49 protein-coding genes, 1 tRNA gene and 1 pseudogene (2 of these 51 running past the window's edge) are annotated in these 57,095 nt (G+C 71.8%); 26 read left to right on the forward strand and 25 right to left on the reverse strand.

Annotation, left to right across the window (positions count from 1 at the left end; all coding sequences use genetic code 11):
- Both IF188_RS08395 and IF188_RS08400 read left to right on the forward strand, forming a co-directional pair.
- Window positions 1-591, forward strand: the 3' end of a protein-coding gene (locus tag IF188_RS08395; RefSeq protein ID WP_191171323.1) for a DUF4192 family protein. It extends 624 nt beyond the left edge of the window; the window shows 591 of its 1,215 coding nt (coding positions 625-1,215); its start codon lies beyond the left edge, outside the window; it ends in the stop codon at window positions 589-591.
- A gap of 95 nt (window positions 592-686) precedes the next feature.
- Complete coding sequence (locus tag IF188_RS08400) at window positions 687-2,081, forward strand: maltokinase N-terminal cap-like domain-containing protein (protein WP_191171324.1); 1,395 nt, start codon at window positions 687-689, stop codon at window positions 2,079-2,081.
- Between the two features lie 6 nt (window positions 2,082-2,087).
- Here IF188_RS08400 and IF188_RS08405 read toward each other — a convergent pair whose 3' ends face one another.
- Window positions 2,088-3,365, reverse strand: a complete 1,278-nt coding sequence (locus tag IF188_RS08405; RefSeq protein WP_191171325.1) for a CDP-glycerol glycerophosphotransferase family protein — start codon at window positions 3,363-3,365, stop codon at window positions 2,088-2,090.
- 110 nt (window positions 3,366-3,475) lie between these two features.
- On the opposite strand from IF188_RS08405, the gene IF188_RS08410 reads away from it, so the two are divergent.
- Window positions 3,476-4,501 (forward strand): glycosyltransferase, encoded by a 1,026-nt coding sequence (locus IF188_RS08410; RefSeq protein ID WP_224751651.1) that lies wholly within the window; start codon window positions 3,476-3,478, stop codon window positions 4,499-4,501.
- Window positions 4,502-4,533: 32 nt separating this feature from the next.
- Here IF188_RS08410 and IF188_RS08415 read toward each other — a convergent pair whose 3' ends face one another.
- From IF188_RS08415 to IF188_RS08425, 3 genes are read right to left on the reverse strand one after another with little or no spacing between them, the layout of a single operon-like run.
- On the reverse strand, window positions 4,534-6,009 hold the full coding sequence (locus IF188_RS08415; RefSeq protein ID WP_191171327.1) for a CDP-glycerol glycerophosphotransferase family protein: 1,476 nt from the start codon (window positions 6,007-6,009) through the stop codon (window positions 4,534-4,536).
- Window positions 6,006-7,283, reverse strand: a complete 1,278-nt coding sequence (locus tag IF188_RS08420; protein ID WP_191171328.1) for a CDP-glycerol glycerophosphotransferase family protein — start codon at window positions 7,281-7,283, stop codon at window positions 6,006-6,008. Before IF188_RS08420 ends, IF188_RS08415 begins: the two co-directional genes overlap by 4 nt.
- 49 nt (window positions 7,284-7,332) lie before the next feature.
- Entirely contained in the window at window positions 7,333-9,090 is a 1,758-nt protein-coding gene (locus tag IF188_RS08425; protein WP_191171329.1) for a S1C family serine protease, read from the reverse strand.
- Window positions 9,091-9,205: 115 nt separating this feature from the next.
- Between IF188_RS08425 and IF188_RS08430 the strand changes: the two genes are divergently transcribed.
- On the forward strand, window positions 9,206-10,405 hold the full coding sequence (locus IF188_RS08430; protein ID WP_191171330.1) for an aminotransferase class I/II-fold pyridoxal phosphate-dependent enzyme: 1,200 nt from the start codon (window positions 9,206-9,208) through the stop codon (window positions 10,403-10,405).
- A gap of 18 nt (window positions 10,406-10,423) precedes the next feature.
- Here IF188_RS08430 and IF188_RS08435 read toward each other — a convergent pair whose 3' ends face one another.
- Window positions 10,424-11,227: a carbon-nitrogen hydrolase family protein gene (locus IF188_RS08435; RefSeq protein WP_191171331.1), complete on the reverse strand. Its 804-nt coding sequence runs from the start codon at window positions 11,225-11,227 to the stop codon at window positions 10,424-10,426.
- Window positions 11,224-11,742, reverse strand: coding sequence for a DUF6328 family protein (locus IF188_RS08440; RefSeq protein WP_191171332.1), 519 nt, complete (start codon window positions 11,740-11,742; stop codon window positions 11,224-11,226). The genes IF188_RS08435 and IF188_RS08440 overlap by 4 nt, the downstream gene beginning before the upstream one ends.
- Window positions 11,743-11,833: 91 nt before the next feature.
- Here IF188_RS08440 and IF188_RS08445 point away from each other — a divergent pair.
- Window positions 11,834-11,907, forward strand: a tRNA-Met gene (locus IF188_RS08445).
- A gap of 83 nt (window positions 11,908-11,990) precedes the next feature.
- On the opposite strand, the gene IF188_RS08450 is transcribed toward IF188_RS08445, so the two are convergent.
- Window positions 11,991-12,464 carry a MarR family winged helix-turn-helix transcriptional regulator gene (locus IF188_RS08450; RefSeq protein ID WP_191171333.1) on the reverse strand — a complete coding sequence of 158 codons (474 nt, stop codon included), beginning with the start codon at window positions 12,462-12,464 and terminating at the stop codon, window positions 11,991-11,993.
- 81 nt (window positions 12,465-12,545) lie between these two features.
- Here IF188_RS08450 and idi point away from each other — a divergent pair, with 81 nt between their 5' ends.
- The 7 genes and pseudogenes from idi (at window position 12,546) to IF188_RS08485 (ending at window position 18,134) form a co-directional block, all read left to right on the forward strand.
- Entirely contained in the window at window positions 12,546-13,097 is a 552-nt protein-coding gene (idi, locus tag IF188_RS08455) for an isopentenyl-diphosphate Delta-isomerase (RefSeq protein ID WP_191171334.1), read from the forward strand.
- Window positions 13,094-13,849 (forward strand): annotated as a pseudogene (locus IF188_RS08460) (polyprenyl synthetase family protein); the annotation flags it as partial. The gene idi and the pseudogene IF188_RS08460, both read left to right, overlap by 4 nt.
- 289 nt (window positions 13,850-14,138) lie before the next feature.
- Window positions 14,139-15,017: a phytoene/squalene synthase family protein gene (locus IF188_RS08465; RefSeq protein WP_318152838.1), complete on the forward strand. Its 879-nt coding sequence runs from the start codon at window positions 14,139-14,141 to the stop codon at window positions 15,015-15,017.
- Window positions 15,014-16,579 carry a phytoene desaturase family protein gene (crtI, locus tag IF188_RS08470; RefSeq protein WP_191171335.1) on the forward strand — a complete coding sequence of 522 codons (1,566 nt, stop codon included), beginning with the start codon at window positions 15,014-15,016 and terminating at the stop codon, window positions 16,577-16,579. Before IF188_RS08465 ends, crtI begins: the two co-directional genes overlap by 4 nt.
- A 3-nt stretch (window positions 16,580-16,582) precedes the next feature.
- Window positions 16,583-16,936: a lycopene cyclase domain-containing protein gene (locus tag IF188_RS08475; protein ID WP_191171336.1), complete on the forward strand. Its 354-nt coding sequence runs from the start codon at window positions 16,583-16,585 to the stop codon at window positions 16,934-16,936.
- Window positions 16,933-17,244, forward strand: coding sequence for a lycopene cyclase domain-containing protein (locus tag IF188_RS08480; protein WP_191171337.1), 312 nt, complete (start codon window positions 16,933-16,935; stop codon window positions 17,242-17,244). Before IF188_RS08475 ends, IF188_RS08480 begins: the two co-directional genes overlap by 4 nt.
- Window positions 17,241-18,134 carry a prenyltransferase gene (locus IF188_RS08485; protein ID WP_191171338.1) on the forward strand — a complete coding sequence of 298 codons (894 nt, stop codon included), beginning with the start codon at window positions 17,241-17,243 and terminating at the stop codon, window positions 18,132-18,134. Before IF188_RS08480 ends, IF188_RS08485 begins: the two co-directional genes overlap by 4 nt.
- A gap of 89 nt (window positions 18,135-18,223) precedes the next feature.
- On the opposite strand, the gene IF188_RS08490 is transcribed toward IF188_RS08485, so the two are convergent.
- Window positions 18,224-21,130, reverse strand: a complete 2,907-nt coding sequence (locus IF188_RS08490; protein WP_191171339.1) for a UPF0182 family membrane protein — start codon at window positions 21,128-21,130, stop codon at window positions 18,224-18,226.
- An 82-nt stretch (window positions 21,131-21,212) separates the two neighbouring features.
- A complete protein-coding gene (locus IF188_RS08495) occupies window positions 21,213-22,337 on the reverse strand; it encodes a YlbL family protein (protein ID WP_191171340.1) in 1,125 nt (374 codons plus the stop codon).
- Between the two features lie 147 nt (window positions 22,338-22,484).
- Between IF188_RS08495 and IF188_RS08500 the strand changes: the two genes are divergently transcribed.
- Window positions 22,485-23,924 carry a zinc-dependent metalloprotease gene (locus tag IF188_RS08500; protein ID WP_191171341.1) on the forward strand — a complete coding sequence of 480 codons (1,440 nt, stop codon included), beginning with the start codon at window positions 22,485-22,487 and terminating at the stop codon, window positions 23,922-23,924.
- Window positions 23,925-24,693: 769 nt separating this feature from the next.
- On the opposite strand, the gene IF188_RS08505 is transcribed toward IF188_RS08500, so the two are convergent.
- Both IF188_RS08505 and nudC read right to left on the reverse strand, forming a co-directional pair.
- Window positions 24,694-26,469 (reverse strand): ATP-dependent helicase, encoded by a 1,776-nt coding sequence (locus tag IF188_RS08505; RefSeq protein ID WP_191171342.1) that lies wholly within the window; start codon window positions 26,467-26,469, stop codon window positions 24,694-24,696.
- The gene (gene nudC, locus IF188_RS08510) at window positions 26,466-27,380 is read right to left on the reverse strand and encodes an NAD(+) diphosphatase (protein WP_191171343.1); all 915 of its coding nucleotides are present in this window, start codon (window positions 27,378-27,380) and stop codon (window positions 26,466-26,468) included. Before nudC ends, IF188_RS08505 begins: the two co-directional genes overlap by 4 nt.
- Before the next feature lie 76 nt (window positions 27,381-27,456).
- Here nudC and IF188_RS08515 point away from each other — a divergent pair, with 76 nt between their 5' ends.
- The gene (locus tag IF188_RS08515) at window positions 27,457-28,818 is read left to right on the forward strand and encodes a phosphotransferase (protein ID WP_191171344.1); all 1,362 of its coding nucleotides are present in this window, start codon (window positions 27,457-27,459) and stop codon (window positions 28,816-28,818) included.
- 16 nt (window positions 28,819-28,834) lie between these two features.
- Here IF188_RS08515 and IF188_RS08520 read toward each other — a convergent pair whose 3' ends face one another.
- Window positions 28,835-32,185: an ATP-dependent DNA helicase gene (locus IF188_RS08520; protein ID WP_224751608.1), complete on the reverse strand. Its 3,351-nt coding sequence runs from the start codon at window positions 32,183-32,185 to the stop codon at window positions 28,835-28,837.
- Complete coding sequence (locus IF188_RS20530; protein ID WP_191171345.1) at window positions 32,182-35,382, reverse strand: PD-(D/E)XK nuclease family protein; 3,201 nt, start codon at window positions 35,380-35,382, stop codon at window positions 32,182-32,184. Before IF188_RS20530 ends, IF188_RS08520 begins: the two co-directional genes overlap by 4 nt.
- 156 nt (window positions 35,383-35,538) lie before the next feature.
- Here IF188_RS20530 and IF188_RS08530 point away from each other — a divergent pair, with 156 nt between their 5' ends.
- Window positions 35,539-35,763, forward strand: a complete 225-nt coding sequence (locus IF188_RS08530) for a DUF3107 domain-containing protein (RefSeq protein ID WP_018171265.1) — start codon at window positions 35,539-35,541, stop codon at window positions 35,761-35,763.
- A gap of 10 nt (window positions 35,764-35,773) precedes the next feature.
- Window positions 35,774-36,064, forward strand: coding sequence for a hypothetical protein (locus tag IF188_RS08535; RefSeq protein WP_191171346.1), 291 nt, complete (start codon window positions 35,774-35,776; stop codon window positions 36,062-36,064).
- Between the two features lie 64 nt (window positions 36,065-36,128).
- On the opposite strand, the gene IF188_RS08540 is transcribed toward IF188_RS08535, so the two are convergent.
- Complete coding sequence (locus IF188_RS08540; RefSeq protein ID WP_191171347.1) at window positions 36,129-36,842, reverse strand: ferritin-like fold-containing protein; 714 nt, start codon at window positions 36,840-36,842, stop codon at window positions 36,129-36,131.
- A 195-nt stretch (window positions 36,843-37,037) separates the two neighbouring features.
- Here IF188_RS08540 and IF188_RS08545 point away from each other — a divergent pair, with 195 nt between their 5' ends.
- Window positions 37,038-38,555 carry a DEAD/DEAH box helicase gene (locus IF188_RS08545; protein WP_191171348.1) on the forward strand — a complete coding sequence of 506 codons (1,518 nt, stop codon included), beginning with the start codon at window positions 37,038-37,040 and terminating at the stop codon, window positions 38,553-38,555.
- 103 nt (window positions 38,556-38,658) lie between these two features.
- Window positions 38,659-39,093 (forward strand): SHOCT domain-containing protein, encoded by a 435-nt coding sequence (locus IF188_RS08550; protein ID WP_191171349.1) that lies wholly within the window; start codon window positions 38,659-38,661, stop codon window positions 39,091-39,093.
- 60 nt (window positions 39,094-39,153) lie between these two features.
- On the opposite strand, the gene IF188_RS08555 is transcribed toward IF188_RS08550, so the two are convergent.
- On the reverse strand, window positions 39,154-40,017 hold the full coding sequence (locus tag IF188_RS08555; RefSeq protein ID WP_191171350.1) for a PHP domain-containing protein: 864 nt from the start codon (window positions 40,015-40,017) through the stop codon (window positions 39,154-39,156).
- Between the two features lie 106 nt (window positions 40,018-40,123).
- Here IF188_RS08555 and IF188_RS08560 point away from each other — a divergent pair, with 106 nt between their 5' ends.
- From IF188_RS08560 to IF188_RS08570, 3 genes are read left to right on the forward strand one after another with little or no spacing between them, the layout of a single operon-like run.
- Window positions 40,124-41,146, forward strand: a complete 1,023-nt coding sequence (locus IF188_RS08560; RefSeq protein ID WP_191171351.1) for an endonuclease/exonuclease/phosphatase family protein — start codon at window positions 40,124-40,126, stop codon at window positions 41,144-41,146.
- A gap of 52 nt (window positions 41,147-41,198) precedes the next feature.
- Window positions 41,199-42,686: an aminopeptidase P family protein gene (locus IF188_RS08565; protein WP_224751609.1), complete on the forward strand. Its 1,488-nt coding sequence runs from the start codon at window positions 41,199-41,201 to the stop codon at window positions 42,684-42,686.
- Window positions 42,683-44,500, forward strand: a complete 1,818-nt coding sequence (locus tag IF188_RS08570; RefSeq protein ID WP_191171352.1) for a gamma-glutamyltransferase family protein — start codon at window positions 42,683-42,685, stop codon at window positions 44,498-44,500. Before IF188_RS08565 ends, IF188_RS08570 begins: the two co-directional genes overlap by 4 nt.
- 190 nt (window positions 44,501-44,690) lie before the next feature.
- Here IF188_RS08570 and IF188_RS08575 read toward each other — a convergent pair whose 3' ends face one another.
- Entirely contained in the window at window positions 44,691-45,836 is a 1,146-nt protein-coding gene (locus tag IF188_RS08575) for a citrate/2-methylcitrate synthase (protein ID WP_191171353.1), read from the reverse strand.
- Between the two features lie 89 nt (window positions 45,837-45,925).
- On the opposite strand from IF188_RS08575, the gene IF188_RS08580 reads away from it, so the two are divergent.
- The gene (locus tag IF188_RS08580) at window positions 45,926-47,134 is read left to right on the forward strand and encodes a citrate/2-methylcitrate synthase (protein ID WP_191171354.1); all 1,209 of its coding nucleotides are present in this window, start codon (window positions 45,926-45,928) and stop codon (window positions 47,132-47,134) included.
- 29 nt (window positions 47,135-47,163) lie between these two features.
- Here IF188_RS08580 and IF188_RS08585 read toward each other — a convergent pair whose 3' ends face one another.
- Genes IF188_RS08585 through IF188_RS08605 form a run of 5 tightly spaced genes read right to left on the reverse strand, consistent with a single transcriptional unit; the run spans window position 47,164 to window position 51,165 of the window.
- Window positions 47,164-47,841 (reverse strand): alpha/beta hydrolase family protein, encoded by a 678-nt coding sequence (locus IF188_RS08585; protein ID WP_191171355.1) that lies wholly within the window; start codon window positions 47,839-47,841, stop codon window positions 47,164-47,166.
- Window positions 47,842-47,860: 19 nt separating this feature from the next.
- Complete coding sequence (locus IF188_RS08590) at window positions 47,861-48,688, reverse strand: ABC transporter permease (protein ID WP_191171356.1); 828 nt, start codon at window positions 48,686-48,688, stop codon at window positions 47,861-47,863.
- Window positions 48,675-49,460, reverse strand: a complete 786-nt coding sequence (locus IF188_RS08595; protein WP_191171357.1) for an ABC transporter permease — start codon at window positions 49,458-49,460, stop codon at window positions 48,675-48,677. The genes IF188_RS08590 and IF188_RS08595 overlap by 14 nt, the downstream gene beginning before the upstream one ends.
- A complete protein-coding gene (locus tag IF188_RS08600; RefSeq protein WP_191171358.1) occupies window positions 49,457-50,434 on the reverse strand; it encodes an ABC transporter ATP-binding protein in 978 nt (325 codons plus the stop codon). Before IF188_RS08600 ends, IF188_RS08595 begins: the two co-directional genes overlap by 4 nt.
- Window positions 50,431-51,165 carry a general stress protein gene (locus tag IF188_RS08605; protein WP_191171359.1) on the reverse strand — a complete coding sequence of 245 codons (735 nt, stop codon included), beginning with the start codon at window positions 51,163-51,165 and terminating at the stop codon, window positions 50,431-50,433. The genes IF188_RS08600 and IF188_RS08605 overlap by 4 nt, the downstream gene beginning before the upstream one ends.
- Window positions 51,166-51,205: 40 nt before the next feature.
- On the opposite strand from IF188_RS08605, the gene IF188_RS08610 reads away from it, so the two are divergent.
- The 3 genes from IF188_RS08610 to IF188_RS08620 are packed head-to-tail and all read left to right on the forward strand — an operon-like array spanning window position 51,206 to window position 54,233.
- Entirely contained in the window at window positions 51,206-52,531 is a 1,326-nt protein-coding gene (locus IF188_RS08610; protein ID WP_191171360.1) for a magnesium transporter MgtE N-terminal domain-containing protein, read from the forward strand.
- Entirely contained in the window at window positions 52,531-53,061 is a 531-nt protein-coding gene (locus IF188_RS08615) for a DUF1003 domain-containing protein (RefSeq protein ID WP_191171361.1), read from the forward strand. The genes IF188_RS08610 and IF188_RS08615 overlap by 1 nt, the downstream gene beginning before the upstream one ends.
- Entirely contained in the window at window positions 53,058-54,233 is a 1,176-nt protein-coding gene (locus IF188_RS08620; protein WP_191171362.1) for an Mrp/NBP35 family ATP-binding protein, read from the forward strand. Before IF188_RS08615 ends, IF188_RS08620 begins: the two co-directional genes overlap by 4 nt.
- An 18-nt stretch (window positions 54,234-54,251) precedes the next feature.
- Here IF188_RS08620 and IF188_RS08625 read toward each other — a convergent pair whose 3' ends face one another.
- A complete protein-coding gene (locus IF188_RS08625) occupies window positions 54,252-54,632 on the reverse strand; it encodes a Sec-independent protein translocase family protein (RefSeq protein WP_191171363.1) in 381 nt (126 codons plus the stop codon).
- A 73-nt stretch (window positions 54,633-54,705) separates the two neighbouring features.
- Between IF188_RS08625 and IF188_RS08630 the strand changes: the two genes are divergently transcribed.
- On the forward strand, window positions 54,706-55,341 hold the full coding sequence (locus IF188_RS08630) for an O-methyltransferase (protein ID WP_191171364.1): 636 nt from the start codon (window positions 54,706-54,708) through the stop codon (window positions 55,339-55,341).
- A 68-nt stretch (window positions 55,342-55,409) separates the two neighbouring features.
- On the opposite strand, the gene IF188_RS08635 is transcribed toward IF188_RS08630, so the two are convergent.
- The 3 genes from IF188_RS08635 to dapE all read right to left on the reverse strand — a co-directional run.
- Window positions 55,410-55,583 carry a DUF3117 domain-containing protein gene (locus tag IF188_RS08635; RefSeq protein ID WP_019179788.1) on the reverse strand — a complete coding sequence of 58 codons (174 nt, stop codon included), beginning with the start codon at window positions 55,581-55,583 and terminating at the stop codon, window positions 55,410-55,412.
- A gap of 97 nt (window positions 55,584-55,680) precedes the next feature.
- Entirely contained in the window at window positions 55,681-56,844 is a 1,164-nt protein-coding gene (locus tag IF188_RS08640) for a hypothetical protein (protein WP_191171392.1), read from the reverse strand.
- A gap of 69 nt (window positions 56,845-56,913) precedes the next feature.
- Window positions 56,914-57,095, reverse strand: partial view of a succinyl-diaminopimelate desuccinylase gene (gene dapE, locus IF188_RS08645; RefSeq protein WP_191171365.1) — the 3' portion only. Its footprint extends 895 nt past the window's final position; the window shows 182 of its 1,077 coding nt (coding positions 896-1,077); its start codon lies beyond the right edge, outside the window; the stop codon is at window positions 56,914-56,916.

Below are 57,095 nucleotides of genomic sequence, written 5' to 3' on the forward strand. Positions count from 1 at the left end.
GGCAGCGGCGAGGATCCGCCAGGCGCGGACACACTCGCGAGGATCATCCTGGACCTGCAGACCGAAGGCGACTTCGATCGCACCATCGTCCAGGTCATGCTCGGCCAGGACCGGGCGCGCGAGGTGTGGCAGGGCACGCTCCGACGACGCCTGGTCGCCGCCGGTCGCGGAGAGCGGCCCATCGACCTGCTCCTGCGAGAGCACCGCAGGCGCGGCCCCGATCGGATGGACGACGTGGCAGACATGCTCGCCGGGCTGGCCGGGCCGCGGCCAGACATCACCCGCATCCGTTCGGCGATCGACGTTCTCAGCCACGCGGCCGCGCATGCGCCCTCGGCCGACCGCCCCATGCTGCTGTGCGTCCTCGCCTGGCTGCATTGGGCGATCGGCGCGGGGACCGCCACCGGCCGACTGCTCGAAGCGTCGTCCCGCATCGATCCACACCACCAGATGACCGGCATCGTCCACGCGATCACCCTCGCGGTGATGCTTCCGCAGTGGATCGCCAACCGGGATCTTCGCGACGACACGGATCCGTCCGGCCTGGACCGGGCCCTGAACCGCGCCGCGCGGCGCCGTCGGCGCGGTTGACGCGGGCGGCACCGTGCGCCGCGGTGGGCGAACCTCTGCAAGCGCTTGCAGCCTGCTCCTCGACAGGCCGCGACGCGGGGCATACGCTCGCTCGTATGGACAGCACCCTGGCGTGCCTTGCGGCGTGGATGCCGCGGCAACGGTGGTACGCCGCGAAAGGGCGCCCACCGAGCCTGCGGCTGGTCTCGTGGTGGGACCTCGACGCGCCCGACAGCCCGCCGGTCTCCGGCGACAGCGGCGCCCGGGTGCGCACGTTCCTCATTGCGGATGAGGGCTCGCTGCCCGCGGTCCTGTATCAGATCCCCGTCGTCGAGCGTGCGACAGAGACGGTCGAGGCGGATCCGGAGCACGTGATCGGCAGCCCCGAGCCCGGCAGCACCTTCATCGACGGCCCGTTCGACGACGCGTATGCACAGGCGCTGCTGCGCCTCGTGGAGCACGGCGGGGTAGCGCGTGGCCCGCAGACGACCGCCACCGGCCGTCCCGCCTCGGCCGCGGACCCGGCGGGGAGCATGCGGGTGGCACGCGTCGTCAGCGGCGAGCAGTCGAACACATCGCTGATCTACGAGGGCGACGGAGTGCCGGTCATCTGCAAGGTGTACCGGCAGCTGCACGCCGGGCTCAATCCCGACATCGAGCTGCAGGAAGCCCTCGCCGGCACGGGATCCACCCGGGTGCCGACGCCGATCGGCTGGATCGAGGGCGCGTGGCCCGACCTCACGACCGCCCACGGAGCCGTCCGCGGGTCTCTGGCCTACGCGCAGGAGTTCCTCCCCGATGTGGAGGACGCCTGGCGGGTCGCGCTGCGCGCCGCGGCCCGGGGCGACGACTTCCGAGAAGCCGCGCACGCACTGGGCGCAGCCACCGCCGACGTGCATCGCGGCCTTGCGCAGTGCTTCCCGACCCACGCCGCCACGGCAGCAGACCGCGACGCGACTGCCGCGGCATGGGCACGACGCCTCGCGATCGCGATCGCCGAGGTGCCGGAACTGGCCGCCCGACGCGAGGCGGTCGAGGCGGTATACCGTCGCGCGCTGGACGTGCCGTGGCCGCCGCTCCAGCGGATCCACGGCGACTACCACCTGGGACAGGTCCTCCAGGCGCCCGGACGCGGGTGGGTGCTCGTGGACTTCGAGGGCGAACCTCTCCGTCCGATGACGGAGCGCGTGCATCCCGACCTGGCGCTGCGCGACGTCGCAGGCATGCTCCGGTCGTTCGACTATGTGGCGGGCTCGCTCCGCCTCGACGATCCGGACCGCTCCCCCGGCGCGGTGCGCGAATGGGCGGCGGACGCCCGTGCAGCCTTCGTGGGGGGCTACGCCGAGACCTCCGGCATCGACCTCGACCCGCGGCATCCCCTGCTCGCAGCCCTCGAACTCGACAAGGCCGTGTACGAGGCGATCTACGAGGCTCGCAACCGCCCGACCTGGGTCGCGATCCCGCTCGGCGCGGTCGCCCGCCTGGTGGAGCGCCCCACGCCCGTGCCGTGATTCGCCTCAGGCCTCGTCGTCGAGTTCGGCCTCGTCGTCGGGCTCTTCATCGTCGTCGGCGGACGACAGCGCGTACCAGCGCTCCCAGTCGTCCATGAGCCGCTGCACGGCGCCATGGAAGCGGGCGGTGGCCGCCCCCGGGGCCGTGTCGCCGAAGTAGTGGGCGACCCATTCCTCCAGGCGCGCGACCGCATCCGGATCGCCGAGCACGCGATCGGTCTCCGCCACGATCTCGGGAGCGGCCGCGGCATCCAGCCACTCACAGGCCGACAGATACCCGTGGGTGTCGATCGCCGCCGCGGGGTCGACCGGACGCGTGATGAGCAGCGGCTTGTCGGCCGCCAGCCGGTCGTACACCATCGCCGAGATGTCGACGATCGCGACGTCGGCCGCAGCGAGCTGCCACCCGAGCTCGGGACCGTCGTCGAAGATGTGGGAGGCCGACGGATCTGCGGTGTTCGCTGCCGCCAACGCGGCGATGATGCGCTTGTTGGCAGCGCCGTACTCCGGATTCACCACCCCCGAGCGAGGATGCGGCCGGTAGATGACACGGTGCTGTCCGGTCGCCAGCAGAGCCGCGACGAGTGCTTCGCCATGGGTGACGATGGAGCCGTAGTGCGCCGACGGCCGGTCGCCCTCCCACGTCGGCGCATACAGGAGCACCGTTCGATCGTCGGGCGTGTACGGAAGCGTGCCCGAGTAGTGGTCCGCCTGCGGACGCCCGATCTCGATCGTGCGACGGTCGATGTCGTAGTCCCACAGCACCCGGCCGAGGCGTTCGCGCGCGGCATCCCCCGCGATCATCGCGTAGTCGTACGCCTTGTACTGATTCGTGGTCATGTACATCTTGTCGGACTCGCCGTGGTTGATGAACACGTGCCAGCGGCGCCCGTACCGGAACATCTGGAAGTTCCGGGTGTTCTGGTTGACGTACAGCACGACGCGGATGTCCTGCTTCGCGATGAAGCGCTCGAGGTCGCGCACGGTCGGCACGAACGCCACCGGAAGCGCGTCGTCGGCGAGCAGCGCCTCGGCACCCGTCGCAGCGCGGCTCAGCACGACGACCGGCCACTTCTGCGCCAGTCCCGCCAGCGGCCTGTACCACTGCCGCATCTGGTACATGTTCACGGCGCCGTCGGCGAAGTACACCGCGACGCGGTAGTGGAACGGCGGATGCTTCGGCCGCGCCGAGAGCGTCCGGCGGACGTCGATGACGGCAGAGCGATTGCGCACAGCCTTGCGGAGGAGCGCGATCGCCTTCTTCACATCCGAGACGAGACCCACCCGTCCAGCCTATCGAGCGGCGCGCATGACATGATCGACCAGTGCAGGACGAGCAACACGGACGCAGGGACGCTCCGATCCCCCCTCCCGGCGCCGGCGTGAGCTTCGTGATGCCGGTGCTCAACGAGCGCGACTATCTGCGGCGCGCCGTCGAGACGGTGCTGTCTCAGGACGTCGACGCCCCGACCGAGCTGATCCTCGCGCTGGGGCCGTCGAACGACGGCACGACCGAGCTCGCGCGCGAGCTCGCCGCGGCGGACGAGCGCATCGTGCTCGTCGACAACCCGGCCGCCGACATCCCGGTGGGACTGAACCTGGCGATCCGCGCCGGCAGCCACCCCACGGTCGTGCGCGTGGACGCACACTCCGAGCTCGACCCGTCGTACGCCCGGCGTGCGTTGCAGACGCTCGATCGAGTGAAGGCGGCGAATGTCGGCGGCGTCATGCGCGCCGACGGTCGCACACCCTTCCAGCGCGCGGTCGCGCGCGCCTACAACTCCCCCATCGGTCTGGGCGGCGGCGCCTACCACGGCGGCACGCACGAGGGCGAGGCCGAGTCCGCCTACCTCGGCGTCATGCGACGTGGCGTGCTCGAGGAGGTCGGCCTGTTCGACGAGAGCATCCGCCGTGGCGAGGACTGGGAGCTGAACCTCCGCATCCGACGGGCAGGCTACCGGGTGTGGTTCGATCCCTCGCTCTCGGTCACCTACTGGCCCCGCGAGAGCTGGACGCGGCTGGTGCGCCAGTTCACGGCGACCGGACGATGGCGCGGGGAGCTCGTGCGCCGATTCGGACGAGGCAACTCCCTCCGGTTCTTCGCGCCGCCGGCGCTGGTCGTCACGATCCTGCTCGCGGCGGTCGTCGGCGTGCTGCAGCTCACGGGAGTGCTGGCCGGCTGGTGGTCGGCGGCGGCATCCCTCGTCTACGTCCCCGTGATCGCGTACGCGGTGCTGATCGTCGCTGTCGCGCTCGGCCGGGGCGGTGGTCGCGGCTGGCGCGACAAGCTGTGGACCGCGGCCGTGCTGCCGTCGATGCACCTCGCGTGGGGCTGGGGGTTCCTCGGCGGCGTCATCGGCGGTGCGCAGGACACGGTCGACACGTCACGACTCGGCAGCCGCAACACACCGCTGCCCTGATCAGAGCTGCGCGTGCGGCGGTCTCGGCCGTCTCAGGCGCGGATGAATCCCTGATCGAGGATGCGGGCGACGACGCGCTCGGCTGCATGACCGTCGTCACGCGCATTGAACCTCGCCTGCCACTCCCGGTAGCGCTCGGCGTAGTCAGCCGAGTCATCGGCGGAGAGGGCTGCCACGAGCTCGTCCTGCGTGCGCACCACCGGGCCCGGGGCGTGCGCCGCCAGGTCGAAGTAGAACCCGCGCAACTCGCCGCGGTAGTGCTCCATGTCGGGCACCAGGAAGTACATCGGCTTGCCGGTCACCGAGAAGTCGAACATCACCGACGAGTAGTCGGTGATGAGCGCGTCGGCTGCGAGCAGCAGCAGCGACGTGTCGGGGAAGCCGGTGACGTCGATCACCCGCGGTCCCTCGGCATCGCGGCCCGGCAGGAGGGTGCGGGAGTGGCCCCGCACCAGCACGACGGCGTCGGTCTCGGCGGCGAGCGCCACCGGGTCGACGAAGTCCACGATCTGGTCGCGGTCGTCGCGCCACGTCGGCGCGTACAGCAGCACGCGCTCGCCGGCGCGGATGCCGAGCGCCTCACGCGTGGCGGACCCGTCGCCGGTCGTGAGGACGTCGTTTCGCGGGTAGCCCTCCACCCACACCGGTCGGGTGAGGAACGCGTAGGCCTTGCCCAGGATGCGCGCTGCGTACGGGTTCTGCGCCAGGAGCACGTTCCACCGGCGCGACTCGCGCACGACGGCGGCCATGCGGCGCGGATCGAATCCCGGCCGGTGCAGCGCGAGGCGCTTGAGGGGCGTGCCGTGCCAGGTCTGCAGGACGATCTGGCCCCGGCGCCGCGAGAAGCGCCGGCGCAGCCAGTCATTGACCACGAGCAGCCGCGCCGCGCCCCGGGCACGCCACCATTCGGGGCTGCCCTCCACGACGGGGATCGCACCATCCGGGACGACGACGGAGAGATCGACGACGCTCCAGTACCGCGTCACGCCCGGCGCGCGGCGCACGAGCTCGCGGTCGATCGCGAGGGGGTTGCAGCTCGCATTGCGGCCGTAGAAGCTCTCGAAGAACACCGCGTTCTCGAAGCCGGCGGCCGGCCGGGTCGCGTAGCGGCGCTCCAGCGCGTCCTGCCCCTCGCCCGAGTCGTACGCCGGGTCGATGGGCGGCCCCACCTCGAGCCGGTCGCCGTCCAGCGCCGCACGCAGCGTGCCCAGCTGTGTGAGCGGCAGGGCGACGGACGGCTGGATGCCGCGGCCCTCGGCCGGGCCAGCGCCAGGGGCGGCGGGGTGCGCGATCCGCACCTCGTACGAGCCCGACGGGAGCGGAAGCTCGGGACCGCCCCAGCGCGCGGCGCGCAGCGGCAGCACCGCGCGCCACGTCTTGCCGCGACCGGTGATGCGCGCCGCGACCCTCGCCCGCGCGCCGACGAGCTCGACGGACGACGGTCGTTCGCCGTCGCCCGAAAGCTCCAGCGCAGGGCCGTCGTCGGTCGTGAAGCGCGCCTGGGTCATCGGGTTCCTTCCCTCGGGCGGGCGCCGGTGGCCGCGGCCAGAATGGCACCGTACACCCTCTCGGCGTTGCGGCCGTCACGGTGCGCGTGGACACGCGTGCTGAGCGCGCGGGCGCGCGCGATGCGTCGCACGCGCTCGTCCGCGTCGTCGTCGAGGACCGCATCCAGCTGGGCCGCCGTCTGCGCCCAGTCGACGCACCAGTCATCCCCCGCGACGTCGCGGTACGTGCCGTAGAAGCCGCGACGACGCGCGTACTCCGCCACGTCGGGTGCCAGGAACAGCGTCGGAAGAGGCACCAGCGCGGCGTCGAAGGCGAGCGACGAGTAATCGGTCACGAGCGCGTCGATCCCCGGCAGCAGCGGCGTGACGTCGGCGACGAGGTCGCTGCCCAGCGACTGCACCCGGTCGGTCACGAACGGAGGCGTGTACTCACCCGCGCCGAGCGGGTGGGAGCGCACCAGCAGGGTCGCACCGCGCCGGGTCAGCACGTCGACGATGGCGCGCCACTCGTCGGCGCTGGGAACGGCGGGGTCGGCGGCGCCGTCGCGCCAGGTCGGCGCGTACAGCACGAACCGGGTCGACGGATCCGCACGCGGGACTGCGAGCGCGATGCCGGCGCGTGCCGTCACGCGGCGGTCGGCGGCGGTGCCCCGCGACAGCACGTCGACCCGCGGGTCGCCGGTGACGGGGACGGCCGTGTCGGGCAGCGCGAACGCAGACTCCAGTCGTCCGCGGACGAGGTGCGAGGCGGCCGGCAGCACGCGGATGCGCCGCGCCGCCGCCCGGTACATCACCCGCAGCAGAGCGCGCGCCGGACCACCCAGCGGCGTCCGCGCCAGGACGCCGGGGACGCGCAGCGTCTCGGGCGAGTCCAGGCCGATGCGCTTGAGCGGAATGCCGTGCCACAGCTGCACGACGAAGGCGCCGGTCACCGCGTAGCGGTTCACGTCGCCGAACCCGTGGGTCACGACGACCACGCGGGCCCGCGCCGTGCGCCACAGCCCGCGCCACGAGTCCTTGCGGACGGACGGGATGCCTCGGGCCGCGGCATCCCGAGCCTCACGGTCGGACGCCACCAGCCACACGGCACGGGGGGCGTCCGGGGCCGCAGCGTTCCACAGCGCGAGTGCGCCGTCGGCGATGCCCACCGCGCAGCCGAACACCCACTCATCGCGCGATCGCGGCACGATGAGGGTGAGGATGCGCCCGGCGGCATACAGCGGGATCGTCGCGAGCTTTCGGGCATTCCCCGCGCCGAACGAGAAGGACGCCATCGTGCGAGCCTATCCTGCTCGCACGACGGCGTCCCTGAGGGGTTGTGGATTACTGCTCGAGCGTCCCGAGCGTGACCTCGACGGTCTGCGCCTTGCCGTCGCGCACGTAGGTGAGCTCGGCCTTGCTGCCGGCGGCCGCCGCCCGCACCTGGGCGGTGAGGTCGGTCGCGTCGGTGACCGGCACGCCGTTGAAGGAGGTGACGATGTCGCCCTCCTGCAGGCCCGCCGCAGCCGCGGCGCCGCCGTCGCTCACCTGCGCGATGTAGGCCCCCGTGATCGTGGCGCCGTCGACCGACGCCGCGGCACGGACGCTCGCGCCGAGGAGCCCGTGCGTCGCCTCGCCGTTCTCGATGATCTCGTCGGTGATGCGCTTGACGATGTCGGACGGGATCGAGAAGCCCACGCCGATCGAGCCCGAGCCGTCGGCCGACGATCCGCCCGCGGTCGCGATGGCCACGTTGATGCCGATGAGCTTGCCGTCCGCGTCGACCAGCGCGCCGCCCGAGTTGCCCGGGTTGATCGCCGCGTCGGTCTGGATGACCGCGATGGAGATCGAATCGGTGGCCGACTGCTGCTGGTTCTGACCCTGTCCGAAGTCGAACTGGAACGGCGCCTCCTGCCCGTTCTGGTCCTGCTGCGACTGGTCGCCGCCCTCCGGGGCCGCCGACGAGGCGATCGAGATCGAGCGGTTGAGCGCGCTCACGATGCCCTCGGTCACCGAGTTCGCCAGGCCCAGCGGAGCGCCGACCGCGACCGTCGTGTCGCCGACGTTGAGCTTGCCCGAGTCGCCGAACTCGATCGGGGTCAGGTCGGAGGCGTCCTTCAGCTTGATGACGGCGAGGTCGTACGTCGGGTCGGTGCCGACCACCTCGGCGTCGTACACCTTGCCGTCGGACGTCGTCACGCGGATCGTCGCATCGGCGGTCGCGCCGTCGAGCGTCACCACGTGCGTGTTCGTCGCGATGTAGCCGTCCTCGGTGAGGACGACGCCCGAGCCGGTTCCGGCGGCGGACGAGCTCGTGGCCTCGATGGTCACGACGCTCGGCACGACCTTCGCGGCGATGCCCGTGGTCTGGTTCACGCGGTCGCTGTCGTTGACGACGACGGTCTGCGGGCTCGCGGACGCCGTGGACGAGGTCGCGGGTGCGAACCAGTTGACGCCCGCATAGGCTCCGCCGAGACCCGCCGCGCCGCCGACGATCGCTGCGGCGACGATGAGGCCGACGACCTTGCCGGCACCGGAGGGCTTCTTCGGCGCGGGCGCGGTGGTCGCCGCCGGTGCGGTGCCCGTGGCGCCGCCGATGGGCAGCGTCGGCTGCGAGTCGGCCGTCGCGGCCGCACCGAACGATGCTCCGGGGGTGCCCGGTGCGGGCTGGCCCGCGTAGGACTGCGGGTAGGCCGCCGGCTGACCGGCGTAGCCCTGCGGACGGGCATAGGCCTGCGCGTGCGCCGGGTAACCGGCGGGCGGCACGGGCTGGGTGTGAGTCACGGGCTGCGCCTGCGGGGCCGGGGCGGCCTGCGGCTGCGGCACGGCCTGCGGCGGCACGGGAGGCACCGGCGGCAGCGACGCCGCAGCGGCCGGTGCCGGCGCGACGGGCGGTGCCGGCTGCGTCGGCGCGGGCTGCGCGGGGACGGCCTGTGCGGGCTGCGCGGGCTGTGTCGGCGCCGCGGCCGCGGGGGCGGCCTCCTGGTGAGCCGCAGCCTCGGCAGCGGGCTGCGTCGGCGCCGCCGGGGTGGGCTCAGCCGCAGGAACGGGCGGGACTGCGGGGGTCTGGTCTTCCGGGCGGTCGCCCTGGATGTCGCTCATGGTTGCTCCTTCTGCCAAGCACTCACCACTGTGCCCATCGATGCTGTGTGTTTCTTATGTCGCGAGTGGGACTCGCCTATGCAACGGGGATGAGCCCGCCCGGTACGGTGAAGCGATGCGACAGATCCCGGGAGCATGGCACCGCGCCGCCGTCGGCGCCGGACTCGTCGGTGCAGACGGAGCGATCCGCCCCACCATCTTCGCCGAGATGTCGGCCCTGGCAGCCCGCACCGGCGCGATCAACCTCGGGCAGGGCTTCCCCGATGAAGACGGCCCCGCAGAGGTGCTCGAAGCCGCCCGTTCGGCCATCGCGCACGGGGTCAACCAGTACCCGCCGGGTCGCGGCATCCCGGATCTGCTGTCGGCGATCGTCGAGCATCAGGAGCGGTTCTACGGGCTGCACCTCGACCCCGCCCGTGACGTGCTCGTCACCGCCGGCGCCACCGAAGCGCTCGCTGCCGCGCTGCTGGCGCTCATCGACGGCCCCGACGACGAGGTCGTCGTGTTCGAGCCGTACTACGACTCGTATGCGGCGGTCGTCGCGCTGGCCGGGGCGCGGCTCGTGACGGTGCCGCTGCGCCGGCCGGAATTCCAGCCCGATCTCGACGAGCTGCGCCACGCGGTCACCGACCGCACGCGCGTGATCCTCGTGAACGATCCGCACAACCCGACCGGAGCCGTGTTCTCAGCCGAGGTGCGCAGCGAGGTGGTGCGCCTGGCGGAGCGGCACGACGTCGTGATCCTCACCGACGAGGTGTACGAGCACCTCGTCTTCGACACGCCGCACGTGCCCATCGCCACGCTCCCCGGCGCGTGGGAGCGCACGCTCACCATCTCGTCCGGCGGCAAGACGTTCTCGACGACCGGCTGGAAGATCGGCTGGATCAGCGGGCCGGCCGACCTCGTCGACGCCGTGCTCGCCGTCAAGCAGTTCCTCACGTACGTCAACGGCAGCGCGTTCCAGCCCGCCATCGCCACCGGACTGCGTCTGGGGGACGACTTCTTCCACGGCATCGCCGACACGCTCCGCGCCAAACGCGATCTGCTGGGCGAGGGGCTGCGCGCGGCCGGATTCGACGTCTCCACGCCGGCCGGCTCGTATTTCACGGTCGCCGACGCGGCACCGTTGGGAGCGGTGGATGCCGCCGACTTCTGCCGCGCCCTGCCCGAGCGCGCGGGGGTCGTCGCCATCCCGCTCACGGCATTCGTGACACCCGGGCGCCGCAGCGAGTACGCCACGCTCGTCCGGTTCGCGGCATGCAAACGCGTCGAGGTGCTCGAAGAGGCGGCATCCCGGCTCTCGAACGCGAGGTGAGCCGCCCCACGAGCGCGCTCAGGCCGGTTCGACGCGGAAGCGGCGCAGCTGCAGCGCAGGATTGACGCGGCGGACGCGCGCGATCGCCCCCACGTCGAGGTGCGCCACCGCCACATCCGTCGCCGTGCCGACCGCGGCGAGTTCGACGCCCTGCGGGTCGACGACCAGCGAGTTGCCCACGCCCAGCGGCGGCGGGTGGTCCGCCGCCGCGACGAAGACGGTGTTCTCGATCGCCCGCGCGTGCACCAGCGTCCGCCAGTGGTGCTCTTTGAGGGGTCCGCGCACCCACTCCGCGGGCACCAGCAGCACATCGGCGCCGGCATCGACGAGCAGTCTCGCCACCTCGGGGAACCGCACGTCGTAGCAGGTCATGAGGCCGAATCGCAGGCCGCCGACCTCGAACCCCAGAGGCGGCGCGAGTTCGCCCGGCTCGACCCAGTCCGACTCGCGCTGGCCGAACGCGTCGTACAGGTGCAGCTTGCGGTAGTGGGCCAGAAGGCCGTCCCCGCCCACCGCGACGACCGTGTTGCGCACGCGACGACCGTCGCTCCCCCGTTCCAGCAGCCCCGCGACGACGACGACGTCGTGCTCGCGCGCGATCTCGGTCAGACGCCGCACGAACGCGCCGTCGAGCTCCTGCGCGTTCTCGACGAGGGACGCGTCGAAGGGGTCGACGAAGTAGCTGGAGTACTCGGGGAACACGACCACGCGCGCTCCTCGGGCGGATGCTGTCGTCACGAGGTGCGCGACGGCCTCGAGATTGGCGGCGGCATCGGCCGTCGGCGCGAACTGGGCGACAGCGATGGCGAGGGTGTCGTTCATCGGCCTCTCTCGGTCGAACGGGCGCGGACGCGGATGATGCCGGGGACGACGAGCCACAGCGCGACGATGGCGGCGGCGAGGAGGACGAAGGCCCACCAGAACGCGGACCCGCCGACGACGACATCGAAGACGAAGGCGACGACGCCGACGATCAGCACCGACACCGTGCCCAGCGCCGTGATCAGGGCGACATGGCCGTAGCGGACGACCGCCGGCTTCACGCCCTGGCGGAACACCACACGGTGCAGCGCCACCGGCGCGAGGGCGACGATCGAGCTCAATGCGGCCAGCACGATCAGCGCGAGATAGAAGTCCCGCTGGGCGCCCGTCACCTCGGCGAACGCGGGCTGGAACGCGAGTGCCAGGAGGAAGCCGGTGAGGATCTGCGTGCCGGTCTGCAGCACGCGCAGCTCCTGCAGCACCTCGCTCCAGTTGCGGTCGGCGCGCTCCGCAGGGCTCTCGTCGCGACCGTCCATCCGGTCGTCCAGAGGGTTGTCGCGGTGCTCGTCCGGCATGCGTTCATCCTGTCGCGCGCGACCGCCTGCGGCAAGCGAGGCGGCCTGTGGCGCGACCCACTCAAAACGCGTGCTAGGCTATTCCTTGTGCCGCGGGGTGGAGCAGCTCGGTAGCTCGCTGGGCTCATAACCCAGAGGTCGCAGGTTCAAATCCTGTCCCCGCAACAGAAAAGAAGAAAGGGCGTCCCGCACGGGGCGCCCTTTCTTCGTTCCCGCCGCCCGCCGGCGTGGTCCGCATCACGGCCGGTTCACGCGGGCGGGTCCATGGCACGGCCGAGGTCGTCCAGGAACCGCTCGATGAGTTCGAGCTCCCTCTCGTCGTACGTCAGCGCCATCTCGCGCATCGCGCGCAGTCGCACCCCGAAGATGCGGAAGAACGCCTGCCGGGACTCGTCGGTGAGCACCACGACCCTGCCTCGCCGGTCGGTGGGATGAGGCTGTCGTCTCACATGGCCGGATCCCTCCAGCCGGTCGAGCAGCTTGGTCGTGGACGCGGTCGAGATCCGCAGGTGCCGGGCGATGTCGTGGGGGCTCACGGCACGCCCCTGCTGCTCGCGGATGATGAGCAGCCGCAGCGCCGCGACGTCCGTCGCGTTCATGTCCATGTCGCCCTTCATGCCGCTGTGCATGCGCTCCATGGCATCGCTCATGCTGCGGATCGACGTCAGCACGCGCATCACCGCGTGCTCGTGATCCGTCTGCGGCAGCCATCTCTCGGACATCGTGGACGTTCCCTCCAACCCGTTGTAGCATCGCACAAAAGATATTGCTAGCTTGGCTAGCAATCTGGGAGGAGGAGCCACATGACCGACACGGACCTGGTGGTGCTGCTGGACGACGACGGCCAGGCGATCGGCACCGCCCCGAAATCCACCGTCCACGGTGCCGAGACCGCACTCCACCTCGCCTTCTCGTGCCATGTCGTCAACGACCGCGGCCAGGTTCTCATCACCCGCCGCGCGCTCGGCAAGCGCACCTGGCCCGGGGTATGGACCAACTCCTTCTGCGGTCACCCCCGCCCTGCAGAGCAAGTCGTGGCGGCGGTGAGGCGCCACGCCGACCTCGAGCTCGGTCTGACGCTGCACGACCTGGGGGTGGCGCTGCCGCTCTTCCGCTATCGCGCGACCGACGCCGCCGGCATCGTGGAACACGAAGTCTGCCCCGTCTACATCGCCCGCACCGACGACGAGCCGAGCCTCAATCCCCGTGAAGTGCTCGACGCCCGCTGGGTCGAGCCTGCGGACCTCGCCGTCTCGCTCGAGGCGACACCGTGGGCGTTCTCGCCCTGGCTGGTCCTGCAGGCTGAGCGCCTCCGCCTCTTCAGCGGCGCCGTCGCCCGCAGGAGGGCATCGTGATCGCCCTCGACCCCGCGGTAGCGACGGCGATCGACGGCTCTCTCGCGCGCATCCGCGAACGAGCCGACGGGCTGGGCGACGGCTTCGGCGCGCTCGCGGGTGCGGTCGGCCGGGCCGCCCACGGCGGAAAGAGGCTTCGCCCCGCCCTGGTCGTCGCCGCGTTCGATGCGTTCGGCGGCGCGGAGGCGCAGCGCCCCGCCGTCCTCTCGGTGGCTGCCGCCTTCGAGCTGCTGCACACGGCGTTCGTCGTCCACGACGACGTCATCGACCACGACACCGAGCGCCGGGGTGTTCCGAACATCGGGGGCGAGTTCCGGATCCGTGCCCGCGAGTCCGGCGCGGACGCCGCCGGCGCGGTGACCCTCGGCGACGCGGCTGCCATCCTGGCCGGAGACCTGCTCCTGCACGAGGCGTTCCGGCTCGTCGCGATGGCCCCCACCGACCCTGCCGTCAAGGACCGCCTGCTCGCACTGCTGGACGACGCGATCGTGGTGTCCGCCGCCGGCGAGCTCGCCGACGTCGAGAATGCCGTGTCGGCCGCCGCGCCCTCGCGCGCGACGACACTGCGGACCGCGTTCCACAAGACGGCGGTGTACTCGTTCCGCGCCCCGTTGCAGGCCGGGGCGCTCCTGGCGGACGCGGATCACTCCGCGCTCCGCCTGCTCGGGGACCTCGGTGGCCGCCTCGGCCTCGCCTTCCAGCTCGTCGACGACCTCATCGGCGCGTTCGGCACCGCCGCGCAGACCGGTCGCGACAGCGGCCCCGATCTGCGAGAGACCAAGCAGACGCCCCTGGTCGCTCTCGCCCGCGAATCGGGGCGGCGACCGGCGTCGACGCGGCCCTGGCGCACGCCGCCACCGGTCCCGTCGCCGTCCGAGAGGCGCAGGCCCTGCTCGCCGGCAGCGGTGCGCGCGAACGTCTGGCCGACCTGGTCGCCGACACGCTGGCCGAGGTCCGCACAGGCTCGCACGATGGCGCACTCCCGCTGCGGGCGGGCGTGCTGCTGCGCGCGCTCGCGGATGAGATCGAACGAAGGATCCCGTGAACGCTCCCACCACGCAGCTCGCCACCGGCCTCGCCCTGTACGACCGGACCGCGATGGATGCCGCGGCCGCCGTCATCGCGCGATACTCGACGTCGTTCGGCCTGGCGTGCCGGCTGCTCGGCCCGCGTCCACGGCCGCACGTGCGCAACATCTACGCGCTGGCGCGCGTCGCCGACGAGGTCGTCGACGGCCCGGCGGTGGAGGCAGGCCTGACGGCCGCCGAGGCGATGGCCCTGCTGGACCGGCTGGAGGAAGAGTGCCTGTCGGCGGTGGCGCAGGGGTTCAGCGGCAACCTCGTCCTCCACGCATTCGCACGCACCGCGCGGGAATGCGGCATCGGCGCACCGCTCATCCAGCCGTTCTTCGCGTCCATGCGCGCCGATCTGCAGGTCAGTCGCCACGACGCGGCATCGCACGACGCCTACGTGTACGGCTCTGCGGAGGTCATCGGGCTGATGTGCCTGCACGTCTTCGTGAACGCGGGGGCGCGGCATCCCTCATCCCCCGATCCTGACCTCGCGGAAGGGGCCAGACGGCTGGGCGCCGCGTTCCAGGACGTCAACTTCCTGCGCGACCTGCACGACGACCGCGCGCGTCTCGGGCGCGACTACCTCGATCTCGTCTCGCCCGCCGACCGCGCGGCGGTGCTCGATCGCATCGACCTGGATCTGGCGGCAGCGGCTCGCGTGATCCCGCTGCTTCCCGCGGACTGCCGGCGCGCCGTCACCGCCGCGCACGATCTGTTCGCCGAGCTCGCCTCGCGGCTGCGGACGTCGTCGGCCGACGACGGTCGGGTGCGGGTGCCCGACGCCGTCAAGGCGCGGCTGGCCGCACGGGCGATGCTCGGCTTCGCGCCGCGCGGAGCCCGCGCGTGAGCGGGCGACGCGGCGTCGGTCGCGCGGTCGTCGTCGGAGGCGGGATCGCGGGGCTCGCGACGGCCGCCCTGCTGTCGCAGGACGGCTGGGAGGTCACCCTGCTGGAGGCCCGCGAAGAGCTCGGAGGGCGTGCCGGCTCGTGGGAGCACGACGGCTTCCGTTTCGACACCGGACCGAGCTGGTATCTGATGCCGGAGGTGTTCGATCACTTCTTCGCGCTGCTCGGCACCTCGGCCGCGCGCGAGCTCGACCTCGTTCCCCTCGACCCCGCGTACCGCGTGTACTCGGACCCGGCGACGGGTCTCGCCCCGCTCGATGTGCGCTCGGGTCGCGCCGAGGCGACGGCGCTGTTCGAGAGCGTCGAGGCCGGAGCCGGCGCCCGGCTGGACGCCTACCTCGATTCTGCCGCCGACGCGTACGATCTCGCCGTCACGCGATTCCTCTACGACACCTACGAGACGACGGCCGGCCTTCGTGACCCTGACCTGCTGCGGAGGGCGCCGCGATTGGCCCCGCTGCTCACCCGCACGCTGGCGCGCCACGTCGAGAGCAGGTTCGCCGATCCGCGGCTGCAGCAGATCCTGGAGTACCCCGCCGTCTTCCTCGGCGGCTCGCCGTACGGCGTGCCGAGTCTCTACCACCTCATGAGCCACCTCGATCTCGACGAGCACGTGCTGTACCCGCGCGGCGGATTCACCGAGATCATCCGTGCCGTGACACGGCTGGCCGAGGCATCCGGCGTCCGCATCCGCACCGGCGCGAGGGTGTCGGCGATCCTCACCGACGCGGGCCGGGCGACCGGCGTCGAGCTGGCGGACGGCGGCCGGGTCGCGGCGGATCTGGTCGTCTCGGGCGCGGATCTGCACGCGACCGAGACGACGCTGGTGCCGGACGAGCTGCAGACCTATCCCGAGCGATGGTGGCGATCGCGCACCCCGAGCCCGGGCGCGCTGCTGCTGATGCTGGGCGTGCAGGGTCCGCTCCCCCAGCTCGCGCACCACACGCTGCTGTTCACGCGGGAATGGCGGGCGGGCTTCGACGACATCTTCGGCCGGCACCCGCGGATCCCCGACCCGGCGTCGCTGTACGTGTGCCGGCCGAGCGCCACCGATCCCGGCGTCGCGCCCACGGGGCACGAGAACCTGTTCGTGCTGGTGCCGGTCCCCGCCGACCCCGAGCTCGGACGGGGCGGCATCGACGGCCAGGGCGACGCGGCCGTCGAGTCGGCCGCGGACCGCGTCATCGCGCAGCTGTCGCAGTGGTGCGCCATCCCCGACCTCGCCCGGCGCGTCGTCGTGCGCCGGACGGTGGCGCCGGGCGATTTCGCCGACGACTTCGGCGCATGGCGCGGCAACGCGCTCGGCCTCGCGCACACGCTGCGGCAGAGCGCGATGTTCCGCCCGCGCAATGCATCGCGCAAGGTGGACGGACTCGCCTACGTCGGTGCGTCGACGCTGCCGGGGATCGGGCTGCCGATGTGTCTCATCTCCGCCGAGCTCGTCCTCAAGCGCTCGCGCGGCGACCGGTCGCCCGGCCCACTCGCCGAACGTGCGAGGGTGTGAGTCATGCCTGGGGTCTACCTTCTCGCGATCGTGCTGAGCGCCGCCGGCGTGGCGCTCGTCGACCGGCGGCTGCGCCTGGCCGCCTGGGCGGCGCCGGGACGCACGGCCGTCGCCGTCGGTGTCGGCACGGCGGTCCTGCTCGCCTGCGACCTCGTCGGCATCGCCGCGGGCGTCTTCGTGAAGGGCGAGAGCCCGCTGCTGCTCGGTGTCGACCTCGCACCGCACCTGCCCGTCGAGGAGCCGGTGTTCCTCGCCTTCCTCTGCTACCTCGCGCTGGTCGCATGGGAGGGCTCGCGCCGCGTGCTCGTCCGGAGGCGAGCGGATGCCGTCACGCCGCGGTCGGAGGCACGCCCATGACCTACCTCCTGGTGCTCGCGCCGTTCCTCGCGGCGACCGCGGTCGCGGTGCTGCTGACCGCGCGACGCCCCGCGTTCTCAGGCCGGATGGCGTCGTCGGCGACGGCCGCCGGCATCCTGATCATCCTCACCGCGGTCTTCGACAACGTGATGATCGCGCTGGGCCTGTTCACCTACCCCGAAGAGCTCATCTCGGGCGTGCGGATCGGACTCGCGCCGATCGAGGACTTCGCGTATCCGCTGTGCGCGGCATTCCTCGTGCCCGCAGTGTTCACGCTCGTCGCGCCCAGGCAGGAGGCCGAGGCATGACGGTCGCGGAGCCCCTGAGCGCGGGACTCGTGGCGCGACGACTCGTGGTGTCGTCACGGCCGGTGAGCTGGATCAACACCGCGTACCCGTTCGCCGCCGCCTACCTCATGACGGTCCGCGAGATCGACGCGATCCTCGTCGTGGGCACGCTGTTCTTCCTGATCCCCTACAACCTGGCGATGTACGGGATCAACGACGTCTTCGACTACGAGTCCGACCTGCGCAACCCGCGCAAGGGCGGTGCACACGGGGCCGTCCTCGACCGGCGGCTGCACCGCATCACCCTCGTGTCAGCAGGGGTGCTGTGCGCGCCCTTCGTCGTCTTCCTGGTCGTGGCCGGCAGTGCGGCGTCGTGGGCGGTCCTCGCGGCCAGCCTCTTCTTCGTCGTGTTCTACAGCGCTCCCCCGCTGCGGCTGAAGGAGCGGCCGTTCCTGGACTCGGTCACCAGCAGCATCCACTTCTTCTCTCCCGCGGTGTACGGACTCGTGCTCGCGGGCGCGGTGTGGACGTGGCAGCTCGCGATGATCATCGTCGCCTTCGCGCTGTGGGGCGTCGCCTCGCACGCGTTCGGGGCCGTGCAGGACGTCGTCGCGGATCGCGAGGCCGGCATCGCCTCGATCGCCACCGTCCGCGGGGCACGGTGGACCGTGCGCTTCGCGCTCGGGTGCTACGCCGCCGCGGGCGCGGTGATGCTCGTCACCGCATGGCCCGGGCCGCTCGCCGCGGTGCTCGCGGTGCCCTACCTCGTGACGATCTGGCCGTACCGGTCGATCGCCGACCGCGACGCCGCCGCCGCGACGGCCGGCTGGCGGCGTTTCCTGTGGCTCAACCAGTTCTCGGGCTTCGCGGTGACACTGCTGCTCATCTGGTACGCCGCGCTCACCGCCTGACCCGCCCCTCCGGCCGCACGGGCTCTCCGGGCACACAGGCCGAAGGGCCGCCCGTCCGAGGACGAGCGGCCCTGTCGAGCGCAGCAGCGCTACTGCTGCTCGCCCAGCTGGATGAGCGTGCGGATCGCTTCCGTCAGGCGCGCGTCCGCCTCGCCGTACGCGGTCCAGTCGCCCTTCTGCAGCGCGGCCTCACGGTCCAGCAGCGCCTGGTTCGCATCCTGCAGCGCCTGCTGATACTCGTCCGTGGGCTCCTCCGGCGTCGTGGGCTCCTCCGGCGTGGTGGGCTCCGGCGACGGAGTCGGCGTCGGCTCGGTCGGAACGTCGGTGTCACCGGCGTCGGCTCCCGAGTCGCCGCCGAACAGCACGTCGAGCGCCTCGTTCAGCGTGTCTTCGAAGGCCACCTCGTTGCCGAACGAGACCAGCACCTTCTGCAGCGACGGGAAGCTCGTCGCGCCCGAGGACTGCACGAAGACCGGCTGCACGTACAGCAGGCCGCCGCCGACCGGAAGGGTCAGCAGATTGCCCTTCAGCACGTTCGAGTCACCCTGTTTGAGCAGGTTGACGAACGACGACACCTCGGGCTGGGCGTCGAAGTTGTTCTGCACCTGGCCGGGACCGGGCACCGTCGTATCGGCGCTGATCTCCAGCATCCTGAGCTTGCCGTAGTCGTCGCTCTTCTTGCCTGCCTCGCTTCCGGCGTTCGAATCCACCGCGAGGTAGCCCATGAGCACGTTCCTGCCCTCGCCGGAGGGGATGAACGACGTGAACATCGAGTATGTCGGAGCGGTCTGCCCCGGCATCTGCATCGTCAGGTAGTACGGCGGCTGCAGCTGCGTGTCGGCCTGCGGGTCGTTCGGCGTCTTCCAGCGGTTGTCGCTCTGGTAGAACGAGCGAGCATCGTCGACGTGGTAGACGCCGAGGATCGTGCGCTGGACCTTGAACAGATCCGTCGGGTAGCGGACGTGGCTCATCAGCTCGGCGGACATGTCGCTGATCGGCTTGAGCGTGGACGGGTAGACCTTCTGCCACGACTGCAGCACCGGGTCCTCGTCGTCCCACGCGTACAGGGTGACCTTGCCGTCGTAGGCGTCGACGGTGGCCTTGACCGAGTTGCGGATGTAGTTGATGTCGTCCAGCGCGAACCGCGGCGCCGGGTTGCTGGAGTCCGAGATCGCCGAGGTCAGACTCACCGTCGACGAGTACGGGTAGTTCGCGCTCAGGGTGTAGCCGTCGACGATCCAGACGATACGCCCGTCGACCACCGAGGGGTACGGGTCGTTGTCGAGCGTCAGGTACGGCGCCACCTTCTGCACACGCTGGCGCGGGTCGCGGTCGTACAGGATCTGCGAATCCTCATTGACGTAGTCCGAGAACAGGATCTGCTCGGCCTGGAACTTCAGGGCGTAGATCAGGCGGTTGAACACATTGCCCAGGCTGGGGCCGCCGTCGCCCTCGAAGGTCGTCTTCGTCTCGTTAGACGTCTCGTCCTGACCCGAGGGGTAGTCGAGCTCGATCGGCTCGGAATCCTTCGGCGCACCGACGATCGAGTACGTGGGCGAGTACTCGCCGAAGTAGACGCGCGGCTGGAAGTCCTCTTCGTCCGACAGGAAGCCCGTCGCCGGGATGCCGCGCTCGAGGAACACCGGATTGCCGTCGCCCGTGCGGTCGTTGCCCTTGGCAGCGACGATTCCGTAGCCGTGCGTGTACACGACGGCGCTGTTCTGCCAGTCGTTCGCGTTGCCCAGCTGCTCGAGGTTGAGCTCGCGCACCGACACGACGGTGTCCTGCGAAGTCCCGTCGATGTCGTACCGGTCCACGTCGAGCGGATCGGCGAACTGATAGTACGAGCGGTACTGCTCGAGCTGGCGCACCGTCGGCGACACGATCGCGGGGTCCATCACGCGGATCTGCGCGGTCGTGCCCGCGTCTTCGCGCAGCTGCCCGGCCTCGACATCCGTGACGGCCTCGAAGTCCTGCTTGTCGAGCCCGTCGATGCCGTACGCCGTCTTCGTCATGTCGACGTTGCGCTGGTAGTAGTCCTGCTCCAGCGAGAAGCGGTTCGGCTGGACGTTGAACGTGTTGACGACCCACGGGTAGCCGACACCGAGCACGATGGCCGAGACGACCAGCAGCGCGGTCGCCACCAGCGGATAGCGCCAGCGGCCGATGATGGCCGTGATGAAGAACAGGATCGCGACGATCACGGCCGCGAACGCGAGGATCGTCTGGCCGGGGATGATCGCGTTCACCCCGGTGTACCCGGGGCCCGTGATGCGACCGTCCGCACCGGATTCGACGAGCGTGCGGTAGCGGTCGAGCCAGAGGCTCACGCCCTGCACGAGCAAGTACAGCCCGGCGATCACGGCGAGCTGGATGCGGGCCGACTTCGAGATGCGCAGCTCTCGCTGACCGATGCGCACCGCGCCGTACAGGTACGACACGAGGGCGGTGACCAGCAGGCACACCAGCAGGACGGCGGACATGAAACCGACCAGCGACGTCCAGAACGGCAGCGCGAACATGTAGAAGCCGGTGTCGAGGTGGAACTGCGGGTCGGTGACCTCCGTCTTCACCCCGTTGAACCACAGCCACGTGGTCTCCCACTGGGCCGACGCCGCGAATCCGGCGAAGAAGCCGAAGAAGATCGGGATGCCCCACATCGCGAGGCGGCGCAGCGGCTCGACGACCTCCTGATAGCGGTCGAGCTGCGAGCTCAGCCGCGCGTACACGGGGCGCAGGCGGTAGGCGAGCTGGATCGACAGCCACACCGGGACCGCCATGCCGAGGAAGCCGACCAGGAACATCACGACCCGGGCGATCCACTGGGTCGTCAGCACCGACTGGAAGCCGAGCTGATCGAACCAGAGCCAGTCCGCGTACAGGCTGGCGAACACGAAGAATGCCACCACGAGCGCAGCGATGACCACCAGGGTGATGGCGATGACGCGTCGGGTGCGGGACGGTGTGGCCGGGGTCGGCGCTGAGGTCGTGGTCACCGTCCCATCCTAGGCGGGCAGCTCTCGGCCGATGCTTTGTCCGCGCTGGGCGAACCCCCAGAATTCCGCGGGGCGCGCGGTCTCAGCGGGCCGTGCAGGTCGGCAGGGCGTCGAGGTCTCCACCATCGCTGATCGCCTGCAGCACCTTCAGCGAGTCATCCAGCGTCTTCACCGAGAAGACGCGCAGATCACCGGGGATGTGACCCACCACCTCGTCGCAGTTCGAGTCCGGCGCCAGGAACCAGTCGGCTCCGGCATCCAGAGCTCCCCACATCTTCTGACGGATGCCGCCGATCGGACCCACCGCGCCGTCCGCCGTGATGGTGCCGGTGCCGGCGACCTGCTCGCCGCCGTTGAGCTCGCCGGGTGTCAGCGTGTCGATGATGCCGAGCGCGAACATCATGCCGGCGCTGGGGCCGCCCACGTTGTTCAGCTGGATCGTCACGTCGATCGGGAAGTCGTAGTCGGTGATGAGGGTCACGCCGATCAGCCACGTCGTCTCGCCGTCGGCGGTGGACTCCTTCGGCGTGATCGACACGGTCTGCTGCGCGCCGTCGCGTTCGATCACCAGTTCGACGGGAGCGCCGCCGCCGTCGTTGATGACCTTGCGGAGCGCGTTCGCGTCCGTGACCGTCTGGCCGTCCGCGCTGAGGATCAGGTCGCCCTCTTCGAGCACGCCCTCGGCGGCGGCTCCCTCGACGACCGAGTGCACCGAGAGCGTCGCGCCGACGTCGTAGCCGAGCTCTGTGAGCGCCGCGGCAGTCGCCTCCTGCTGGGAGTCGACCATCATCGCCGCGCTCTCCTCATTGCGCTGCTCGGTGGTCTGACCGGCCGGGAAGACCGCATCGATCGGCAGCACCGCCTTGCTGGGGTCGAACCACGCCATCGCCAGCTCGAACCAGGACGGGGTGTGCTCGCGGTTGCCCTGCACCTGCACCGTGAGCAGGTCCAGCGTCCCCTCGGTCGGGTAGGTCTCGGCACCGTCCACCGAGATGAGCGGCACCTCCTCGCCGTCGGAGTTCAGCGCGGTTCCGAGGGTGTTGTACACCGGCCCGGGCTGCTGGACCACGTAAGAGGTCGGCAGGAAGGTGATGACGAGCAGGATCACCATCGCCACCACGAGAGCCCAGATGCCCGCGATCGTACGGCGCGACATCGGCTCGCGCGGTGCGCGCTGGATGGTGGTGTCCTCGTCGAACAGGGCCACGCGGGACCTCTCTCTTCCGTGCCGCATTGCGGAGTGCCTGGTCGTTCGCGACCGGCGTAAGGGTTGGAAGGTCTCGGCCGGGGAGTGCGACGGATGCTGCGACTAGCGTAGAACGCAACGTCATCGACCGGCTGAAAGGCGGCTGAAGTGGCAGACGACGACCGCAGTCCTGAGGACGACTTCCAAGAGCTCATGCGGCAGCTCTTCGGGGGCGGCGCGGGCGGCATCGATCCCGAGCAGCTCTCGCGGATCTCGGGCATGGACATCGACCCCGCGATGATGCAGCAGATCATGCGCCAGCTGCAGGGCGTGTTCGCGAACTCCGGCGACAGCGGCGTGTCGTGGGACATGGCCAAGCGCCAAGCCCTCCACATCGCCAACCAGGAGGGACTGGGCGTCACCGCCGGACAGCGCACCGACCTCGATCAGGCGTTCGCGCTGGCGACCCTGTGGCTGAGCGAGGCGACCGGCATCTCCGAGCTGGCGACTCCCCCGACCGTGATCACCCGCGGCTCGTGGGTCGAGGCGACGCTTCCGGTGTGGCAGGAGCTCGCCGAGCCCGTCGCGACGAGCATCGCCGATGCGCTCACGACGGCGCTCAGCGAGCAGACGCCCGAAGACATGCAGGAGCTCGTTCAGGGCGCGGGGCGCCTCATGCGGACGATCGGCGGCTCGCTGTTCGCCACGCAGCTCGGGCAGGTCATCGGCAGCCTCTCGAAGGAGGTCGTGAGCGGCGGCGACGTCGGCATCCCGCTGATGCCCGACGGCCAGGCCGTCATCCTGCCGCAGAACTTCGCCGACTTCGGCCGCGACCTCGAGGTGCCCGAGGACCAGCTCGCGCTGTACATCGCGACGCGCGAGCTCGCCCATGCGCGCCTGTTCCGCCACGCCCGCTGGCTGCGCCTGCACGTCATCTCGCAGGTGACCGACTTCGCGCGCGGCGTCCACGTCGACACGGACATGCTCGAAGACATGGCCTCGCGCTTCGATCCGTCGCAGCCCGAGGAGCTGCGCGCCGCGCTGGAGAGCGGCGCGCTGCTGCCGCCGCGCTCGGACGCGCAGAACGCCGCACTCGCCCGGCTGGAGAACCTGCTCGCGACCATCGAAGGCTGGGTCGAGGTGGTGACCGAGGATGCGACGTCCCGGCTTCCCTCCGCGCCCCGCATCGCAGAGGCCGTCCGACGCCGGCGCGCGGTCGGCGGGCCGGCCGAGCGCGCCCTCGCGTCGCTCGTCGGTCTCGAGATCCGGCCGCGTCGCATGCGCGAGGCCGCCGCGATGTGGCGTGCGGTGACGGATGCCGTCGGTCCGGCCGCTCGGGATGCCCTGTGGGACTACCCTGACCTGATGCCCGCGGCGTCCGACATCGACGACCCGGCGGCGCTGGTCGCCCGGCTGGAGGCTCGTGCACGCGGCGAGCAGCCGGCGCCGGACGAGCTGGATGACGCGCTCGCGCGTCTGCTGGCGGGCGAGTTCCCCGAAGGGGGCACCGAAGCGGCGGCGGAGGGAACGGCACGCGGCGACGAACTCGAGGGCGACGACCCGGAGGGCGACGACGGCGGCGCCCCCGACGACCACCGGCCGGTGTAGCGACCCCGGGGCGGCTCCTCCCCAGGCGGCCTGCGCGCGGCGATCACTCCGCGGGCTGTGGATAACGACCACCGTCCGGGAGCGCTCCGGCAGGATCGGGGCATGCTCAGGCTCGATCCCTCCTACCCGGCAGTGTGGCGGTCCGCCACCGCCCTGCAGTTCGGCGCCGAGGCCGTGGCGGTGCTCGACGATCCCCAGCCGTGGCACCTCCGTGTCCTGCGCGAGCTGGAGCGCGGCGTCCCCGACGGCTCGTTCGTCCCGTTCGCCCGCGCGCTGGGCGCGCCGTCGGACGAGGCGGCGACACGACTGCTGGCGAGACTACGCCGCGCGCTGATCACGGGCGCGGTCCTCCGCCGGACGGTCTCGCTGCACCGCGACGCCGCGGTGGACGAGCGGCAGTGCGACCGTGTGGCCAGAGGGCTCGAGGCCTCCGGCGTCGACGTCGATGTGCGGCATCCGTTCGATGCGATCGATCAGCCGGCGGCGGATGCCGACGTCGTCGTCTTCGTCGTGCCCCGTGTCGTCCCGCCCGGCGCCTCGGCCGCCCTGATGGCGTCCGATCTGCCCCACCTCCCCGTCGTGCTGACGGGGTCGGGGGCCGAGATCGGCCCCTTCGTCGTGCCCGGCGACACGGCGTGCCTCGCCTGCGTGGCCGCTCATCGCCGCGACGCGGATCCCTCGTGGCCGGCAGTGGCCGCTCAGCTCATCGGGCGCGCCGTCGAAGCGAGCACGGCGGTGCTGTGGGAGGCCGGAATGGTCGCGGGCCGCCTCATCGACGAACGCGCCCACCGTCGACTCGCGCGGACGCGCTCGGTCGCGCTGCGCTCCGGCTCGCTGCACCGGGACGTCCGGACGCACCGACCGCACGCAGAGTGCCGTTGCCGATCTCTCGCAGGAAGCGGGACGGCTGCCGCTCCCGTACGCCTCGAGCCCATGTCAGCGACAGCGTTCGCCCGGCCCGCGTGATGCCCACGTAGGCGAGGCGCCGTTCCTCGTCGACCTGCTCGAAGGTCGTCGCGTACGAGATCGGCAGCAGTCCCTCTGCCATGCCGACGAGATGCACATGCTCCCACTCCAGGCCCTTCGCCGCATGCAGCGTCGCGAGCGTGACGGTCCGCAGCGCGGGCTCATCGTGCGTCTTCGCGCGCGCCGTCAGCTCATCGGTGAACGAGCGCAGCGTGGTGCCCGCGGGCGCCTCCTCGGCCAGCCGCAGCAGGGCGGCACGCGCCTCCCACGCGTCGCGGAGCGCCCCTCCTGCCTCGGGCGGATCGTCCGTCAACCCGCGCGAGCGCAGGATGTCGCGCACGGTGTCGACGAGCCCGCTCTCCAAGGGGGCGACGGCGGCCGCGCGCAGCTCCATGACCGCCTGACGCACTTCTGGCATGTCGAAGAACCGGCGACCGCCGAGCACCGTCGTCGCGATGCCGGCGTCCGACAGCGCGGCGACCAGCTCGGCGGACTGGGCGTGCGCCCGGTAGAGGACCGCGATGTCGCGCGGATCGGCGCCTGCGGCGATCTGCGCCCCGATGCGGGCGGCCACGGTCCGCGCCTCGTCACGGTCGTCGTCGAACGCCGTGACCGTCGGGATGGTCTCTTCCGCCGCCGTCTGCTCCCGGAATCCGGCAGGCGTCAGGTGCAGGGCGCCGGGTCGCCCCCGAATCAGTTCGTTGGCGACGCCCAGGACGCCCGGCTCCGATCGGTAGTTGGTCTCCAGCCGCACGACGCGGGCGCCCTCGAAGCGCTTGTCGAAATCGAGCAGGAACCCGGCGTCGGCCCCCGCGAACGAGTAGATCGTCTGGCTGGCGTCGCCCACGACGCACAGGTCGCGACGGTCACCCAGCCACAGCTCCAGCAGGCGGTTCTGCAGCGGCGAGACGTCCTGGAACTCGTCGACCGTGAAGTGGCGGTACTGCTCGCGCACCGCCTTCGCGACCTGCGGCTCGGCCTCCAGCATCCCGGCGCATGCGAGCAGCACGTCTTCGAAGTCGAGCTGCCGGCGCTCGTCCTTCAGCCGCTCGTACGCCTGCTGCAGGGCGACGACACGCTCGGTGCCGAGGCGGCCGACGCCGTTCGGGCGCACCGCGGCGTACTCGTCGATGCTGAGCATCGAGACTTTGCGCCACTCGATCTCGGACGCCACGTCGCGCAGCGTCGCGACGTCCGGCGAGAGCCCCACGCCGTCGGCGGCGTGCGCGAGCAGCTTCACCTTGTTGTCGACGATCCCCGGCGCCGTATCTCCGGCGAGCGTCGGCCAGAAGAAGTTGAGCTGCGCGAGCGCGGCGGCGTGGAAGGTGCGCGCCGACACCCCGCCGACTCCGAGCGCCCTCAGACGCCCGCGCATCTCGCCCGCGGCCTTCGCCGTGAATGTCACCGCCATGACACGACCGGGCGAATACGCGCCGGTGTCGACCCCGTGTGCGATGCGGTGCGTGATCACGCGGGTCTTTCCCGTTCCGGCGCCGGCGAGCACCACGACGGGGCCGCGCAGCGCCCGCACGGCTTCGAGCTGGTGCTCGTCCAGGCCGGCGAGTGCGCCGCCGCTCATCGCGCCCCCGCATGCCAGTCGGCGATCAGGCGGTGCGCGATCGAGGCACGCCCCGGCAGCACGACATCGGACTCTCCAGCGAGCGAGCGGCCGATCTCATCGCGTGTGAACCAGCGCACCGCCGCGATCTCCTCGCCGTCGGCGCGTGCGGCCGCGTCGTCGCGTGCCTCGGCGAAGAACCCCAGCATCAGCGAGCGAGGGTACGGCCAGGCCTGCGATCCCCGGTACGACACCGTTCCGACATCGATGCCGGACTCCTCCGCGACCTCGCGTCGCACCGCCGTCTCCAGCGACTCCCCGGCCTCCACGAACCCTGCGAAGCAGGAGAAGCGGTCTGCGCCCCACAGCGCGTTGGAGCCGAGCAGCAGCGCGTCGGGGTCGCTCGCGCTGGTGATCGCGACGATCACGGCAGGATCCGTGCGCGGGAAGTGCTGCCGTCCGCACACCGGGCACCGGCGGGACCAGCCTGCGTCGCCGAGTTCGGTGAGGGCGCCGCACGCGGGGCAGAACCGGGAGTCGAGCAGCCACCGACCGAGGCTCAGCGCCTCGACGAAGGCGCTGGAGTCGTAGGCGTCCAAGGATCCGCCGACGCTGCGCAGGCCCGCCCAGCCCGCCGGCGCCGCGAACGGCGTGTCGTCGCTTCCGGCGAAGACGGCGGCCAGCAGCGCCCCGCCGTCGGCGTCTCGGCCGAGGAGCGCCCACTCCGCCCCGTCAGGGACCTCGTCGACCGGCACCCAGTCGAGCCGGTCGGCGTCGGCGAGCGGCGCGGCATCGCCGGACAGCACCAGGACGCGGGTCGCGGCGTCCGCTCGCGCGGTGTCGACGACGCCGGGGATCGAGCGTTCCTCGGCCGCCCGGTCGACGCCGGTGCGTGCGAGCGGCGGTTCTGCGGTGCTGCCTGTGGCCGTCATCGAGCATGCTCCGCTTCGTCGATAGGGCCGGGCGTGGCGCGGGGACTGACGCGCGTGCCCGACCTACCCTGGGCACATGGCACGCTCACCCCTCACTCTAGCCGCGTCGGTCACCTCGGCTATTCCGGGGGCGGCGGTCGTCGGGGTCGGCGAGCTCACGGAGGGGACGACCGGCAGGTACGACGCCGCAGTGGCCACCCTCGACGACGGCCGGCGGGTCGTCGTGCGGGTGCCCGCGGACGAGGACGCCGCGACCGAGCTCGCCGCCGAGGTGCGTGCGCTCAGCGCGCTGACACCCGGCGTGCGCAGCCTGCTGCCGTTCCGTGCTCCCGAACTGCTCGGCGAGGCGGCCGTCGGGGACGCCCGGGCCGTCGTCGTCGACTTCCTGTCGGGTTACCGCGTCGACGCCGCCCACCTTCCTCCCGGCCGTGGCGCGGCGACCTCTCTGGGCGACGCCCTCGCCGCCGTTCACGCCCTGCCCCCGTCGGTGGTGAAGTCCGAGGGGCTGCCGGCGCGGACGCCGCAGCAGGTGCGCACCGACGTGTCGCGGCTGATCGACCGGGCCGCGGGCACCCGCCGGCTTCCACGGCTGCTTCAGGATCGCTGGCGGCGCGCCGTCGACGCCGACGAGCTGTGGCGCTTCGAATCCGCGGTGGTGCTCGACGGCGCCGGCACCGCGGCGTTCCTGCTCGAAGATCTCGACGGCGTCCCCACGGTGACGGGGCTGCTCGACTGGCACGGGCTGTCGGTGGGCGACCCCGCCACTGACCTGCAATGGCTCGCGTCTGCACCCGACGCCGCGGGCGACGTCTTCGCCGCGTACTCCGCCGGCAGCGGCCGGGCACCGGACGCACGCGTCCGTGACCGCGCGCGGCTGTACGCCGAGCTCGAGTTCGCGAAGTGGCTGATCCACGGCCACGACGAGGCACGTGACGACATCGTGGCCGATGCCGTGGAGCTCCTGGAGTCCCTCGCCGCCGGCGTGGCGGGCGACGACCTCGTCGCCGAGGGGTCACTCGGCGTCGACGACGCGCTCGCCCTGCTCGATCGGATGCCGGGGTCGACGACGGCGGCCGTCGACACGTCGATGCACACCGACGCTTACGACCCCGAAGAGCTGGCACGGTGGGTCGCCGACGATGAGGCATCCGGCGGCACCGGATCCGGCGGTCAGGCTGACGTCGTGAGCGACCCGGAGGATCCCGACGCACGTTTCGATGACGCGGCGGGTGGTGACGCCGGCACCGAGCCCTCGGACGAGCTGCGCCCGCCCGAGGGCGGGGGTGCCGCAGATCGCGCCGCCGCAGGCCGGGCCCCCGACGATGTGTCGACCTCGCCGATCGTCCTTCCGGGGACCGCGACGTCAGACGGAGTGGATGCCGCCGCCGACGCCGAACGCGCGTCAGAGGCCGCGCTGCGCCGGTGGCTGACCGACTGAGCGCGCCGGCATCCGGTCAGTTCCGGAGGATGACGTCCTCCGCCACGTAGTAGAGCGCGACGTCGATCTCCGTCAGGGGTACGCCGTGCTTCGCGTGGTACGCCTGACGGTACAGCTCGAGCTGCAGCATCCGCTCGTCCTTCTCTGCGGGTGTCCGCGGTGCCGCGCCGGTCTTCCAGTCGACGATCTCGATGCGTCCGGCACGGTCATCACGGCGATACACCGCGTCGAGCTTGCAGATGACGATGTGAGGCAGGCTGTCGGGTCCGATCGTCGTGAAGTCGATCTCGGTCTCGACCTCGATCGGCTGCAGGTGAGCCCACTCCGACCGCAGGAACCGCTCGCGCAGCGCGGTGAGAGCCGCGGCATCCTCCGCCGACGCGTCGGTACCCGCGGCATCGTCATCGAGCTCCCACAAAGAGTCGTCGAGCGAGCCGCCGAGCCCGGCCTGACCGGAGCGCTGCTCGACCCACGCGTGGAAGAGCGTTCCGAGGCGCGTCTGCCGGAAGGGCCGCTCGGGCAGCGGGCGGGCGATGCGGGCGAGCGTGCCCTCGAGGTCGGCCGCGTACTCCTTGTACCGGGACGCCGGAATGCGGGTCGGCGCGGTGTGGACGGGTCGCGCCCGGCGCGCATCCCGCTCGGCGAGCAGGAGCGCCGCCTGGGCGTCGAGCTCCGCACGCGGCTCGCCCTGCGCGGCCGCGACGGCATCGGCGGCGTGAGCGACCGCGTCCCGCCGGGAACCCAGGGGGTCGATCGGCCACTGCAGCACCCGCCGCTCCCCCTGATACGGGTCCTCGCCCGCCTCGTCCTCGGAGAGCGCGACACCGAGTGCACCGGCGATCTCGGCGAAGAAGACGCTCCGGCTGCGGGGCCGCTTGGTACCCGACCAGCTCGACCCGGTGAGCAGCAGATGGTCCCGAGCCCGGGTGACGGCGACGTATGCCAGCCGGCGGTCTTCTTCGAGCTGACGCGCCTTGTTCGCCTCGACGAACGCTCCGATCGCGTCTTTGAGCTCCTGCTGCGTCTGCGCCGACTGCCACGCGAGCATCGGGAGCCACGTCGCGTCGCCCCGGAACGCGTAGGGCAGCACCCCGAAGCCGAGCCAGGCCTTCGTGTCGCGCGGCGTGCTGGGCAGTTCGTCCTTGACCATGCGCACGACCGCCACAGCGTCCCATTCGAGGCCCTTCGAGCCATGGATCGTGAGCAGCTGCACGACGTCGTCCTCGGGCGGCTCGGTGCGCGGGGCGAACTCGTCGAGCTGCTCGGCGTGGTCGAGCCACGCGAGAAGGCTCGAGAGGGACCCGGTCTCATCCGCGGCGAGGAACGCGTGCACCTCGTCGACGAACGCGCGCAGCTGCGCGGAGGCGACGCGCGCCGGCCCGCGGGACTCGTTGGCCGCGAGCTCGATGTCCAGCCGCAGCTCCAGTTCGATCAGCCGCACGAGCTCGGGGACCGGCATCCCGCTCGCCTGGCGGAGGGCGGCGAAGACGGATCCTGCCTCGCGCAGCCGCTCCCGCGCCTCGGCCGTGAATCCAGCGAGCCACCCGTGGTCGGGCTTCTGCCGCAGCACGAAGTCGAGCGCGTCGACGAGCGATCCGTCGTCGTCGCCGGCGCTGCCGCGGATCCTCTCGACGACCTCGGGAGCGAGCGGCTGCAGCGACGCGTCGTGGCGGGCGAGTCGACGCGCCAGTGCCGCGAGCTCGCGCAGGTCGGGCAGGCCGATCGCCCATCGCGGTCCCGACAGCAGCCGGATGAGCGCCGAACCCGCGGAGGGATCGCTGATCACGCGCAACGCGCAGACCAAATCGACCACCTCGGGTGTGGAGAGGAGTCCGCCGAGGCCGAGGATGCGGTGCGGGATGCCTCGCCGTCCGAGCGCGTCGCCGAACCGCACCATGTGCTTCTTGCTGCGGAACAGGATCGCCCCGGTGGTCGCGCGCCCTTCGGCCCGGCGATCGGTCCGCACGCGGGCGAACCACTCGGCGACGCGATCGGCCTCCGCGTCGAGATCGGCGTCGAAGCCCAGCTCGACGAGCCCCTCGGGCGCCCCCGGGCGCGCTCGCAGCTCCTGCACCGGAACCGCGGCGGATGCCGCCAGCGGCGCGAGCACCGCGTTGGCCGCCGTGAGGACGGTGGCGCTGTTGCGCCAGCTCGTGACGAGCGCGAAGCGCGCGCACTCTCGCCCGGGCGCGAAGGCCTGGGCGAACCCGCCGAGATTGCCGGCGCTCGCCCCGCGCCAGCCGTAGATCGCCTGGTGCGGATCGCCGACAGCCATGACGCCCGTGCCCGCGAACAGGGCCGCGAGCAGGTCGGTCTGCACCACTGAGGTGTCCTGGTACTCATCGAGCAGCACGACACGGTAGCGGTCGCGGAGCTCCTCGGCGACCGAACGGTGGCTCGTCACCACCTCGAAGGCGCCTGCCACCTGATCCGAGAAGTCGATGACCCCCAGCCGGCGCTTCTCGGCGTCGTACTCGCGCGCGAGGTCGGCCAGCAGCGCGAGGGCATCGACCTTCTCGACCGCCTCGACGACCTCGCTGTAGACCGTCGTTCGCCGGTTGGTCGACGGCAGGTCCGCGATGGTGCGGAACTTCTCGGGGAAGGCGGCCAGCGCATCGAAGTCCACGAGGTTGTCGACGCCGTCCCGCGCGATCCGCAGGGCCGCGTCGACGATGCTGCGCACGGCCTCGCCGCGCGCCTCGAGACGCGGGTCGTCCGAGGCGAACACGACGCGGCGCATGAGAAGCCACGCGGCCGATTCCGAGAGGACGGCGGCCTCGGCGTCCCGGCCGATGCGCACCGCGTGCTCACGGACGATCTGGTCGGCGAAGCTGTTGTAGGTCGACACCGTCGGACGGTGCAGGAGCGCGTCGTCAGTGGACTCCTGAGCGACGGCGCCGACCTCGGCGGCGAGCGCGTCCAGCAGTCGGTGCCGCTCGGCGGTCGCTCTCGCGCCGTCGGCGCCCGACCGCTCCAGCTCGCCGAACACCTCGAGCCTGCCTGTCTCGGCGAGCGCGGGAAGCGCCGGGAGCAACCCCCGCCGCTCGAACTCGGCGAGGCGCGACAGCCGCTTCTGGATGCGCTCGGCGAGCTCGCCGGCCGCCTTGCGGGTGAACGTCAGGCCGAGCACCTCGTCGCGGCGCACGATGCCGTTCGCCACGAGCCACACGACGCGTCCCGACATCGTCTCGGTCTTGCCGCTGCCCGCTCCGGCGACGACCAGTGCCGGAGCAAGCGGCGCCTCGATGACCTCGGTCTGCTCGGCGGTCGGCGGGAACTGCCCCAGCGCGGCCGCGATGACGCGCGCCGACAGCAGCGGCACGTCTGCGCGAAGGTCGCCCTCGGCCCGATTCTGCACGATCGTCATGACGCGCTCACCGCGCCGATCGTGTGGATGCGGCACAGGCCGTAGGAGTGCTCATCGCGGCAGTGCTCCTCATAGGGTGCGGTGAACGACTCGCCGCGCATCACGGCGACGGCGGAATGGATGCGGCCCACGAAGGCCGCGCGCCGCTCGTCGTCGAACGGCGGCTGCCAGGGGGTCGCATAGTCCGACCGCGCCGCGGTCGGCCGCAGCACGAGCAGCTTCGCGCCGCCGGGCGCATGCCCCGCCGCCTCGGGGATCGCGCCCGACTCGAACGCGAGCTGATAGGCGGCGAGCTGCGGATTGTCGAGCACCTTGGCGTCTGTCTGGGGCTCGCGCTTGCCGGTCTTGAGGTCCATGATCACGACGGTGCCGTCGGCGGCGAGCTCGACACGGTCGATATAGCCCGAGAGGATGACCCGGTGCTCATGCTCCTCGGCGAACGGGATCACGACCTCGAAGTGCGGCTCGGCGCCGATCAGGGTCCCGCCCGCATCCTCGAAGCGTCGCAGATACAGGTGCAGACGCCGGACGAGGTCGCGAGCCCGCGTCTGCTCGGCGCGGTCGCGCCACTCCGCCTCGAAGGTGAGCTCCCCCCAGCGGGACTCCACCTCCGCCCACAGCGCCGCTTCGTCGTGCCCCGCGGCGTGCTCCAGCGCGGCGTGGATGATCGTGCCGAGGCCGGCCGTCGTGCCGCCCGGATCGCCGCCGAGATCGCCGATGACCCAGTTCAGCTCGCACTCCTCCAACGCGTGCAGACGGGACGGCGAGACCCGCACGTCTTCACGAGCGAGGTCGCGCAGCGGTCCCGTCGACGTCGGCGCGGCGACGCCGTACCACTCCTGCGGCGCCGCGCCCGGAACGCCCGCGTCGGCGAGCAGCGCGAGCTGCTGCGCCGCCGCGCGTCCGGCCGCTGACGACACGCGCCCGGGCGCGCCGGCGCGCGTTGCGGTGGCTGTGAGGGCCCGACGGTGACGAGCCACCAGGCCGCGCAGTGAGACGGGGTGATCCAGCTCGAGCGGCTCGGGATCGGGCAGCATCTCGAAGAACACGCTGGGGCCGGTGTCATCGTCGTCCACCGCGGTCACGATGACGCGGGCGGTTGCTCGCGACAGCGCGCGCGCCAGCAGCCGCAGCTCATCGTGCATCGCCGCCCGGCGCCGGTCGAACGACCCCGTGACCTCGCCGTCCGCCCGGGTGGCGGCATCCATCAGCCTCCACGTGTCGAGGAGGCTCCCTCGCAGGCGGGTGTTCGGCCAGACTCCGTCCTGCACGCCCGCGACCACGACCGTGTCGAACTCGAGGCCGAGAGCACCCGCGGGGGTGAGGACGCGCACGCTGTCGTCGCGCGAGGGGGCCTCGAGGCGGTCCTCTGCCACCCCGCTGTCGAGGATCGAGCGCACGAACACCCTCGGGTCGGCGTCCAGCGACCGCTCGACGAATCGCTTGGCGGCCTGGAACAGCGCGACGAGCGCGTCGAGGTCGCGGTTCGCCTGCTCCGCGAGCGGGCCGTTGCCGCGCGCGAGCTCTGACCAGACGCGCGGCAGCCCGCTGCGGTCCCACGCCGTCCACAGCAGCTCATGGGCCGTCGCACCGCGCTCGAGCTCGTCGCGCAGCACGGCCAGCGTGCGCGCGAGCGCGGCGGCGCGGCGCGCCTCACGGGTGTCGATGAGGTCGAACTCGAGTGGCTGCGCCATGGCGGACAGCACCAGGTCCCGTCCGGAGCGCTCGATCCCGGGTCCGGCGGCGCCCTCGCCGTCGGACTCCGCGTCGCGGCCGAGCGTCTGCCGCAGCTCGGCATGTCGCAGCGCGGAGCGCAGCCGCCGCAGCTCGATGACGTCGAGGCGTCCGTAGGTGCCGACCAGCGCTGCCTGGACCTCGTCGAAGGTCCACTCCGCGCGAGAGGCCAGCTCGATCAGCCGCAGCAGGTCGGCGACCGGCCGCACCGCGCCGAGCGCGCGGCCGGGGCCGCTCGACCGCGCCGGCACCTCGCGCGCAGAGAGCTCGGCCTCCAGCGCGGCGACCTGGCGCGTGTCGTGCGCGATGACGGCGCAGGCGCTCCACGGGACTCCGTCATGCACGTGCCGCTCGCGCAGCAGGCGCGCGATCGCATCGAACTCCTCGGCGGGCGAACGGAGCGTCAGCGCGCGCACGGTCTCGTCGGGCTCGGCGCCCGCGCCCGCGGCGCGGTGGGCGACCACGCCCACCGCGCCGATGCGCTGCGTGATGCGCCCGACGAGCTCGCGCTGCCACTGGCTGCCACGGTGGCCCTCGGCGAGCACCTGGACGGCGCCCAGCGACGCCGCGAGCCGGGCGAAGTTCTCGGGCGTCGCGCCGCGGAACGACCCGGACCCCACATCGGGGTCGCCGAACGCCAGCACCGACGCGCCGCGGCCGTGCACCGCCTCGATGACCTCGACACCACCGAGAGTGAGCTCCTGGGCATCGTCGACGAGCACGTGCCGCACCCGGTCGATCGCCGGGATGCCGGCCGGCCCGCCGCGCTCGGCCCCGGCTCCGGTGCGCAACAGGCCGACGGCCTCGCGGACGAGGCCGGCGGCATCCCGATGCGCGCCGCGCATGGCTCCGCGCACGTCGAGATACTCCGTCGCGAACGACGCGAGCGAGACCCACGCCGGCAGGTCATGCCTCTCACCCAGCTCGCGCAGCCGTCGGGGTTCGATGCCCAGCGTCGTGCATTCCGCGAGGAAGGTGCGCACCTCGGTGCGGAACCCGGAGGTGCCGCGGATCGGCGCGCCGAGCCAGTCGGGCCAGCGGGAGGGGCCGTGCTGCTCGTCCTCGGCGTCGCCGTCGAGCAGATCGCGGATGATCTGGTCCTCGTCGCCGCCCGTGAGCAGCTGCGGCGGATCGGCGTCGGCGGCGACCGCGTGCGCGCGCACGAGCTGGAACGCGTACGACGGGACCGATCGGGCCAGCGGCCCTGCTGTCGCGACGCCCACCGCGAGACCGAGCCGGTCGCGCAGCTCGGTCGCCGTCTGGCGCGACGGGGTGAGCACGAGCACGGAGTCGGGATCGACGCCGGCGGCGACGAGAGCCGCCACGCGCGCGACGAGCGTCGCCGTCTTGCCGGTGCCGGGCGCCCCGACGACGACGCCGGACGCGTCGACGGGAAGCGCGAGCACCGCCTGCTGGTGCGCGTCGGGCGTGAACGGCACGGCTGTCTGGCTCCCCGGGGTCACCCTTCGAAGCTAGCGCGAGCGGACGACATCGGCCGTTCGCCCAGAGCGTTCCGACGGCGGGCGGGAGCCTGCCTGCGGTGTCGTAGAGTGGCCATGCGTCCGGGGAGCCTGAGCCTTGAACCGAGCAACCATCGCCCCGCGCAGGAGGTCAGTCACGTGGAGATCCGCATCGGCATCGCGAACACCGGCCGCGAGCTCAACTTCGAGACGAACGAGCCGGCAGCCGATGTCAAGAAGTCCATCGCCGCCGCTCTCGACGCCGGCGCCACGCACGTGACGTTCGCCGACGCCAAGGGCAACTCCTACATCGTCCCCACCGCGGGCCTCGCGTACGTCGAGCTCGGCTCCGAAGAGTCGCGCCGCGTCGGCTTCGTCGCCTGAGTCCCCCGCCATGCAGATCCTCATCGCGTTCATCGTCGGCGCGGTCATCGGCATCGGCATCCACTTCCAGCTGCACCAGCGGCTGACGCGCGGTGTCGCACTCGCCCCGATGATCGGGGCGGTGTCCGCGGGCGCGGCCTGGGCGCTGCTGACGTGGCTGGGTGTGGGCGTCGACACGCCGTGGCCGTGGCTGGCCGCCCTCGTGGTCCCCGCCGTCGTCACGTACCCGGCGATCATCGTCACGTCGCGCGTGCGCGTCGCCCACGACGCCCGCGAGAAGGCGCGCCTGGGCATCGGCTGACGCCGGACCGCCGAACCTCGAAGATCCGGGATGCTGCGTACGCGGCATCCCGGATCTCTTCGTCTCAGGCGGCGAGGCCCATGGCGTCCATGCGCCGCGAATGCGCCGCCATCAGCTCGGTGAACACCGGCTCGACCTTCTCTTCGTCGGCCGACCCCAACCGCATGGGCTGCAGCGCGGCGCGCGCGATCAGCAGCGTGTCGCCGACGAGCCGTCGTCCCCACAGCGCGAGGAGCGACTTCCACTCCGGGTCGCTCGCGATGGTGTCCGACAGGATCTCGACGATCGCCTGCCGGTCCGAGTCCGCCTGCAGGATCCGGGCGACACGGCGTCCGGTCTCGCCGTAGCTCGTCGACAGCGCGAGATAGAAGTCGTCCAGCATCCCCGCGGTGATGTGCACCGACAGCATCGTCTCCTGCGGGCGGACGCCGTGCGTCGCCGCACGGAACGCGTCCAGAGGCTCGCGGAACGGCAGCATCAGCTCGGTCGGGTCGTCTCCCCGCTCGCGCACGAGCGCGACGAGCGCCTCGTGCTTGGTGAGCGCCGCACCCGCCGCACGGGCCACCGCCTCCTTCTCCGCGAGCTCGGGAAGCGTCTGGATCAGCTCGGTCAGCGTCTCGAAGTACCCCAGCTGCAGATACGCGGCCTGGCCGAGGAACGTGTCGACGTCGGGCGCGAGCTCGGCGAAATCGACGCGATCGGCGCCGCTGACGTCGTCGCGCGAGCGCAGCTGAAGCTTGCGCTGCGCACCGCGGCGCTGCCAGAACCAGGTGACCATGTGCACAGCCTAAGTGCTCAGATGAACGACCTCCGGTATCGTGGTCTCGGCCCCGGCGTCGGATCGGGGCGCCCGCGCCTGTGGGAGAGAAGGGCGTGGATCGCACTTCCGCCCGCGCGGACGGCCTCTGCAAGGCCGGTTCCTGCGCCCGGGCACGAACCCAGGCAGCATCCCACTGCCGGACAGGCACACATCGTGACGACCTTCGCCGACCTCGGCGTCGACCAGGACATCGCCGAAGCCCTCGCCGCCAAGGGCATCGTCGACGCGTTCCCCATCCAGGAGCAGACCATCCCGCTGGGGCTGCCCGGCCAGGACATCATCGGCCAGGCCAAGACCGGCACGGGCAAGACCTTCGGCTTCGGCATCCCGGTCGTCCAGCGACTCGGTCTCGACCCCGCGCCCGGCGTCAAGGCGCTCATCGTGGTGCCGACGCGCGAGCTCGCGGTGCAGGTCTACGAGGACATGGACATGCTGACCTCGAACCGCTCGACCAGCGTGGTCGCCATCTACGGCGGCAAGGCCTACGAGGGCCAGATCGACCAGCTCAAGGCCGGCGCGCAGATCGTCGTGGGCACACCGGGGCGTCTCATCGACCTCAACAACCAGCGCCTGCTCGACCTCTCGCACGCGACCGAGGTCGTGCTCGACGAGGCCGACAAGATGCTCGACCTCGGATTCCTCCCCGACATCGAGAAGATCTTCTCGAAGGTCCCCGCCATCCGGCACACGCAGCTGTTCTCGGCCACGATGCCCGGCCCGATCGTCGCGCTGGCGCGCCGGTTCATGTCGAACCCGATCCACATCCGCGCCACCGACCCCGACGAGGGCCTCACGCAGGCGAACATCCGCCACCTCGTCTACCGCGCGCACTCGCTCGACAAGGACGAGGTCATCGCCCGCATCCTGCAGGCCGAGGGCCGCGGCAAGACCGTCATCTTCACCCGCACCAAGCGCGCGGCGCAGAAGCTCGTCGACGAACTGAGCGATCGCGGCTTCAACGCCGGCGCCGTCCACGGCGACATGAGCCAGGAGGCGCGCGAGCGCTCCATGGCGGGCTTCAAGGCGGGAAAGAAGGACGTCCTGATCGCGACCGACGTCGCCGCGCGCGGCATCGACGTGGACGACGTCACGCACGTGATCAACCACACCATCCCCGACGACGAGAAGACCTACCTGCACCGCGCCGGCCGCACCGGCCGCGCGGGCAAGACGGGCATCGCCGTGACGTTCGTCGACTGGGAGGACCTGCACAAGTGGGCCCTCATCAACCGCGCCCTCGAGTTCGGTCAGCCGGAGCCCGTCGAGACGTACTCGTCGAGCCCCCACCTGTACACCGACCTCGACATCCCCGCCGGGACGAAGGGACGCATCGCGACGACCCCCAAGACGCAGGCTGTCCGCGTCCAGCCCGAGAAGGCCTCGGATGCCGCAGCCGCCGCCGAGTCCGACGGTCAGGCGCCCAGCCGCCGGCGTCGGCGTCGCCGCTCGGGCAGCTCGGCCGAACGGGTCGGCTCGACCTTCGAGACCGCGGAGGGCGGCGGCAAGCCCGCCGGCGAGCCGGGCGCGCAGCCCGAGGGCGACCGCGACGCGGACGGCGGCGGCACGCACGACGGCGGCGGCAAGGAGCACCACGACGGGCGGCCGGCGCCGCGTCGTCGCCGACGCCGCCGTGGCGGCTCGGGCGGCGGTGCCGCCCCCGCCGGCGCCTGACTGTGTCGCGCGCGGTCGCGGCTCCGACACTCAGCGTTCTTTCAGCGCTAGTGTGAGGCCACGCGGCGGGACGCCGCGACCTCGCATCTAAGAAAGGTATACCGTGCGATTCCTCGAAAACGCCGTGCCCATCAGCTACGAGTACCAGGGCTTCTGGGGCTCGTTCTGGGACATCATCTGGTGGTTCCTCTGGATCTTCTTCTTCATGGCGTACCTGTTCGCGCTGTTCGCCGTGATCGCCGACCTGTTCCGCGACCACAAGCTGAACGGCTGGTGGAAGGCCGTCTGGATCATCTTCCTGATCTTCGTGCCCTTCCTGACGCTGCTCGTCTACCTCATCGCCCGCGGAAACGGCATGGCCAAGCGCAGCGCGAAGGAGGCCTCCGAGATCCAGAGCGCCCAGGACGCGTACATCAAGTCGGTCGCCGGCGGCGCGTCCAGCCCGGCCGACGAGATCGCGAAGGCGAAGGCGCTGCTCGACGCCGGCACGATCACGCAGGCCGAGTACGACGCGCTGAAGACCAAGGCGCTGGGCTGATCGGTCCGCTGATCGCCTGACCCGCGGCATCCGCCGTTCAGCGAGCGCCCTCGTCCACCCTCACGGGTAGACGGGGGCGCTTCCTGTCGCGCGGCCGATGATGCGGGCGACCATGTCGTCGCCCGTGGTGTGCTCGCCGGGCTGGTTGGGCTTGCCGAGCCCGTGGTAGTCGCTGGACCCGGTGACGATGAGATCCCGATCCCGGCAGAGCTCGCGCAGCGTCTGCAGCCCGGGTTCGCGGTTCTCGCGGTGGCCGAGCTCGAACCCGGCGAGGCCGGCATCCAGCATGCGGGTCATCAGCTTCGCCGGGAGCAGCCCGGCGCGTCCAGCCGGGTGTGCGATGATCGGCACTCCCCCGGCGCCGACGACCAGGCCGACGGCCGTGACCGGATCCGGGGCGTAGAGCGCGACGTAGTAGTCGCCACCGGGGCTCAGGATGCCTGAGAAGGCCTCCGCCCGGTCGCGCACGAGTCCGCGCGCGACGAGCGCGTCGGCGATGTGCGGACGCCCGACCGTGGCCCCGTCGGTGGTCTGGGCGAGGATGTCGTCCCACACCAGGTCGTAGTCGCGGGCGATGCGGTCGGCCATGATCCGCGCACGGTCGAGCCGCGACGAGCGGATCCGCTCGGTCATCGCCCGAAGCTCGGGCTCGTCGGGGTCGACCAGGTACGCCAGCACGTGGACGCTGCGCCACTCGTGGCGCGCCGACAGCTCCATGCCCGGGATGAAGGTCATGGCGAGGGATGCCGCAGCCTCGGCCGCCTCGGCCCATCCCGAGGTCGTGTCGTGGTCGGTGAGCGCCGCCGTCCGCACCCCGTGCCGATGGGCCGACGCCATGACCTCGGCAGGCGGCTGCGTGCCATCGGAATGGGCGGAATGCAGGTGCAGATCGCTCGGTCCCTCGAAGCGCTGCGACGTCGGCATCCTCCGAGCGTAGCGCGGCGACAAGGGCGCGCCACGCGGCCCGCGCTTCTCTCTCGGGGGCATCGCGCTGACGGATCTCCCAGCCTGGCGGCATAGAGTCGCGGACGTGCTGCGCCTGCTCGGGATCCTCGTGACGGTGCTGTGCGCCATCGCCGCGGCCGTGCTCACGTGGCCCGGCTTCTTCCATGTCGAGCGGACGTACCCGATCGCGCAGCTCGTGTCCTTCCGCGGCGTGGTGGTGCTCGCGTTCGCCGTCGCGGCGGTCCTCACGCTGCTGCTGGCGATCGCGCGGCCGATTCGGCCGTTCGCGCTGTCGCTCGCCGTCGTCGCGATCCTGGCGGCCGTCGCGAACGGCGCCATCGTCATGGCGCGCGGCGGGCTGGGCACCGACCCGCTCCCGGCCCGGACCGACGCGAGCGTGCGCGTCATGACCTGGAACACCGCAGGACCCGCGACCTCTCCCGAGACGATCGCGAAGATCGCGGTCGCGATGGATGCCGACATCGTCGCGCTTCCCGAGACGACGATCGAGACAGGCGCCGCCGTCGCAGTGGCGATGCGCGATCTCGGCCATCGCATGTGGGCTCACCACGCGGAGGACCCGTCGACCGAATGGGATGCCGGTTCCACGACTCTCCTCATCTCGCCGGAGCTCGGCGACTACTCGGTCATCGAGTCCTCCTCCGACGGCACCAGCAACACCTCGACGGTGCCGAGCGCGGTCGCGATGCCGGTCTCGGGCGACGGGCCGATCGTGGTCGCCGCGCACGCCGTCGCTCCCCGTCAGGAGTACATGGACGACTGGCGCGCCGACCTGCAGTGGCTGGCCGACCAGTGCGGCGACGGCAACGTCATCATGGCCGGCGACTTCAACGCCACGGTCGACCACATGACCGGCCTCGGCATCGACGGCGCGACGCTCGGGCACTGCACCGATGCCGCGGTCGAGACGGGCAACGGCGCGCTCGGCACCTGGTCCACCGACGTGCCGGCGATCCTCGGCGCTCCGATCGACCACATCATGGCGTCCTCCCACTGGCGCGCGACGGGATCGCTCGTGCTGCGCTCGCTCGACGGATCGGGATCGGATCATCGCCCGCTGATCGTGCAGTACGAACCGGTCGGATGAGCCTCGCCCGCCCGCCCGCGCGCGGGCTGCGGGCGCGTGCGAGACTGGACGCATGAGCACCGCAGCCAGCGAGAAGTCCGCGGCGGCCACGAGCACCGCTGAGACGCAGACTGGGCCCACGCGCCCCGAGGCTCCGATCGCCGCGCCAGCGGCGAGTGGAGAGGGCGTGGGGACCACGAGCACGAACCGCCGACAGCCGTTCGGCCAGGGATTCCTCGACACGATCTCGACCGGCTGGGCGGAGCGTCCCGAGCAGTCGCCGCCGGCCCGCGACCAGGCGCCGTTCGCCGCAGCCCGCCGCGACGCCGTGTCGGCCGCCTTCCCTGGCAAGCGGCTCGTGGTGCCCGCCGGCGAGCTCAAGCAGCGCAGCAACGACACCGACTATCCGTTCCGCGCCCACTCCGCGTTCTCTCACCTGACCGGGTGGGCCGCCGACGCCGAGCCCGGCTCGGTGCTCGTGTTCGAGCCGCTCGCTGCGGGCGGCCACGAGGTCACCCTCTACTTCCGCGAGCGCGCGGACCGCACGACGAGCGAGTTCTATTCGGACGCCTCGATCGGCGAGTTCTGGATCGGACCACGCCCCGCGCTGGACGGCGTCGCCGCCGACCTCGGCATCGCGACGGCCCACGTCGACGATTTCGAGGCGCGCGACGGCGATGTCGTGCTCGACGAGGACGACGATCTCACGCGTTTCGTGTCAGAGCTGCGTCTGCGCAAGGATTCGTACGAGATCGCGCAGATGGAGCTCGCGGTCCAGGTGACGGCGAACGGGTTCGACGACATCGTCGCGAACCTGCCCGCGATCATCGCGCACCCGCGCGGCGAGCGCGTCGTCGAGGGCGTCTTCCACCAGCGCGCGCGCAGCGACGGCAACACGGTGGGCTACGACACGATCGCGGCCTCCGGCCCGCACGCGTGCTACCTGCACTGGACGCGCAACGACGGGGCCGTCGTGCCCGGAGACCTCATCCTCATCGACGCCGGCGTCGAGGTCGACAGCCTCTACACCGCCGACATCACCCGCACGCTGCCGGTGAGCGGCCGGTTCACCGACATCCAGCGCAAGGTCTACGAGACGGTGCGCGAGGCGGCCGACGCCGCGTTCGCGGCCGCCAAGCCCGGCGTCCGGTTCCGCTCGGTGCACGAGGCCGCGATGCACGTCATCGCGGCGCGCGTGGCGGAGTGGGGCCTGCTGCCGGTGACAGCCGAAGAGGCGCTCGATGCCGAGCGCGGCGGCCAGCACCGCCGCTACATGGTGCACGGCACCAGCCATCACCTCGGCATCGACGTCCACGACTGCGCCCAGGCACGGCGCGACATGTACTACGACGGCGCGCTCGAGCCGGGCATGGTGTTCACGATCGAACCGGGGCTCTACTTCCAGATCGACGACGTGACCGTCCCCGAGGAGTACCGGGGCATCGGCGTGCGCATCGAGGACGACATCCTCATGACCGCCGACGGCCCGGTCAACCTGTCGGCGGACATCCCCCGGACGGCGGACGAGGTCGAGGCCTGGATCGCCCGCTCCCGCTCGTGACGTATACGCCGCCTTCGTCGTTCACGACGCGCCCGACGCTGACGGGCACGTTCGGCATGTCGGCCTCGACCCACTGGCTGGCCACCGCGACCGCGCAGGCCGTGCTGGAGCGCGGCGGCAACGCCTTCGACGCATCGGTCGCCGCCGCGTTCGTCCTGCATGTCGTCGAACCTCACCTCAACGGCCCGGGCGGCGATCTCGTCGGGATCTTCCAGCCGGCGGATGCCAGCGCTCCCACGGTCCTCATGGGCCAGGGGCCGGCGCCCGCCGGCGCGACGATCGAGCACTACCGCGCTGAGGGCCTCGAGCTCGTGCCCGGCGCGGGAGGCTTGGCCGCCGCCGTGCCCGGCGCCGTGGACGCGTGGCTGCTGCTGCTGCGCGATCACGGGACGTGGGAGCTCATGGACGTGCTCGCGTACGCGATCGGCTACGCCCGCGACGGTCACCCGCTGGTCGCGGGCGCTGCCGCGACGATCGCGCGCGTGGCAGAGCTGTTCCGCGACGACTGGACGACGTCGGCCGACCTCTGGATGCCGGACGGCGAGGTGCCCGCGGCCGGGCAGATCGTGCGCAACCCGGCGTACGCCGACGTCCTGGACGCGCTCGTGCACGCGTCGTGCGCCGTCCGCGACGACGGCCCCGTCGGTCGCGCCGCCCGCATCGACGCGGCGCGCACGCAGTGGCGGACGGGGATCGTCGCGCACGAGGCATCCGCGTTCCTCGCCCAGCCCCATCGGCACTCCGGGGGCGGGATGCACGCCGCGGTGATCACGGCCGAGGACTTCGCGGCGTTCGAGGCGGGCTACGAGGCGCCTGTCATGCGCGAATTCCGAGGGCACACGATCGCCAAGGCGGGCGCGTGGACGCAGGGGCCGGCGCTGCTCCAGACTCTGGCGATGCTCGAGCCCCTGGACGACGACCTGCTCGATCCGTCGCAGGAGGCGGGCGCCCACACCATCCTCGAAGCGCAGAAGCTCGCCTACGCCGACCGTGACGCCTGGTACGGCGACGCCGACGTCGACCTCGACGCACTGCTGGCCGACGACTATGTCGCCGAGCGGCGCGCGCTCATCGACGAGAGCGCGTCGGCCGAGTTCCGGCCGGGGTCTCTCGGGGGCCGTTCCCCGTTCCGGCCGCCGCTGCGCACGTCCTACGACGCGCCTGCCGTCGGCACCGGCGAGCCGACCGTCGCCCCCGCCGAAGCCCGAGTGGCACCGACCGGCGAGACCCGCGGCGACACGTGTCACCTGGATGTGATCGACCGCTGGGGCAACATCGTGTCGGCGACGCCGTCGGGTGGCTGGCTGCAGTCCTCGCCCACGATCCCGTCGCTCGGGTTCTGTCTCGGCACGCGTCTGCAGATGACCTGGCTCGAGCCCGACCACGCCTCGTCGCTCGCCCCGGGCCGACGGCCGCGCACCACGCTCACCCCGACGCTCGTGCTGCGGGGCGGCGCCCCCGCCTTCGCCATCGGCTCCCCCGGCGGCGACCAGCAGGACCAGTGGCAGCTGCTCGCGCTGCTGCGGATCATCGTCGGCGGCTACACGCCGCAGCAGGCGATCGACGCACCAGCACTGCACACCAGCGCGCTGCCCGAGTCGTTCTGGCCCCGCACCTGGACCCCCGCCGGCGCGGTCGCCGAGAACCGGCTCGGCGACGACGTGATCGCCGGGCTCGAACGCCGCGGGCACGTCGTCACCCGTGCGGGCGACTGGGCCCTCGGCCGGGTCTCTGCGGTCGGCACCGACCCCGCGGGCGTCCTCTGGGCCGCCGCCAACCCGCGGGGAATGCAGGGTTACGCCGCCGGCCGCTGAGCACCACTCGGGCCGCAGTCCTGTGCGCAAGGCTCACGCCGCAGCCCTGTGCGCAAGGCTCACGCCGCAGCCCTGTGCGCAAGGCTCACGCCGCAGGCCCGTGCGCAAGGCTCACGCCGCAGGCCCGTGCGCAAGGCTCACGCGGCAGGCCCGTGCGCAAGTCTCACGCCGCAGACCTATGAGCAAGTCTTCACGCCGCAGGTCGCTGCACCGGCGGGCCGACGTAGCGAGCCGAGGGACGGATGATCTTCGGGTCGGCCGCCTGCTCCAGGATGTGCGCCGTCCAGCCGATCGTGCGGGCGATCGCGAAGGTTGGTGTGAACATCGCACGCGGGATGCCGCACTCCTCCATCACGATCGCGGCCCAGTACTCGACGTTCGCGTGCAGGCCGCGGCCCGGCTTCGCCTCGTCGAGCAGACGTTCGGCGGTGCGCTCGAACTCAAGCGCGAACGCCACCCGCGAACCGCCCAGACCCTGCGCGACGCGCTTCATCAGCTCGGCGCGCGGATCGGCCGTGCGATACACCGCGTGCCCGAACCCCATCAGTCTGCGCCCGGCGGCGAGCTCACCGCGGATCCAGGCCTCGATCCCGTCGGCGCCGCCCACGGCGTCCAGCCCGTCGAGAGCGCGCGCCGGGGCACCGCCGTGCAAGGGGCCGGTGAGCGCGCCGAGCGCACCGGTCAGGCAGGCGGCGACGTCGGCGCCGGTCGAAGCGATCACCCGGGCCGTGAACGTCGACGCGTTGAAGCCGTGGTCCATCACCGAGATCAGGTAGGCGGCGAGCGCGCGTTCCACCGCCGGCGTCGGCGCCGTCCCCGTCACCTGATGCAGGTAGTCCGCCACGACGCCGCGCCCCTCCAGGGTCGGCAGCGCCTCATCGCCCTGTGAGCGGCGCCACAGCCTGCCGACGAGCGGTGCGGTGAGCGCGGCCATCGTGAGCGCGTCGGACAGCCGCCCGTCGGCGCCGAGGTCGTAGAGGGGACGGATGCCGCACCTCGCGCCCAGCAGCGGCCACGAGGCGGCGAGCCCGGCCAGGACGTCCGCCGTCATCCGTGCCACCGCAGCCGTCACCTCGTCCAGGTCAGGGCGCGCACGGCCGACGAGCGCCTCGACCCGATCCCGGAACTCCGCCGTCGAGCGCTCGCTCGGCGCCTCGCCCGTGACGAGCAGCTGCCACGCGCCCTCGAACGTCGTGGACTCGGCGAGCTCGATCGCCGAGCGATCCCGGTACTGGTAGAAGCCCTCGTCGCCGCGCACATCGCCGATGGCCGTCTCGGCGACCACGACACCGGCGAGTCCGCGCGGGATCGCGGTCTTCGACATCATCGCGTCCATCTCCGTCTCCGTCCTGCGCCGCCGTCGGGGCGCTACAGTCAGTGTCAGAACTTGATCCACGGTTCGTCAATCTTGATCGGATCAACCTCATGACCGACCTCCCCCGTCTCACCGCTGCCCAGGCCGCCGCGCGACTCGGCGTCAAACCCGAATCGCTGTACGCGTACGTGTCACGCGGGCTGCTCTCGCGCGTACGCGACGCATCGGGCTCGTCGTTCGATCCGCTCGAGGTCGAGGCGTTCGCGCTGAGCCGGCGACGACGGGTCGCTCCGCGGGCCGTCGAAACGTCAGGCGGAGGGATGCCGCTCATGGTGCTCGACACCGCGCTGGCGCATCTCGAAGACGACGAGCTCTTCTACCGCGAGCGGTCTGCGGCACGGCTCGCCCGCGAGTCGACCTTCGAGGACGTCGTCCGATGGCTCTGGGAGGCACCGGGGCTCCGGGGCGCGGATGACGAGGATCTCGCCCTCGCCCGCCGGACCGCCGCCACGCTCGGCGCCGCGGCGACGCCCTTGGACCGGCTGCTCGTGGCAGTCACCGCGTTCGCGAGCACGGATCCGCTGCGCGACGATCCGGGCGCGGATGCTCTCGTGCGCGTCGGCTCGCGGCTCATCACCGGACTCCCGGCGGCGCTCACGCACGCACCGACAGCTGCGGAATCGATCGCCGCCACGCTGTGGGGCGCTCTGGCCGGCCGCCCGAGCGACAGCGGGCCACGGCTGGTGGACGCGGCGCTCGTGCTGGTCGTCGATCACGATCTCGCCGTGTCGACGCTCTCGGCGCGCGTGGCCGCGTCGGCACGCGGTTCGGCGTATGCGGTCGTCACGGCAGCCCTCGGCGCCTTCGATGCTCCCCTGCACGGCCACGCGAGCCGGGAGGCCGCGCGTCTCCTGCACGCGGTGGCCGGCGGGACGCCGCCTGCCGCCGCCATCGCCCGGGCCGTCCGCGACGGCGGGCGCGGCATCCCGGGCTTCGGCCAGCCGTTGTATGCCGGAGGCGACATGCGAGCGACCGTGCTGCTCGAACTGCTGCGTGACGCACCCGGCGGCGCCGAGATCGTCGATGTCGTCGACGCTGTCGCCACCGAGGTGGCCCGCCATGCCGACATCCGCCCGAACCTCGATCTTGCTCTGGCCGCGCTCACGCGGTGGGGCGACATGGGCGAGGACGCTGGATCGGTCGTCTTCGCGATCGGGCGCATGGCCGGATGGATCGCCCACGCGATCGACGAGTACGGCCGGCGCCCCATGCGACTGCGTCCGCGCGGGCGCTATGTCGGCCCCGCCGCCGCGGAGTGAGGCATCGCCGACGCCGGCACGCCAGTGTGTCAGCCGACGATGCCGCGCATCCACGAGGCCACGTCCGCGGCGAGCGCGGCCCCGATGTCGGCCGCCGCACGCTTGCGGCCCTTCACCTCGAACGAGTGGCCGCCTCCCACGACCCAGGCGATCTCGGCGACCCGGCAGGACGCGACCGCGGCCTCGAGCTGCTCGTGCGGGTCGATGAACGGGTCGTTCGTGCCCTCGACGAACAGCTGTGGCGGGACCACGCCGGGCAGATGCTCGACGCGCGGCTTGTCGGGCCGCCCGGGCGGGTGCAGCGGATAGCCGAGATAGACGAGTCCGGCGGGTGCGATGGCACCTTCCGCAGCGGCCATCGAGGCCATGCGCCCGCCGTAGGACTTTCCCAGCGCGAACACCGGCGCTCCCGCGGCGCGCTCGCGCATTGCGGCGTCGACCGCCCGCCACGTCGCGATGGCATGCGCCGCGGGCCCCGGCATCCGTCGTCCCTGCTCGACGTAGGGGAAGTTGAACCGCGCCGTCGCGACCCCCTCACGTGCGAGGCCCGTCGCGAACCCGAGGAGGAAGGGATGCCGCAGCCCGGCGCCCGCGCCGTGCGCCACCGCCGCGAACGCCCAGGCACCTGCCGGCGTCTCGAACTCGGCCGACACCCGGGTCGTGCCGGACGGCAGCTCGACGGGGATCACCGCCTCGTTCGTCGTCATGGTCAGCCCTTCTTCGTGCTCATGCGTCGAGGTCGATCGTCCCGTGTCGTGCCGCCTCGGCGAAGCGCTCCAGCATCCAGGCTCCGATCGCGAACCACGCGGCACCGAGCCCCAGCGCGACCGCGAAGCCGACGGCGAGCGCACCCCACGCATCCGGGTCGCCGTCGAGCACGGCGCGAAGGCCGCGCAGGGAATGCGTGACCGGGAAGATCTGCGCGAACCACTGCACCGGCGCCGGCCAGAACGCCACCGGCACGAGCGCGCCGCAGACCAGACCCATCACGTTGTGCGTGACGTTCGACGCGGCGTTCCGCCACGACGGCCGGCGCAGCACGAGAGCGGCGAGAGGCAGCGCGAACCCGTAGCTCGCCACGACGCTCACCACTGCGGCGAGCACGGACGCGACGAGGCCCTCGGCGGTGGTCGCGAATCCGAACAGCGGCGGAAGCACGACCAGCGACACGAGCGAGGTGGTGACCGCGCTGGGCAGCCACTGCGTGCTGCGCCCCGCGAACGCGGGCCACGCCCGCCCGGGCGCCGAGACGAGCAGCGGCAGCGTGCCCGTCCCGCGCTCCCATGCCGTCGACTGGATCACCCACATGGTCTCGGCCACGCCGACGAACAGCCCGCGCCCGATGAGGAGGAAGTAGGTGGCATCGCGGCTCTGCAGCAGCAGGCCGATCAGCCCGAAGAAGGCGACCTCCATGAGGCACCGCAGCAGCCAGCCGCTCGACCACGACCACCACGTGTAGTTGGTCCGCAGGTCGCCGAGCCCCGTGCGCACCGCGCGGGTGAAGATCCGCACGCTCGAAGGTCGCGCGCGCAGCAGCACATCAGGTGAGGCCAAGCTTGCCCTCCCGCCTGGCGTTGCGCATCGTGAGCACCAGAAGCGCATGGGCGACCACGTACGTCACCGCCGCGAGTCCGAGGATCACCGCGAGGCGCCACGGCCATCCCTGAAGTCCGACGCCGGTCGCCGACGCGCGCAGCAGATCGGCCGACCACGACAGGTACACCCCGCGCGCGAGCACCTGCACCCACTCCGGGTACAGCGCGATCGGAACCAGCACGCCGCCCAGCACGTAGAACGGGTAGCTCAGGCTGTTCTGGAAGATGCGCGGCGACCGGGAGTTGACGAAGAACACCGCGAACAGCAGCGCCGTCGCGACAGTCGCCAGCGACATCGCCACGTAGGTGAGGGCGAACACGAGAGGGTCTGCGACGACCGGCACCACGCCGAAGAACAGCCAGCCGGTGAGCGCCGACAGCGGCAGGGCGACCCAGGACGCCACGGTGATGACGGCGACCCTGCCCACCATCACGAGCTCCAGCCGGGCGGGCGCTGCCGCGATGGCCTCGAGCGACTGATTGTCGCGTTCGTTCGCGATGACCTCACCCGACCTCAGCAGCGCGAGTGCCCACAGCGCGATGACCGCGGGAGCCAGCACGGCATACGCGTCGAGGTCGGCCCGACCGCTGAAGCGGAAGATCGCGAGATACCCCAGTGTCTGCAGCGGAACGAGCCACACCGCGAACAGCTCCGACGGCGAGCGGCGCAGCATCCGCACCTCCAGCAGTGCTGCGGCACCCATCACGCGCAGCGCGCGGACGCGTCTCACCGGACGTCCATCCCGCGATCCCCGATGACGTGCACGTATACCTCGTCGAGGCTCGGCGAGGTCACCGCCACCTGCGTGAGTCCCTGAGCGATGAGGGCAGACAGCACGCGGGCGACGGACTTCCTGCCCTGCGTCTCGACGCGCACCGTGGCGCCGTCGCGCACCTCGGCCGACACGACGTCGTCGCGCGCGTCGAGCTCGGCTCTCACCCGCTCCGCCGTGACCGGATCAGGGGCTCTCACGTCGACGCGCTCGTACGTCGTCAGCAGCTCGCCCAGTCCCCGCGGCGTGCTCGTCGCGAGCAGCCGACCGCCGTCGATCATCGACACCTCGGTGCACAGGGCCTCGGCCTCTGCCATATCGTGCGTCGTGAGCAGCACGGTGGACCCTGCGGCGACGACGCCGCGCACGAGGTCGCGGAACGCATGCGCCGACACCGGGTCCATCCCCGTGGTCGGCTCGTCGAGCAGCAGCACCTCGGGCTGCGGCAGGAGCCCGCGCGCGAGGTGCAGTCGCTGCTTCATGCCGCGGCTGAAGCGCTCGACGGCAAGTTCCACGCCGGTCAGCCCGACCTGCTCGATCACGGTGTCGATGCGGAGGGATGCCGCGTCCCCAGGCATCCCGTACATCGCGGCCCAGAACTCCAGATTCTGCCGTGCGGTGAGCTTGGCGTACAAGCCCCGATCGCCGCCGAGAACCAGGCCGATACGGCGGCGCACCTCGATGGCGTCCCGTTCCACGTCGAAGCCGGCGACCCGCGCCGACCCGCTCGTCGGGACGAGCACCGTGGCCAGGATCTTGCACAGCGTGGTCTTGCCCGCGCCGTTCGGCCCGAGAAGTCCGTGCACGGTGCCCGGCGCCACCGTGAGCGTCAGGCCGTCGAGCGCCGTCACGCGCCGCTGCGCCCCGCGCACCCGATACTCCCGCCGCAGCTCGCGGACCTCGATCGCGGCGGGCGCGGCGGCCGGCGTCATCGCGGGTCGTCGTCCTTGTCGGTCTCACCCGTGCGGGCCTCATCGGCCGCATCGGGTGCCGGGGCCGCTCCGGCTTCGGGCCGGGGTGTGTCGGGCGTCCCCGCCGACTCGGTCTCGGGGGCGTCCGCGGGCCGAGCGGCGGCGGGGTCCGTCGACGGCGTCACCCGCTCGCCGTACTTCGGCGGTTCGGAAGACGGCGATGCCGCGGCGGGGGCGGCCGGCGCCGCCGGCGGAGTCGTCGGCTGCGGCCGCACGGCTGCCGACTGCGGCCCCAGCACCTGACGGGCGCGATGCACGCTGTTCTGCGCGACGGTGACCTCGTAGTGGTCGGCGAGCACCTGCATGACCGACGCGTAATCGCGACGGCGGCGGACGAAGGAGTACGCGACGATGCTCATGAGCATGCCGATCGCGATGCCCACGAACAGCACCCCGACGAAGGCCTGGATGGGCACCGAGGGCGATCCGATCACCAGGATGGCCGAGAACAGCAGCCCGAGCAGCACGCCGTTCACCGCGCCCGATCGCGCCGCCGAGGCATAGCCCAGCCGGCCGGTGATCCGTTCGATGGAGCGCAGTCCCTGTCCGACGATCGCGATGTCGCGCGCCGGGATGTCGGCCGCGATCAGCGACGACACCGCCTTCTGCGCCGCCTCGTAGGTCGGGAAGTTCGCCACCGTCTCGCCGACGGCTTCCGAGCCCTGCGGGAGGCGCCCTCCCATCATGGTCATCTCCCCATCCTCCCACGGCACGCGGACTACGCTGGGACGTGTGAGCACGCAGAGGGTTTTCGTCGCGCGCCTTTCCGGGTGCTCGGTCTTCGACCCTGCCGGCGACCGTCTCGGCAAGGTCCGCGACGTCGTCGTCATCTACCGAAAAGACGATCCGCCCCGCGTCATCGGACTCGTCGTGGAGATCCCCGGCCGGCGCAACGTGTTCGTGTCGATCGGCCGTGTCACCTCGATCGTCACCGGCCAGGTCATCACGACGGGACTCATCAACGTCCGCCGGTTCCAGCAGCGCGGCGGCGAGGTGCGTGTCATGGCCGAGCTGATCGGCCGCAAGGTGTTCCTCGCCGACGGCTCGGGCACCGCCGTCATCGAAGACGTCGCCATCGAGCGCAACCGACTGGGCGAGTGGGACGTCGGCCAGCTCTTCCTGCGCAAGCCCAAGACCAGCGCCTCGCCGTTCGCCAAGGGTCCGACGACGTTCGCCGGCTGGGAGGACGTGCGCGAGAGCCAGGTGCCGGGCGAGGCCCAGTCCGCCGAGCAGCTGGTCGCGACCTACTCCGAGCTGCGCCCGGCCGATCTGGCGAACACGCTGCTCGATCTTCCCGAGGAGCGGCTGCTCGAGGTGGTCGAAGAGCTCCCCGACGACCGTCTCGCCGACGCCCTCGAAGAGATGCCCGAAGAGGAGCAGGTGCACATCCTCGAAGCCCTGGACGACGAGCGCGCCGCCGACATCCTCGACGCGATGGAGCCCGACGACGCCGCCGACGTCCTGGGACAGCTTCCCGAGGACCAGCGCGAAGAGCTGCTCGACCTCATGGAGCCCGAAGAGGCCGAGGACGTCCGCGCGCTGCTCAAATACGGTCCCGACACGGCCGGCGGTCTCATGACCAGCGAGCCGATCGTGCTGTCGGCGGACGCGACGATCGCCGAGGCTCTCGCACTCATCCGCCGGCACGAACTGCACCCGGCCCTCGCCGCCGCGGTCTTCGTGACGCTGCCGCCGTATGAGACGCCCACGGGCCGCCTGCTCGGCACGGTTCATTTCCAGCGGATGCTGCGCTACCCGCCGCACGAGCGGCTCGGCGCGATCATCGACGACACCCTGGACCCGGTGCCGGCGACGGCGTCCGCCGCCGAGGTCGCCCGCCTGCTCGCATCGTACGACCTGGTGTCACTGCCGGTCGTCGATCCCGCGCACCGCCTGGTCGGTGCCGTCAGCGTCGACGATGTGCTCGACTATCTCCTCCCCGAGGACTGGAGATCCCAGGATGCCGCCGATGAGCATCGCGCGTCCGACTCGGATCCGCAGACGACCGCGAGCACGTCCGCCACGACCAAGCCGCTGCGTGCAGGGAGGAGGCGCTGATGGCACGCAACACCCGCCAGCCGACGCTCGACGCCCCGCGCGGCCGCTCAGGAATGCTCCAGCGCGCCCCGCAGCAGCAGTCCAGCGACCGCTTCGGCCGGTTCTCCGAAGCGTTCGCACGTGCGATGGGCACATCCGGCTTCCTCATCGGCATGACGGTCTTCGTCGCCGTGTGGCTGTGCTGGAACATCTTCATGCCGCCGCAGCTGCAGTTCGACCCGGCGGCGACGAACTTCACGCTGCTGACCCTCATCCTGTCGCTCCAGGCGTCGTATGCCGCTCCGCTCATCCTGTTGGCGCAGAACCGCCAGGACGACCGCGACCGCGTGCAGATCGAGCAGGACCGCCAGCGCGCCGAGCGCAACCTGGCCGACACCGAGTACCTCGCGCGTGAGGTCGTCGCACTGCGCATGGCCGTCACCGATTACTCCGAGCAGGTGCTGACCCGCGAGATGCTGCGCACCGAGCTCCGGGCGCTGCTGGACAAGCTCGACACGGCCGCCGAGGCCGAGACCGGCACCGCGCGATGAACGGCGGCTCCCCCGCGGACGCCGTCCGCGCGGCGGTCGGCGCCGTCCCCGACCCCGAGCTGCGTCGCCCGATCGGCGAGCTCGACATGGTGCGCGACATCTCCGTCGACGCGGGCGTCGCTCATGTCGCCATCGTCCTCACGATCGTCGGCTGTCCGGCCGCCGATCGCATCGCCGCCGATGTCACGGCGGCTGCGGCATCCGTTCCGGGCATTGACGAGGTGACGCTCGAAGTGGGCGTCATGACGCCGGCGGAGCGGCACGCCCTCACGGACCGGCTGCGCGGCGGGCGCTCACGCGAGATGCCGTTCGGCCCAGGGACGCTGACGCGCGTGATCGCCGTGACCAGCGGCAAGGGCGGGGTCGGCAAGTCGACCGTCACGGCGAACCTCGCCGCATCCCTCGCCGCGCGGGGGCTCGCCGTGGGGCTCATCGACGCCGACGTGCACGGGTTCTCGATCCCCGGTCAGCTGGGCCTCGTCGGTCCCGACGGAACCGTGCCGCAGCCCACCCGTGTCGACGACCTCATGCTGCCGCCGGTGGCGCACGGAGTGAAGGTCATCTCCATCGGCATGTTCCTCCGTCGCGCGGACGGCGACGGAGGCCCGCTCGGCGCCGTCGCGTGGCGCGGCCCCATGCTGCACCGCACGGTGCAGCAGTTCCTCACCGACGTCTATTTCGGCGACCTCGACATCCTGCTGCTCGACATGCCCCCCGGGACGGGGGACGTCGCCATCTCTGTCGGGCAGCTGCTGCCCAATGCCGAGGTGCTCGTCGTGACGACGCCGCAGACCGCCGCCTCCGATGTCGCGGTCCGCAGCGGACTGGTCGCGCGGCAGACGGGGCAGAAGGTGATCGGCGTCGTCGAGAACATGGCGGCGATGGCGCTTCCTGACGGAACCCTCCTCGACCTGTTCGGCGACGGCGGCGGCCAGGCCGTCGCTGCCGCGCTGAGCACCGCGGTCGCGGACGGCGACGCCCGAGAGCCGGTGCCGCTGCTCGGCTCGGTGCCGCTCAGCCCGGTGCTGCGAAGGGACGCGGATGCCGGCATCCCGGCCGTTCTCGCTCACCCGGACGACCCTGCTGCCCGCGCCATCGCCGAGGTGGCCGATGCTCTCGCCCGCGTGCCGCGAGGCCTCGCCGGCCGGAGCCTGCCGTTCCGGCCCCGCTGACCGGCGTCCGACGTCGGCTCAGGTGGCCTCGTCGTCGAACGGCGGCGGGCCGTCCATCCCGTTCCGGAAAGGCTCGCGGACCGGCGGCGGAGGCACCGTCGCGACGGCGGTGGCAGTGGTGGTGGTACGGGGTGCGACCGGCGCGTCGTCGAGGAGCGCCTCACGGATGATCCGGCGGGGGTCATACTGACGCGGGTCGAGGGTGCGCCAGTCGACGTCGTCGAAGTCCTCACCCATCTCGTCGCGTACCCGCGACCGTGCCGTCGACACCCAGGCGCGCGCGCGCTTGGTCAGCGCCGCCAGCGACTCGGCGTACCGGGGAAGGCGCTCAGGCCCCAGGATGAGCGCAGCGACGACGCCGATCAGCAGAAGCTTCTCGATCGTGAGGCCGAAGATCATGACTTCAGGTTACCGCCGTGCCTGCTCCGTCAGCGCCGCGGGTCCGCGTAGGCTGGCGGGCGGAGGAATTCGCATGGGAGAGCAGAACGCGAACCAGCGGTTCGTCGACGAGGCCACGAGTGAACCCGATCACATCGCGGCCGCACGGGCTCACGCGCTCGAGCTCGGCGCCGCGCCGGTGAGCGCGGCGATCGGCGCGCAGTGCGCCGTGATCGCCGCGGCGTCGCAGGCGCTCAGCATCGTCGAGATCGGCACCGGAGCGGGCGTATCGGGGCTGTGGCTGCTGCATGGATCGCCCCGCGCGACGCTCACCACGATCGACAAGGAGCCGGAGCACCTGGGCGCCGCTCGCCAGGCGTTCGCCGATGCGCGGATCCCGGCCGCTCGCGCGCGCTTCATCACCGGACGTGCGTCCGAGGTCCTTCCCCGCATGAATGAGGCCTCGTACGACATCGTCCTCGTCGACGCGGATCCCGAAGGAGTCATCGAGTACGTCGAGCACGGGCTGCGCCTCGTGCGCGCCGGCGGCACGGTCCTCGTGCCGCGTGTTCTCGCCGGGGGCGCCGTCGCCGACCCGGTGCGCCGCGATCCGGTGACGACGGCCTACCGCTCGCTCATCCAGGAGACGCAGGGCTCCCCCGCCGTCATCGGGGCGCTGTCGATCACCGGTGAGGGACTCCTGCAGCTCACCACCGTCCCGTCCGCCTGAAGCCTCCTCGGCCGGCGCCGGGTATGCGAAAGGCCGGTCCGGGGACCGGCCTTTCGGGACGATGCGACTTACGCGGCGTTGACGACGCCACCCAGAACGTCGTAGAGCTCTTTAGCCTCAGCGTCGTTCACAGAGACGACCAGACGGCCGCCACCCTCGAGCGGTACCCGCACGATGATGAGTCGACCCTCCTTCACGGCCTCCATCGGCCCGTCTCCGGTTCTCGGCTTCATGGCTGCCATTGCGGCTCCTTTACATCGATGGTCTGCCAGACAAGTTTATCGTGAGGGCACCCGCCCCGGGGCACGGCTGTGGAAAGCGGCATCCGATCTTCGGACCTCACGGTACCTGCCAGGCGGTATTCCCGAGGGCGTACATGTTGTAGATCCACCACCACTGCCCCAGCAGGCAGGCCGCGAGCACGCCGATCCGCCAGACACGCGACCGCGGCGCGGCGACGGCGCCCCACAGCGGCGACAACGGCACGAGCAGGCGGAAGATGCTCGACTGCGGAAAGAAGACCAGCACGAGGTAGAACAGGTAGCTCGCGCTCCAGAGCCGGATCTCGGCGCCGAGTCGTCTCACCTGGGGCAGGAAGAGCAACGCGGCGGCGATCGCGACGATCCCCGCACCCACGGCGACGTACCCCCACACCAGGGGCAGCTGCCACATCGTGACGAACCAGAACCGGATGCCTGCGTCGAACGCCTCGAACGGGGCGAAGCTGGCATCGCCCGGTATCCAGTTCCGGCGCCAGGCGAGTTCGGTCGACAGGTAGGCACCCGGGTCGCCCGTGATCCATCCGGCGACGACCTGCCATGCGAAGCCGGCGACCGTCGCCAGCAGTCCGAGCGTCACGATATGGATGATCTCGCGCCTGCCGAGGTGCTCGCGCCGGCGGTTCAGCCAGCGCCAGATGCCGAACAGCGCGAGGAACAGCGCGAACGCGAGCACGCCGGGCCGGGTGAACGCCATCAGCGGTATCAGCAGATAGAGCCAGCCGTACCTGCGGCGCAGAACGCACCACAACGCGCAGAACAGCCAGAGCAGGTACAGCGTCTCGGCGTACCCGACCTGGAAGAGCGCCGCCAACGGCCCGCAGGTGAAGAAGACCACCGCCCACAGCGTCGCGGACGAGTCGAGACGAAGCCGCAGCAACCGGTAGAGGACGAGGGATGCCGCGTACCCGGCCGCGAGTGAGACGATCAGTGCGCCGATCGCCCATTGGCCGAAGGGCAGCGAGACCCACTGCGCGAGGTAGGGGAAGACAGGCATGAAGGCCCAGGCGTTCTCGGCGATCTGCCCGGAGTCCGTGAGCGGCAGCTGCGATGGATACCCCGAGTACGCGATCAGCCAGTACCAGGTCCCGTCCCACGCCACGATCGTCGAGGCGAGATCGGCGTCGGGACCCATCCGCGAGCCCACGCCCGACAGGTCGGCTGCCAGAAGCAGCATCGCCGTCGTCACAAGCCGCGCGGCGACGTAGATCACAGCCACGTGCATGGCCGTGCGACCACGGCGCTCCGGGACGCCAGGAGCCTCGGCCGGCGGCTGCCCCTCAGTCACGAGCGGTCAGCTGCCTGCGAGCCACGCACGCAGGCCATGCTCGACGGCCTCGATCTGGGCGATCGGAACGCGTTCCTCATCGTGGTGCGCCAGGCTCGGATCACCAGGCCCGTAGTTCACCGCCGGGACGCCCAGCGCACTGAAGCGAGCGACGTCCGTCCACCCGTACTTGGGCCGCGGCTCCGCAT

Origin of the sequence: Microbacterium helvum (genome assembly GCF_014779795.1) — a bacterium.
Classification (GTDB): Bacteria; Actinomycetota; Actinomycetes; order Actinomycetales; family Microbacteriaceae; genus Microbacterium; species Microbacterium helvum.

What these genes read in the sequence shown, in the direction of transcription:
- IF188_RS08620 (WP_191171362.1), top strand. Translation starts at nt 53,058, where the DNA reads ATGAACGGCGGCTCCCCCGCGGACGCCGTCCGCGCGGCGGTCGGCGCC.
- IF188_RS08475 (WP_191171336.1), top strand. Translation starts at nt 16,583, where the DNA reads ATGCCTGGGGTCTACCTTCTCGCGATCGTGCTGAGCGCCGCCGGCGTG.
- IF188_RS08420 (WP_191171328.1), bottom strand. Translation starts at nt 7,283, where the DNA reads ATGGCGTCCTTCTCGTTCGGCGCGGGGAATGCCCGAAAGCTCGCGACG.
- IF188_RS08600 (WP_191171358.1), bottom strand. Translation starts at nt 50,434, where the DNA reads ATGACGCCGGCCGCCGCGCCCGCCGCGATCGAGGTCCGCGAGCTGCGG.
- IF188_RS08515 (WP_191171344.1), top strand. Translation starts at nt 27,457, where the DNA reads ATGGCACGCTCACCCCTCACTCTAGCCGCGTCGGTCACCTCGGCTATT.
- IF188_RS08520 (WP_224751608.1), bottom strand. Translation starts at nt 32,185, where the DNA reads ATGACGATCGTGCAGAATCGGGCCGAGGGCGACCTTCGCGCAGACGTG.
- IF188_RS08625 (WP_191171363.1), bottom strand. Translation starts at nt 54,632, where the DNA reads ATGATCTTCGGCCTCACGATCGAGAAGCTTCTGCTGATCGGCGTCGTC.
- IF188_RS08425 (WP_191171329.1), bottom strand. Translation starts at nt 9,090, where the DNA reads ATGAGCGACATCCAGGGCGACCGCCCGGAAGACCAGACCCCCGCAGTC.
- IF188_RS08435 (WP_191171331.1), bottom strand. Translation starts at nt 11,227, where the DNA reads ATGAACGACACCCTCGCCATCGCTGTCGCCCAGTTCGCGCCGACGGCC.
- IF188_RS08440 (WP_191171332.1), bottom strand. Translation starts at nt 11,742, where the DNA reads ATGCCGGACGAGCACCGCGACAACCCTCTGGACGACCGGATGGACGGT.
- IF188_RS08400 (WP_191171324.1), top strand. Translation starts at nt 687, where the DNA reads ATGGACAGCACCCTGGCGTGCCTTGCGGCGTGGATGCCGCGGCAACGG.
- IF188_RS08605 (WP_191171359.1), bottom strand. Translation starts at nt 51,165, where the DNA reads ATGACCATGATGGGAGGGCGCCTCCCGCAGGGCTCGGAAGCCGTCGGC.
- IF188_RS08485 (WP_191171338.1), top strand. Translation starts at nt 17,241, where the DNA reads ATGACGGTCGCGGAGCCCCTGAGCGCGGGACTCGTGGCGCGACGACTC.
- IF188_RS08565 (WP_224751609.1), top strand. Translation starts at nt 41,199, where the DNA reads ATGAGCACCGCAGCCAGCGAGAAGTCCGCGGCGGCCACGAGCACCGCT.
- IF188_RS08555 (WP_191171350.1), bottom strand. Translation starts at nt 40,017, where the DNA reads ATGCCGACGTCGCAGCGCTTCGAGGGACCGAGCGATCTGCACCTGCAT.
- IF188_RS08580 (WP_191171354.1), top strand. Translation starts at nt 45,926, where the DNA reads ATGACCGACCTCCCCCGTCTCACCGCTGCCCAGGCCGCCGCGCGACTC.
- IF188_RS08540 (WP_191171347.1), bottom strand. Translation starts at nt 36,842, where the DNA reads ATGGTCACCTGGTTCTGGCAGCGCCGCGGTGCGCAGCGCAAGCTTCAG.
- IF188_RS08415 (WP_191171327.1), bottom strand. Translation starts at nt 6,009, where the DNA reads ATGACCCAGGCGCGCTTCACGACCGACGACGGCCCTGCGCTGGAGCTT.
- IF188_RS08535 (WP_191171346.1), top strand. Translation starts at nt 35,774, where the DNA reads ATGCAGATCCTCATCGCGTTCATCGTCGGCGCGGTCATCGGCATCGGC.
- IF188_RS08505 (WP_191171342.1), bottom strand. Translation starts at nt 26,469, where the DNA reads ATGAGCGGCGGCGCACTCGCCGGCCTGGACGAGCACCAGCTCGAAGCC.
- IF188_RS08480 (WP_191171337.1), top strand. Translation starts at nt 16,933, where the DNA reads ATGACCTACCTCCTGGTGCTCGCGCCGTTCCTCGCGGCGACCGCGGTC.
- IF188_RS08640 (WP_191171392.1), bottom strand. Translation starts at nt 56,844, where the DNA reads ATGCACGTGGCTGTGATCTACGTCGCCGCGCGGCTTGTGACGACGGCG.
- IF188_RS08615 (WP_191171361.1), top strand. Translation starts at nt 52,531, where the DNA reads ATGGCACGCAACACCCGCCAGCCGACGCTCGACGCCCCGCGCGGCCGC.
- IF188_RS08575 (WP_191171353.1), bottom strand. Translation starts at nt 45,836, where the DNA reads ATGGACGCGATGATGTCGAAGACCGCGATCCCGCGCGGACTCGCCGGT.
- nudC (WP_191171343.1), bottom strand. Translation starts at nt 27,380, where the DNA reads ATGACGGCCACAGGCAGCACCGCAGAACCGCCGCTCGCACGCACCGGC.
- IF188_RS08450 (WP_191171333.1), bottom strand. Translation starts at nt 12,464, where the DNA reads ATGTCCGAGAGATGGCTGCCGCAGACGGATCACGAGCACGCGGTGATG.
- IF188_RS08635 (WP_019179788.1), bottom strand. Translation starts at nt 55,583, where the DNA reads ATGGCAGCCATGAAGCCGAGAACCGGAGACGGGCCGATGGAGGCCGTG.
- idi (WP_191171334.1), top strand. Translation starts at nt 12,546, where the DNA reads ATGACCGACACGGACCTGGTGGTGCTGCTGGACGACGACGGCCAGGCG.
- IF188_RS08430 (WP_191171330.1), top strand. Translation starts at nt 9,206, where the DNA reads ATGCGACAGATCCCGGGAGCATGGCACCGCGCCGCCGTCGGCGCCGGA.
- IF188_RS08410 (WP_224751651.1), top strand. Translation starts at nt 3,476, where the DNA reads ATGCCGGTGCTCAACGAGCGCGACTATCTGCGGCGCGCCGTCGAGACG.
- IF188_RS08630 (WP_191171364.1), top strand. Translation starts at nt 54,706, where the DNA reads ATGGGAGAGCAGAACGCGAACCAGCGGTTCGTCGACGAGGCCACGAGT.
- IF188_RS08585 (WP_191171355.1), bottom strand. Translation starts at nt 47,841, where the DNA reads ATGACGACGAACGAGGCGGTGATCCCCGTCGAGCTGCCGTCCGGCACG.